This window comes from Acidobacteriota bacterium (assembly GCA_009838525.1).
Classification (GTDB): Bacteria; Acidobacteriota; Vicinamibacteria; order Vicinamibacterales; family UBA8438; genus VXRJ01.
The window spans coordinates 57043-108367 of the sequence record VXRJ01000028.1; the positions used below are offsets into that span (position 1 = coordinate 57043).

53 protein-coding genes (1 of these 53 cut by a window edge) are annotated in these 51325 nt (G+C 68.5%); 33 read left to right on the forward strand and 20 right to left on the reverse strand.

Translation table 11 applies throughout. The annotated features are described in order from the left end of the window. The 3 genes in view from F4Y45_12390 to F4Y45_12400 are tightly spaced (at most 25 nt apart) and all read left to right on the forward strand, a layout consistent with a single transcriptional unit that may run on beyond the window. Window positions 1-1655 carry the 3' portion of a carbohydrate binding family 9 domain-containing protein gene (locus tag F4Y45_12390; protein MXY25307.1) on the forward strand. It extends 715 nt beyond the left edge of the window, so 1655 of the gene's 2370 nt are visible here — the last part of the coding sequence; its start codon lies off the left edge, out of view; its stop codon occupies window positions 1653-1655. A gap of 25 nt (window positions 1656-1680) precedes the next feature. Continuing rightward, window positions 1681-2571, forward strand: a complete 891-nt coding sequence (locus F4Y45_12395) for a dihydrodipicolinate synthase family protein (protein ID MXY25308.1) — start codon at window positions 1681-1683, stop codon at window positions 2569-2571. 9 nt (window positions 2572-2580) lie between these two features. Further along, on the forward strand, window positions 2581-4101 hold the full coding sequence (locus tag F4Y45_12400; protein MXY25309.1) for a M48 family metalloprotease: 1521 nt from the start codon (window positions 2581-2583) through the stop codon (window positions 4099-4101). Between the two features lie 43 nt (window positions 4102-4144). Here F4Y45_12400 and F4Y45_12405 read toward each other — a convergent pair whose 3' ends face one another. Continuing rightward, complete coding sequence (locus F4Y45_12405) at window positions 4145-4666, reverse strand: NlpC/P60 family protein (protein MXY25310.1); 522 nt, start codon at window positions 4664-4666, stop codon at window positions 4145-4147. Window positions 4667-5054: 388 nt separating this feature from the next. Between F4Y45_12405 and F4Y45_12410 the strand changes: the two genes are divergently transcribed. The 5 genes from F4Y45_12410 to F4Y45_12430 all read left to right on the forward strand — a co-directional run bounded on the left by F4Y45_12410 (window position 5055) and on the right by F4Y45_12430 (window position 12046). After that, on the forward strand, window positions 5055-5516 hold the full coding sequence (locus tag F4Y45_12410) for an HNH endonuclease (GenBank protein MXY25311.1): 462 nt from the start codon (window positions 5055-5057) through the stop codon (window positions 5514-5516). 64 nt (window positions 5517-5580) lie between these two features. Beyond that, window positions 5581-6999 (forward strand): PQQ-dependent sugar dehydrogenase, encoded by a 1419-nt coding sequence (locus F4Y45_12415; protein MXY25312.1) that lies wholly within the window; start codon window positions 5581-5583, stop codon window positions 6997-6999. A gap of 16 nt (window positions 7000-7015) precedes the next feature. Then, the gene (locus F4Y45_12420) at window positions 7016-8008 is read left to right on the forward strand and encodes a hypothetical protein (GenBank protein MXY25313.1); all 993 of its coding nucleotides are present in this window, start codon (window positions 7016-7018) and stop codon (window positions 8006-8008) included. 24 nt (window positions 8009-8032) lie between these two features. Next, window positions 8033-10897, forward strand: a complete 2865-nt coding sequence (gene uvrA / locus F4Y45_12425) for an excinuclease ABC subunit UvrA (GenBank protein MXY25314.1) — start codon at window positions 8033-8035, stop codon at window positions 10895-10897. 24 nt (window positions 10898-10921) lie between these two features. Further along, window positions 10922-12046 (forward strand): UDP-3-O-acyl-N-acetylglucosamine deacetylase, encoded by a 1125-nt coding sequence (locus tag F4Y45_12430; protein ID MXY25315.1) that lies wholly within the window; start codon window positions 10922-10924, stop codon window positions 12044-12046. A gap of 31 nt (window positions 12047-12077) precedes the next feature. Here the strand turns inward: F4Y45_12430 and F4Y45_12435 are convergent, their stop codons facing one another. From F4Y45_12435 to F4Y45_12445, 3 genes are read right to left on the reverse strand one after another with little or no spacing between them, the layout of a single operon-like run. Further along, a complete protein-coding gene (locus tag F4Y45_12435; protein ID MXY25316.1) occupies window positions 12078-12356 on the reverse strand; it encodes a hypothetical protein in 279 nt (92 codons plus the stop codon). Window positions 12357-12358: 2 nt separating this feature from the next. Then, window positions 12359-12700: an STAS domain-containing protein gene (locus F4Y45_12440; protein MXY25317.1), complete on the reverse strand. Its 342-nt coding sequence runs from the start codon at window positions 12698-12700 to the stop codon at window positions 12359-12361. Then, on the reverse strand, window positions 12697-13314 hold the full coding sequence (locus F4Y45_12445) for a sigma-70 family RNA polymerase sigma factor (protein MXY25318.1): 618 nt from the start codon (window positions 13312-13314) through the stop codon (window positions 12697-12699). Before F4Y45_12445 ends, F4Y45_12440 begins: the two co-directional genes overlap by 4 nt. A 2-nt stretch (window positions 13315-13316) precedes the next feature. Between F4Y45_12445 and lysA the strand changes: the two genes are divergently transcribed. Beyond that, window positions 13317-14615 carry a diaminopimelate decarboxylase gene (lysA, locus tag F4Y45_12450; GenBank protein ID MXY25319.1) on the forward strand — a complete coding sequence of 433 codons (1299 nt, stop codon included), beginning with the start codon at window positions 13317-13319 and terminating at the stop codon, window positions 14613-14615. A 27-nt stretch (window positions 14616-14642) separates the two neighbouring features. After that, a complete protein-coding gene (gene tmk / locus F4Y45_12455; protein MXY25320.1) occupies window positions 14643-15230 on the forward strand; it encodes a dTMP kinase in 588 nt (195 codons plus the stop codon). A 63-nt stretch (window positions 15231-15293) separates the two neighbouring features. Here tmk and F4Y45_12460 read toward each other — a convergent pair whose 3' ends face one another. The 10 genes from F4Y45_12460 to F4Y45_12505 all read right to left on the reverse strand — a co-directional run bounded on the left by F4Y45_12460 (window position 15294) and on the right by F4Y45_12505 (window position 21324). Then, a complete protein-coding gene (locus tag F4Y45_12460) occupies window positions 15294-15629 on the reverse strand; it encodes a type II toxin-antitoxin system PemK/MazF family toxin (protein MXY25321.1) in 336 nt (111 codons plus the stop codon). After that, window positions 15614-15850: a CopG family transcriptional regulator gene (locus F4Y45_12465; protein MXY25322.1), complete on the reverse strand. Its 237-nt coding sequence runs from the start codon at window positions 15848-15850 to the stop codon at window positions 15614-15616. The genes F4Y45_12460 and F4Y45_12465 overlap by 16 nt, the downstream gene beginning before the upstream one ends. Before the next feature lie 23 nt (window positions 15851-15873). Continuing rightward, window positions 15874-16944, reverse strand: a complete 1071-nt coding sequence (locus tag F4Y45_12470; protein ID MXY25323.1) for a ComF family protein — start codon at window positions 16942-16944, stop codon at window positions 15874-15876. After that, the gene (gene rsfS / locus F4Y45_12475; GenBank protein MXY25324.1) at window positions 16754-17197 is read right to left on the reverse strand and encodes a ribosome silencing factor; all 444 of its coding nucleotides are present in this window, start codon (window positions 17195-17197) and stop codon (window positions 16754-16756) included. The genes F4Y45_12470 and rsfS overlap by 191 nt, the downstream gene beginning before the upstream one ends. Next, window positions 17197-17901, reverse strand: a complete 705-nt coding sequence (nadD, locus tag F4Y45_12480; protein MXY25325.1) for a nicotinate (nicotinamide) nucleotide adenylyltransferase — start codon at window positions 17899-17901, stop codon at window positions 17197-17199. The genes rsfS and nadD overlap by 1 nt, the downstream gene beginning before the upstream one ends. Further along, entirely contained in the window at window positions 17856-18965 is a 1110-nt protein-coding gene (obgE, locus tag F4Y45_12485) for a GTPase ObgE (GenBank protein ID MXY25326.1), read from the reverse strand. The genes nadD and obgE overlap by 46 nt, the downstream gene beginning before the upstream one ends. Window positions 18966-19025: 60 nt before the next feature. Continuing rightward, window positions 19026-19289 (reverse strand): 50S ribosomal protein L27, encoded by a 264-nt coding sequence (locus tag F4Y45_12490; protein ID MXY25327.1) that lies wholly within the window; start codon window positions 19287-19289, stop codon window positions 19026-19028. A 43-nt stretch (window positions 19290-19332) separates the two neighbouring features. After that, window positions 19333-19647 (reverse strand): 50S ribosomal protein L21, encoded by a 315-nt coding sequence (rplU, locus tag F4Y45_12495; protein MXY25328.1) that lies wholly within the window; start codon window positions 19645-19647, stop codon window positions 19333-19335. A 74-nt stretch (window positions 19648-19721) separates the two neighbouring features. Next, window positions 19722-20540 carry a hypothetical protein gene (locus F4Y45_12500; protein ID MXY25329.1) on the reverse strand — a complete coding sequence of 273 codons (819 nt, stop codon included), beginning with the start codon at window positions 20538-20540 and terminating at the stop codon, window positions 19722-19724. Beyond that, a complete protein-coding gene (locus F4Y45_12505; GenBank protein MXY25330.1) occupies window positions 20512-21324 on the reverse strand; it encodes a tetratricopeptide repeat protein in 813 nt (270 codons plus the stop codon). Before F4Y45_12505 ends, F4Y45_12500 begins: the two co-directional genes overlap by 29 nt. Between F4Y45_12505 and dprA the strand changes: the two genes are divergently transcribed. The 4 genes from dprA to F4Y45_12525 are packed head-to-tail and all read left to right on the forward strand — an operon-like array spanning window position 21025 to window position 27213. Further along, window positions 21025-22179: a DNA-protecting protein DprA gene (gene dprA, locus F4Y45_12510; protein MXY25331.1), complete on the forward strand. Its 1155-nt coding sequence runs from the start codon at window positions 21025-21027 to the stop codon at window positions 22177-22179. The two genes, F4Y45_12505 and dprA, sit on opposite strands and share 300 nt — an antisense overlap. 54 nt (window positions 22180-22233) lie before the next feature. Then, on the forward strand, window positions 22234-24873 hold the full coding sequence (topA, locus tag F4Y45_12515) for a type I DNA topoisomerase (GenBank protein ID MXY25332.1): 2640 nt from the start codon (window positions 22234-22236) through the stop codon (window positions 24871-24873). After that, entirely contained in the window at window positions 24870-26294 is a 1425-nt protein-coding gene (locus F4Y45_12520) for a methylenetetrahydrofolate--tRNA-(uracil(54)-C(5))-methyltransferase (FADH(2)-oxidizing) TrmFO (GenBank protein ID MXY25333.1), read from the forward strand. Before topA ends, F4Y45_12520 begins: the two co-directional genes overlap by 4 nt. Then, a complete protein-coding gene (locus F4Y45_12525) occupies window positions 26266-27213 on the forward strand; it encodes a tyrosine recombinase XerC (protein ID MXY25334.1) in 948 nt (315 codons plus the stop codon). Before F4Y45_12520 ends, F4Y45_12525 begins: the two co-directional genes overlap by 29 nt. On the opposite strand, the gene F4Y45_12530 is transcribed toward F4Y45_12525, so the two are convergent. Continuing rightward, window positions 27176-29254, reverse strand: coding sequence for an ABC-F family ATP-binding cassette domain-containing protein (locus F4Y45_12530; protein ID MXY25335.1), 2079 nt, complete (start codon window positions 29252-29254; stop codon window positions 27176-27178). The genes F4Y45_12525 and F4Y45_12530 overlap by 38 nt on opposite strands. Before the next feature lie 155 nt (window positions 29255-29409). On the opposite strand from F4Y45_12530, the gene F4Y45_12535 reads away from it, so the two are divergent. The 13 genes from F4Y45_12535 to F4Y45_12595 all read left to right on the forward strand — a co-directional run bounded on the left by F4Y45_12535 (window position 29410) and on the right by F4Y45_12595 (window position 41101). Next, window positions 29410-30099 carry a hypothetical protein gene (locus F4Y45_12535; GenBank protein ID MXY25336.1) on the forward strand — a complete coding sequence of 230 codons (690 nt, stop codon included), beginning with the start codon at window positions 29410-29412 and terminating at the stop codon, window positions 30097-30099. Window positions 30100-30152: 53 nt separating this feature from the next. Then, window positions 30153-30896, forward strand: a complete 744-nt coding sequence (locus F4Y45_12540; GenBank protein MXY25337.1) for a sigma-70 family RNA polymerase sigma factor — start codon at window positions 30153-30155, stop codon at window positions 30894-30896. Next, complete coding sequence (locus tag F4Y45_12545; protein ID MXY25338.1) at window positions 30889-31674, forward strand: hypothetical protein; 786 nt, start codon at window positions 30889-30891, stop codon at window positions 31672-31674. Before F4Y45_12540 ends, F4Y45_12545 begins: the two co-directional genes overlap by 8 nt. A 35-nt stretch (window positions 31675-31709) precedes the next feature. Further along, complete coding sequence (locus tag F4Y45_12550) at window positions 31710-32282, forward strand: hypothetical protein (GenBank protein ID MXY25339.1); 573 nt, start codon at window positions 31710-31712, stop codon at window positions 32280-32282. A 14-nt stretch (window positions 32283-32296) separates the two neighbouring features. Continuing rightward, a complete protein-coding gene (locus F4Y45_12555) occupies window positions 32297-33688 on the forward strand; it encodes an amino acid permease (GenBank protein ID MXY25340.1) in 1392 nt (463 codons plus the stop codon). Further along, window positions 33685-34239 (forward strand): ATP-dependent protease subunit HslV, encoded by a 555-nt coding sequence (gene hslV, locus F4Y45_12560; protein MXY25341.1) that lies wholly within the window; start codon window positions 33685-33687, stop codon window positions 34237-34239. The genes F4Y45_12555 and hslV overlap by 4 nt, the downstream gene beginning before the upstream one ends. A gap of 2 nt (window positions 34240-34241) precedes the next feature. Next, window positions 34242-35651, forward strand: a complete 1410-nt coding sequence (hslU, locus tag F4Y45_12565; GenBank protein MXY25342.1) for an ATP-dependent protease ATPase subunit HslU — start codon at window positions 34242-34244, stop codon at window positions 35649-35651. A 26-nt stretch (window positions 35652-35677) separates the two neighbouring features. Then, a complete protein-coding gene (locus tag F4Y45_12570) occupies window positions 35678-37015 on the forward strand; it encodes a fibronectin type III domain-containing protein (protein ID MXY25343.1) in 1338 nt (445 codons plus the stop codon). 41 nt (window positions 37016-37056) lie between these two features. After that, window positions 37057-37821 carry a fumarylacetoacetate hydrolase family protein gene (locus tag F4Y45_12575; GenBank protein ID MXY25344.1) on the forward strand — a complete coding sequence of 255 codons (765 nt, stop codon included), beginning with the start codon at window positions 37057-37059 and terminating at the stop codon, window positions 37819-37821. 18 nt (window positions 37822-37839) lie between these two features. Beyond that, entirely contained in the window at window positions 37840-38493 is a 654-nt protein-coding gene (fsa, locus tag F4Y45_12580; GenBank protein ID MXY25345.1) for a fructose-6-phosphate aldolase, read from the forward strand. Further along, complete coding sequence (locus F4Y45_12585) at window positions 38493-40034, forward strand: methylmalonyl-CoA carboxyltransferase (protein ID MXY25346.1); 1542 nt, start codon at window positions 38493-38495, stop codon at window positions 40032-40034. Before fsa ends, F4Y45_12585 begins: the two co-directional genes overlap by 1 nt. 168 nt (window positions 40035-40202) lie before the next feature. Further along, window positions 40203-40682 carry a hypothetical protein gene (locus tag F4Y45_12590; protein ID MXY25347.1) on the forward strand — a complete coding sequence of 160 codons (480 nt, stop codon included), beginning with the start codon at window positions 40203-40205 and terminating at the stop codon, window positions 40680-40682. Continuing rightward, on the forward strand, window positions 40673-41101 hold the full coding sequence (locus F4Y45_12595) for a type II toxin-antitoxin system VapC family toxin (GenBank protein MXY25348.1): 429 nt from the start codon (window positions 40673-40675) through the stop codon (window positions 41099-41101). The genes F4Y45_12590 and F4Y45_12595 overlap by 10 nt, the downstream gene beginning before the upstream one ends. Here F4Y45_12595 and F4Y45_12600 read toward each other — a convergent pair. Then, window positions 41070-41297, reverse strand: coding sequence for a hypothetical protein (locus tag F4Y45_12600; protein ID MXY25349.1), 228 nt, complete (start codon window positions 41295-41297; stop codon window positions 41070-41072). The genes F4Y45_12595 and F4Y45_12600 overlap by 32 nt on opposite strands. Here F4Y45_12600 and F4Y45_12605 point away from each other — a divergent pair. Both F4Y45_12605 and F4Y45_12610 read left to right on the forward strand, forming a co-directional pair. Then, the gene (locus tag F4Y45_12605; GenBank protein ID MXY25350.1) at window positions 41296-42423 is read left to right on the forward strand and encodes a mandelate racemase/muconate lactonizing enzyme family protein; all 1128 of its coding nucleotides are present in this window, start codon (window positions 41296-41298) and stop codon (window positions 42421-42423) included. The genes F4Y45_12600 and F4Y45_12605 overlap by 2 nt on opposite strands. Then, a complete protein-coding gene (locus tag F4Y45_12610) occupies window positions 42177-43157 on the forward strand; it encodes a DUF2490 domain-containing protein (protein MXY25351.1) in 981 nt (326 codons plus the stop codon). The genes F4Y45_12605 and F4Y45_12610 overlap by 247 nt, the downstream gene beginning before the upstream one ends. Here the strand turns inward: F4Y45_12610 and F4Y45_12615 are convergent. The 4 genes from F4Y45_12615 to F4Y45_12630 are packed head-to-tail and all read right to left on the reverse strand — an operon-like array spanning window position 43082 to window position 47733. Then, window positions 43082-44281 carry a molecular chaperone gene (locus tag F4Y45_12615; protein ID MXY25352.1) on the reverse strand — a complete coding sequence of 400 codons (1200 nt, stop codon included), beginning with the start codon at window positions 44279-44281 and terminating at the stop codon, window positions 43082-43084. The two genes, F4Y45_12610 and F4Y45_12615, sit on opposite strands and share 76 nt — an antisense overlap. Continuing rightward, complete coding sequence (locus F4Y45_12620) at window positions 43765-44703, reverse strand: hypothetical protein (GenBank protein MXY25353.1); 939 nt, start codon at window positions 44701-44703, stop codon at window positions 43765-43767. The genes F4Y45_12615 and F4Y45_12620 overlap by 517 nt, the downstream gene beginning before the upstream one ends. Before the next feature lie 10 nt (window positions 44704-44713). Then, window positions 44714-45277 (reverse strand): 4Fe-4S dicluster domain-containing protein, encoded by a 564-nt coding sequence (locus tag F4Y45_12625; GenBank protein ID MXY25354.1) that lies wholly within the window; start codon window positions 45275-45277, stop codon window positions 44714-44716. Next, window positions 45274-47733, reverse strand: a complete 2460-nt coding sequence (locus F4Y45_12630; GenBank protein MXY25355.1) for a molybdopterin-dependent oxidoreductase — start codon at window positions 47731-47733, stop codon at window positions 45274-45276. Before F4Y45_12630 ends, F4Y45_12625 begins: the two co-directional genes overlap by 4 nt. Before the next feature lie 185 nt (window positions 47734-47918). On the opposite strand from F4Y45_12630, the gene F4Y45_12635 reads away from it, so the two are divergent. The 4 genes from F4Y45_12635 (at window position 47919) to F4Y45_12650 (ending at window position 51263) form a co-directional block, all read left to right on the forward strand. Continuing rightward, a complete protein-coding gene (locus F4Y45_12635; protein MXY25356.1) occupies window positions 47919-49001 on the forward strand; it encodes a hypothetical protein in 1083 nt (360 codons plus the stop codon). A gap of 49 nt (window positions 49002-49050) precedes the next feature. After that, a complete protein-coding gene (locus F4Y45_12640) occupies window positions 49051-49833 on the forward strand; it encodes a hypothetical protein (GenBank protein MXY25357.1) in 783 nt (260 codons plus the stop codon). 334 nt (window positions 49834-50167) lie between these two features. Next, window positions 50168-50755, forward strand: a complete 588-nt coding sequence (locus F4Y45_12645; GenBank protein MXY25358.1) for a hypothetical protein — start codon at window positions 50168-50170, stop codon at window positions 50753-50755. 121 nt (window positions 50756-50876) lie between these two features. Next, complete coding sequence (locus tag F4Y45_12650) at window positions 50877-51263, forward strand: hypothetical protein (protein MXY25359.1); 387 nt, start codon at window positions 50877-50879, stop codon at window positions 51261-51263. Window positions 51264-51325: the final 62 nt, after the last annotated feature.

Genomic DNA, 51325 nt, shown 5'->3' on the forward strand with positions numbered 1-51325 from the left:
GGGGGATGAACTTCCAGCGCAACATCCGGGTCCGCAACGAGCAGTCCTTCTGGTCGCCGATGCCGCGCCAGTTCAACCTCAACCGCCTCTCCCTCGCCGGCGAGCTCCAGGGACTCCGCGTGCCGGCGCAGCGCAATCTGCAGATAACCCCGTACTTCCTGGGCGACACGACGCGCGCGGCGAGCGGCGCCACTTCGCGCGACGGCCAGTGGGGCGCCGACTTGAAGTACAGCATCACGCCGAGCGTGACGCTCGACGCGACCTACAACACCGACTTCGCACAGGTCGAGGTGGACGACGAGCAGATCAACCTGGACCGGTTCACCCTGTTCTATCCGGAGAAGCGCCCGTTCTTTCTGGAGAACGCCGGCCTCTTCTCGGTAGGGCAGTCGGGGGCCGTCGATGTCTTCTTCAGCCGTCGCATCGGCCTGAGCGCCGATCGCGGCCAGGTACCCATCATCGGCGGTGGACGCCTCTCGGGAAAGGTGGGCAACAACACCAACGTCGGCTTCCTCAACATGCAGACGGCGCAGGTCGCCAACCCGCTGGACGAGACGATCGGAACGCCGCAGCAGAACTTCACCGTCGCCCGCGTCCGGCAGGACATGGCGAACCGCTCGAATGTCGGCGTAATGGTCGTCAACCGGCAGGCGAGGGGCCGGTATGCGCAGGGGCAGGATTACAACCGGACCGCGGCATTCGACGGGCGTTGGGGCATCGGCGAGGGCGGAACCGTCACAGGGTTCTTCGCGCGGACCTACTCGCCGGCCGACACCGGGCTGCCGGCGGACAACACGCACGCCTACGGATTGAGCGCGCAGCACCAGTCCGAAGTGGCGCGTCTCAGTCTCGGCTACACGGAGGTCGCGCCGAACTTCAATCCGGAAGTCGGATTCCTGGCGCGCCGGAGCTACCGGCGGATGAACGGCAGCATTTTCACGACCCTCCGCCCGGACAACCTGTGGGGGCTCCACGAGTGGCGGCCGCACATCAACCACTTCACGGTGTTCGACTACCACACGGGTCGGCACCAGTCCCAGTTCACGCATATCGATCAACACCTCGAATGGCGGAACGGCTACCAGGTGAACACCGGCGTGAACATCACGCGGGAAGGAGTGTTCGAGCCGTTCCAGATTCACGACAGCCCGGACAATCCCGTTTGGGTTCCGCCCGGCGTGTACGACCACAGCGAGGCGCAGATCGCCGGCAACACGAACCTGGGCGCGCCCGTCAGCTTGAATGTGAACAGCATCATCGGCGGCCTGTTCGGCGGCAAGCGGATCACGGTGACGCCGTCCCTCGCCGCGCGCGCCGGCGAGACGTTCAACGCGATACTCGAGTGGAGCTACAACGACCTGCGGCTGCCGGGCGGGCATTTCACGACGAACCTGGCGCGGCTGCGCGTTTCCTATTCGTTCAGCACCCGGATGTTCCTGCAGGCGCTCGTGCAGTACAACGACAGTGCGGAGATTTGGTCGTCCAACCTTCGCTTCGGCCTGCTGCGGGACGCGAACAGCGGACTGTTCGTCGTCTACAACGACATCGACTACCTGGGCAGCATGCTCTACCGGGAGCGCTACGAGCAGGCGCTGCAGAGCACCGGCCGCACCTTGACCATCAAGTACAGCCACCTGTTCAACGTCTTGCGCTGATATTCCGGTTTCATTGCTGACCAGCATGCGCCTCGACGGAGTGCTCCCGCCCATTCCTACGCCGTTCGACGACGGCGGCCGCGTAGATGCCGCCGCGATGTCGGCGAACGTGGCGCGCTGGATGGCCACGCGCATCCGCGGCGTCGTCGTGCTCGGCTCGAATGGGGAGGCGCCTCTCCTCGACGAGGCGGAATCGGACGCCGCCATCGCGGCGGCGCGCGAGCAGGTGCCGCCCGACCGGCTCTGCATCGCCGGGACGGGGCGCGAGTCGACGCCCGCGGCGATCGGCGCGGCCCGGCGGGCGGCGGATCTGGGCGCTGACGCCGTGCTGGTCCGGACGCCGTCGTACTTCAAGCCGCTGCTCACCCCGGAGGCGTTCGTCGCGCACTACACGGCGGTGGCGGATGCGTCGCCGGCGCCGGTCGTCCTCTACAACTTCACCGCGCTGACCGGCGTGACGCTGGCCGTCGACGTCGTCGCGCGCCTGGCCGAGCATCCGAACGTCGTCGGCATGAAGGAATCGGGGAGCGACCTGACCTACCTGTCGGCGTTGATCGACGCCACGCCGGATGACTTCGCGGTCATGGCGGGTTCGGCGCCGGTCTTCTGTCCCGCCCTCGTCATGGGGGCGGCCGGCGGCGTGCTGGCCGTGGCGTCGGTGGCGACGGATCTTTGCACCGACCTGTACGACGCCGTCCGCGCCGGCCGTCTGGATGAGGCGCGCGTGCTGCAGCGCCGGCTGACGCCGATCGCGCGGCTCGTCACCTCGGCGCATGGCATTCCCGGGTTGAAGGCGGCGGTGACGATGCTCGGCTTCACGGCGGGCGACCCGCGGCCACCGCTCCGTCCCGCCGGTCCCGCGGCGATCGAACAGCTTCGCACCGCCCTCGAGTCGTTGCGGGCGCCGGTGGCATAGGGACCCGCCGTGAAACCCTCACCACGGGCGACCGCGCATGCCTCCGCCCGATCGCGCGCCACCTGGCCGCTCGTCTGCCTGCTCTTGCTTGTTGCCGCCGCGGCGATGGCGGCGTGCGCGACGAATCCGGTCAGCGGCAGCCGCGAGCTGGTTTTCATGAGCGAACGGCAGGAGATCGAAACGGGTCGCGAAGCGGACGCCATCATCCGGACCGAGATGGGCGTCTACGACGATCCGGCTCTGCAGCAGTACGTCGAGGAAGTGGCTCATTCCCTCGCCGGCGTGTCCCACCGGCCGGAGTTGCCCTGGACGTTCACGGTGGTCGACTCGCCGGTCGTCAACGCGTTCGCGCTCCCGGGCGGTTTCATCTACCTCACCCGCGGGCTGATGGCCTACCTGAACGACGAGGCGGAGCTTGCCGGCGTCCTCGGCCACGAGATCGGCCATGTGACCGCGCGCCACGCCGTGCAGGCCTACAGCCGCGCCGCCGGCGCGCAGGTGGGGCTGATTCTGGGCCAGATCTTCGTTCCGGGAATGCGTCCCCAGTACGGCCGGCCCGACATGACCGGCGCCGCGGCGCAGGGCCTCGGCGTGTTGTTCCTGAGGTTCGGCCGGGACGACGAGCGGCAGGCGGATCGGCTGGGGGCCGAGTACGCGGCGGCCTCGGGCTGGCATCCGCGCGGGGTCGCGGGGATGCTGACGACGCTGGGACGAATCGCGGATACGACCGACCGGCGCGGTACGCCGAACTGGCTCGCCACCCACCCCGACCCGCTGGACCGCGTGGCCGGCGTGACCGGTACGGTCGACAGCCTTCTCGCCGACACACCCGACCCGGCCGCGCTGCGCGTGGCGCGTGAGGATTACCTGCGGCGCATCGACGGACTGATGTTCGGCGACAACCCGGAGCAGGGGATCGTCCGGGGCAGCGAGTTCCTTCACCCGGAGATGCGTTTCGCGTTCTCCTTTCCCCCGGGCTGGGAGGTGCAGAACAGCCCCGAGGTGGTGGTGGCGCGGGAACCGGGCCAGGACCGCTACATGCTGCTGCAACTGGCGGATGACACCGGACGCGGACTGCCCGAAATCGCCGACGCGGAGATGACGTCGGCCGGATTTCGCCAGGTGCAGGGCGGGCGCACCGACATCAACGGACTCGATGCCTATCTGGGCACCTGGACGCAAAACATCCGGGGCATGGGGGAAACCGTGGCGCGGGTCGCCTGCGTCCGGTCAGGCGGGTTGATCTACCTGTTCGGCGCGTTCGTGCCCGTGAGCGATTTCGACCGGGTGGAGCGTGAGGTTCACGCCAGCATCCGGTCGTTCCGGGAACTGACGGTGGCCGAGGCAGACGCGATCCGCCCGAACCGAATCGCCATCCATACCGTGCGCGAAGGCGAGACCTGGCAGAGCATCGCGCAACGCGTCGGCGAGGAAATCGTCACGGCGCCCACCCTGGCCATCATGAACGGTTTCCCGGTGAACGAGCAGCCGCTGCCGGGCGACATCATCAAGATCGTGACGCCGGGCTAGAGGGCCGGGCCCCTGGCGCACCCCGACGGATCGCACGGCCTCCTCAGGAGCCGGCGGCGTAGCGGCGCACCCCGAGGAAGTGCTGGCTCCAGTAGCGCGTGTCGAGCGCGTCGATGCGGACGGCGCTTCGCTGGTTCGGGGCATGGACGAACTGCCCGTCGCCGATCGCCAGACCGACGTGAGACGCCCCCCCTCCGGTCGTCGCGAAGAAGACGAGGTCGCCCGGCTGCAGATCATCCCGAGCGATCGCCTGTCCCTCGCGGTACTGTTCGGCGGCGGTCCGTGGCAGGGTCACGCCATGCCGTCCGAAGACATAGCGGGTAAAGCCACTGCAGTCGAAGCCCCCCGGCGCCGCGCCTCCCGCGACATAGCGCGAGCCTTGCAGGGCAAGCGCCGTCGTGATGATCCGGCCCGCGTTGCCGGGATCCGTCACAACCGGCGCCGGCGCCCAGCTCGGCGGCATCCCAGGACGGGGGAACGGAGCGGGAGCAGGACCCCGGCCCGAGGCGCAGGCCGCGCCCAGCAGCATCAGGCAGACTGCTCCCGCGCTGGCGTATCCCCGCATCGTCCGGAGTATCGGACCGGTCGGCGACGGACTGCAGTCGCGCCCGGGCGGGCGCGCTGGAAGTTCCGCTGGCGCGAGACTTCTCCGCGCATGCTCCTGGGGGGACAGCTAACTCACGCGCGTGCAATGTGTTACACAGCCGAAATGTTGACACCGCGGCGCTGCGTCGTTCAGAATCGGCGGTTAAGTACCTGCCCGAGGAGCAACGCCGTTCAGGCGGGATGCGTCGCCGCTCGAATGCAGCGGGGTTTCACCACAGGCTGTTGGTTCTGCAGGTAGCGATCGGACGGGGCTGAACGGGCGAACGAGGCAGACGGTGGAACAGACGCTGCTGTTGAACGCGACGTACGAACCGCTGAAGGTGGTCGACTGGCGGAAGGCGATCACCATGCTCTGTCAGGGCAAGGTGGAGGTGGTCTCCGAGTACGACCGGGAGATCCGCTCGGTCTCGGTTACCTTCCGACTCCCGTCGGTCATCCGTCTGCTGCGCTACATCACGATGAAGCGGCGGCTCGATGAAGTGCCGTTCTCACGGGCGAACATCTACGCGCGCGACGATCACGCCTGCCAGTACTGCGGGAAGGAGTTCCCGGTCGGAGACCTGACCTTCGACCATGTGGTGCCGGTCTCCCAGGGAGGCCGCAAGAGCTGGGAGAACATCGTTACCTCCTGCATCCGATGCAACCGGAGGAAGGGCGGCCGGACGCCCGCCCAGGCCGGGATGCGCGTGATCCGCACACCCAAGCGGCCGACCCGGTCGCCGACTGTGCGGCTGACGTTCGGCCTCCGCGACGCACCCGAGAGCTGGCGCGACTATCTCTACTGGAACGTCGAGCTCGACGAGACCTGATTCAGCGTTCCCCTTGGCCGCCCCACGTCCATCGAGCAGAGGGGGCATCCGGTATAGTTGCGCCGTGTCCGTCATCAGCGTGCGTCTCGGCGCCGCGGCGGTGGCGTTGCTGACGGCGGCGGCGGCCACCGGCCAGACCACCAACGATCCGTTCCGGGACCCGATTCCTGCCACCGACGGCGTCATCACGATCGGCGTCGAGGAGTTCGCCTCGTTGCCGTTCGTCGACGGCGAGGCGGCGCGGATGATGCGGCTGGTGGACGAACCGGCGACGGGGCGCCTGTTCGTGAACGACATGCGCGGCCTCGTCTACACCGTCAGCTACGACGGCGGGACGGTGACGCGGTATCTCGATCTGACGGATCCGCGTTGGGGGCTCGCCGTCGAGGCGTCCCGCCGGGAGCGCGGGTTCCAGAGCTTCGCGCTCCATCCGCAGTTCGGCGTGTCCGGCGCGCCGGGGTACGGAAGGCTCTACACTTACACCGATACGAGCAACACGGCGCCGCCGGCGGATTTCGTGCCGAACGGGGGCTCCGACGCCCAGGACACGATCCTGCTGGAGTGGACCGCCACTGATCCCGCGGCGGCGGTCTACGATGGCGGCCCGCCCCGCGAGTTGCTGCGGATGGAGCAGCCGTTCCGCAATCACAACGGCGGGCAGCTCGGTTTCAATCCGCTCGCGGCGCCCGGCGACCCGGACTTCGGCCTTCTCTACGTCGGATCGGCGGACGGCGGCAGCGGCGGCGATCCTCTCGACGTCGCGCAGGACCTCGGCTCGATCCTCGGCAAGATCCTGCGCATCGACCCGTTGGGAACGAACAGCACGAACGGGCAGTACGGGATCCCCGCCGACAATCCGTTCGCGAGCGACGGCGACCCCGCCACCCTCGCCGAGATCTACGCCTACGGCGTGCGCAATCCGCAACGCTTCGCCTGGGACGAGCGGAACGGCAATCTGTTCATGGCCGACATCGGCCAGAACATCGTCGAGGAGGTCAGTCTCGTGCCGCGGGGCGGAAACCTGGGCTGGAACGACTGGGAGGGGAGCTTCCGGTTCATCAGCCGCCAGGAGGTCAGCCTCGTCGATCCACGGGGCGAGGCCGGCCTGTCGTACCCGGTAGTGGAGTACGGCCAGCTCGATCCGCTTTTTCAGCGCAGCTCGATGGCCACCGGCCTCGTCGTCTACCGGGACGACGCCCTGCCGCAGCTTGCAAACCTCGTACTCTTCGGAGACGGTCCGAGCGGCGAGGTCTTCTACTTTTCAGCGGACCATCTGCCCGAGGGTGGCCAGGACGCGATGCGCCGCGTCCTGCTCCGTCACGGGTCCGGGACGAAGACGCTGCTGCAGGTGATTCAGGAGAAGAACGTCAGTCAGGGCCGGGATCCGGCAGCCCGGGCCGACGTGCGCATCGACCCCGGACCGGACGGACAGGTTTTCCTGTTGAACAAGCACGACGGCGTCATCCGCCGGCTGGTGCCTTAGGAGCCTGGCCGCCAGCATGTCCGAGCCGCACATCGCCGCCCTCCGGCCGTCGCGCGCGGTCGCCGGGGGGCGGGTCGTGATCGAGGGAGAGGGCCTGCTGCCGGACGGTTCGGACGGCATGCTCCCCGGCATCCGGTTCGGCGACCGGCCGGCGCGCGCCGTCCAGATGTCCCGGCGGTCGGTCGAAGTGCTCGTTCCATCCGGCCTGGAGGGTGGACGGACCCCGGTTCACATAGGAAACGGACATCGGGCCGGTGCGGTGTTCATCGACATCGGCCGCGTGGCGGCAACCGGCCTCCACCAGGTCGACGGCCCGGTAGTCGGGCTCGACGGCGCCCTGTACGCCACCTACAGCGGCACCCGCGGCGAGCGGACACCGGTCTCCGTCTTCCGTATCCGGCAGGACGGCTTTCGCGAGCCATTCGTCAAGGGCATCGTCAATGCCACGTCGCTCGCGGTAGCTCCGGACGGGCGGCTGTTCGTCTCGAGCCGCCAGGACGGCACGGTGTACACCGTTGCCGACGACGGCGCGTTTCATCGATTCGCCGGCGATCTCGGCATCGCGTGCGGTCTGGCCTTCAGTCCCGACGGGACGCTCTATGTCGGCGACCGGTCCGGCACCGTCTACCGGATCGGCAGTTCCGGCCGGGCGACACCCTTTGCCACGCTCCCGCCGAGCGTTGCTGCGTTCCATCTGGCATGGGGTCCGGATGACGGGCTGTACGTCACCGGACCGACCCTTGCCACACAGGACTGCGTCTACCGGATCGATCGGACCGGCGCCGTCGACCGCATCGCGACCGGCTTCGGCCGGCCGCAGGGTCTCTCCTTCGACCCCCGGGGCAGGCTGCATGTCGTCGAGGCGTTGGCCGGAGCGAGCGCCGTCTACCGGCTGGCGGAAGACGGGACCCGCACGCGGGTCCTGGCCGCGCCGGACCTGGTGGGCGTGACGTTCGACCGCTCCGGCGCGATGGTGGCGGCATCCGGCGACACCCTGTACGCGTGGTAGCATGGACCGTTTGGGCATTCGCCGATGGGTCCTGGCAGTGGTACACCGCGGGAGCCGCACGACTGGATCGATGTCCGGGGTGCGCGCGTCCACAACCTGAAGAACATCGACGTCCGGCTGCCGCGCGATCAGCTCGTCGTGGTGACCGGGCTTTCGGGATCGGGTAAGTCCTCGCTCGCGTTCGACACGATCTACGCGGAGGGACAGCGGCGCTACGTCGAGTCGCTCTCCGCCTACGCCCGCCAGTTCCTCGAACAGGTGGAGAAACCCGATGTCGATCAGATCGACGGGCTCTCGCCCGCGATTTCCATCGAGCAGCGGACCACCGGATCGAATCCGCGCTCGACGGTTGGCACGGTCACCGAGATCTACGACTTCCTCCGCCTGCTCTTCGCCAACATCGGCGTCCCGCACTGCCCGTCGTGCGGCCGGGCGATCACGTCACAGTCGGTGGAGCGGATGGTGGAGACAATCGTCTCGAATCCGCCGGAAGAGCGGGTGAACGTCCTCGCGCCAATCGTCCGCGGGCGCAAGGGGGCGTTTCGGAAGGAACTCGCCGCGCTTCGCGCGCGCGGGTTGACACGCGTTCGCGTGGACGGCGAGGTCCGCCCCCTGGAGGGAGAGTTCTCGCTCGACCGGCGGCGGAACCACTCGATCGAGGTCGTGGTGGACCGCCTGGTGGTGCGCGAGGGAGCCAGGCGGCGGCTCACCGAGGCCATAGAGTTCTCACTGACGCTGGCGGACGACGTCGTCATCATCAATACCCTGGGCGGCGGCGACCGGCTGTTCTCGCGCCGCCTCGCCTGCCCGGCCTGCAGCATCAACATGCCGGAGCTGTCACCTCGCGCTTTCTCCTTCAACTCGCCGCACGGGGCTTGCCGGGAATGCCAGGGACTGGGGGTGATCGAGGACTTCGACCCGGACCGGATCGTGCCGGATCCATCGGTATCGCTCGACGACGGAGCGATTCAGCCCTGGGCCGGGGGCGACCGGGAATCGGTTCGCAAGGCGTTGTCGCGCCTTTCGCAGTACTACGGCATAGATCTCGCCCGCCCCTTTGGCAAGCTTCCGCGCCGGCAGCGCGACCTGCTGCTCTTCGGCCCGAAGGACGCCGTCCGCCAGTCCGGCGCCACGCCCCGCGCACGGCGCGCCCGCGGGTTTCGGACGGATCCGTTCGGCGCCGACTTCGAAGGGGTCGTGCCGAACCTGCGCCGCCGCTATGCCGCGGCTACCTGGGCGCAGCAGGAAGCGCTGCAGGCCTACCGTGCGCGGCGCGCCTGCCATGCCTGCGGCGGCGAACGCCTCCGGCCGGAGAGCCGCGCGGTCCGGGTCAAGGGCCGGACGATGGCCGACTGCGTCAACCTGTCGATCACCGACGCGCTGGCCGTGTTCGACGCTCTCGAGCTGACGGAGCGGGAGACCCAGGTCGCCGAGCGCGTGCTGCGCGAGATACGGGACCGCATGCGCTTCCTTTGCGACGTCGGTGTGGGCTACCTGTCGCTGGCGCGCGGCGCGGCGACCCTGTCGGGGGGCGAAGCGCAACGGATCCGGCTCGCCACCCAGATCGGCGCCAGCCTGACCGGCGTCCTCTACGTGCTCGACGAGCCGTCGATCGGCCTGCACCAGCATGACAATCAACGGCTTCTGGCCACCCTCGGCCGGCTGCGCGATCTGGGCAACACGGTTGTCGTGGTGGAGCATGACGAGGAGACGATTCGCGCCGCCGACTACGTTGTCGACCTCGGCGTCGGCGCCGGGGAGCATGGCGGTCACGTCATCTTCCAAGGAGCGCCGGCGGCGCTCGAGGCGGCCGGGACCGACTCACTCACGGGCATGTACCTGCGCGGGGCGCGCTCCATCGACGTGCCGTCGAGGCGCAGGACGGCGAATGGCGGCGCGATCACGATCCGCGGAGCACGGGCGAACAACCTCAAGGACATCGATGTCGAGCTGCCGCTCGGCGTGTTTATCGCGGTCACCGGCGTCAGCGGATCGGGAAAGTCGACGCTGGTGAACGACATTCTCTATCGCGCTCTCGCGCGAACGCTCTACCGGGCGGCGGCGGATCCCGGGGCTCACAGCGCCATCGAGGGAATCGACCGGATTGACAAGGTAATCCAGATCGATCAGTCGCCCATCGGACGGACCCCGCGATCGAATCCGGCCACCTATACAGGTCTGTTCACGTTCATCCGAGAGATCTATTCGATGTTGCCGGAAGCCCGCGCACGCGGATACCGGCCGGGCCGCTTTTCCTTCAATGTAAAGGGAGGACGATGCGAGGCCTGCCAGGGGGATGGTCTGATCGCCATCGAGATGCACTTCCTCCCGGACGTCTACGTCACCTGCGAGCAGTGCCGCGGGCGCCGTTACAACCGCGAGACGCTGGAGATCACCTATCGTGGCGCTTCGATCGCCGACGTGCTGGCGATGACGGTCGACCAGGCCGCGCAACTGCTCGAGAACGTTCCGTCTATCGCGACGAAGCTGCGGACGCTGCAGGACGTCGGCCTCGGCTACCTCACGCTGGGCCAGTCCGCGACGACGTTGAGCGGTGGGGAAGCGCAGCGGGTGAAGCTGGCGAAGGAGCTGTCGCGCCGGAGCACCGGGCGGACGCTCTACATTCTGGACGAGCCGACCACGGGGCTGCACCTCGAGGACACGAAGCGCCTCCTCGACGTGCTGAACCTGCTGGTGGAACAGGGAAACACCGTAGTTGTCATCGAGCACCACCTCGACGTCATCAAGGCGGCGGACCACATCGTCGACCTTGGACCGGGCGGCGGCGCCGACGGAGGCATGGTGGTCGCGGCGGGAACACCGGAAACGGTAGCGGCGCAGGCGGGCTCGCTCACGGGTGCCTGTCTCCGTCCGGCTTTGGTGCACTGATCAAGAGCTGTACGGTAGCGCCGCGTGCCAATGGGGGTAGTCATGAGCAGTCGTCAGAAAAAACGCGTAGCGCAAAGTGGCTGTGAGACCCCGGAGTATGGTATAAACACATCGAAATTGGGGAGGAACGGCAGTGGCGGTGTCGCTACTGCCCGCTTGGCTCAGGTCATTAGCAGGAGCAGCAACGCTTGCCAGACCGCTTGGGTTCGCGGTGGAAGACGGCCGGCAGGAATGACGCCCCAAAGAACACTTAGCCGGACGGTTTCGTGCTCCGGCATCGGGTTGCACTCGGGTCGGAAGGTCACGCTTCGGATCAAGCCTGCTCCCGCTGATCACGGCATTCGCTTCCGGCGGCTGGATCTCAACGGCCTTGAAGTGCCGGCAGAGGCGGATCGCATTTCCAGCCTCTCCTACGCCACCGCGCTTACGCAGGACGCGGCGTCGGTCGGCACCGTCGAGCATCTGCTCGCCGCCTTCGTCGGTCTGGGCGTCGACAACGCGACGGTCGAGTTGAACGCGGCCGAGGTGCCGATCATGGACGGCAGCGCGGCGTCGTTCGTCTACCTCGTCCACGAAGCGGGCGTCAAGACGCTCAGCGCGGCGCGGCGGTTCCTGAAGGTGGCGCGGCCGATAGTCCTCTCGAAGGGAGACAAGCGGATCGCCGTCTATCCGTCCGATCACTTCAAGGTGACCTACAGCATCAGCTTCGATCATCCGCTGTTGCGGCACCAGTCGCGGACGCAGCAGATCACCGAGGATTCGTTCGCCGAGGAGATCGCGCCGGCGCGCACCTTCGGCTTCCTGAAAGAGGTCGAGCAGATGCGCCAGAAGGGCCTCGCGCTTGGCGGCTCGCTCGACAACGCGATAGTGCTGGGCGAGACCGGCGTGCTGAACAACACGCTCCGGTTCGAGGACGAGTTCGTCCGCCACAAGATCCTCGACGTCATCGGCGATCTGGCGCTGGTCGGCCACCCGATCATCGGCCATGTCGTGGCTCATCGGGCGGGTCACGCGCTGCATGCCGGGTTCGCGCAGAAGATCCTCCAGGAATCGGATGCCTGGCATCTGGTCGACGCGCCGCTCGCACCGGCCCCCGAGGAAGCCGCAGTTCCGGAAACCGTCACCGGCACCCAGCCGGTCAAGACCTGACGCGGTCCGTCCGTTCTTGCCCGGATCCGTTTCAGCCGGATCCTTCTTCCGCCGGCAGCTTACGCATATAGGCGTCCAGCTTCTCGTTCTCGTACGTCACCGAGTTGAGAAACAGGCTCTCGAGGAGGTACGTGCGCCGCTCGTCCACGGTCATCTGGTCGATCAGTTGACTGATTTCCTGCATCACGTCCTCGAAGCTGTAGTCGAGGCCGTGGCGTGCGTGCATCTCGCGGTAGAGCGCTTCGAGCACCGCCAGCAGGTCGCCATCCAGCGCAATTTTCGTTCCGGAACTCGTGGTGATGGTGCGCATCGTCATTCCCCAAAGCTGTCGATGGCGCTCGACTCGTCCGGATGCAGGGCGAGGAATCGATGCGCGCCGGTCATGGTGAGCATCGTCTCGACCCGTTGCTGCACGCCGGCCAGTTTGATGGTTCCCTGCAGCTTGTCGGCCTGCCGGTAGAGATCCATCAGGCAGCCGATGGTCGCGCTGTCGACGTAGACGACCCGCGAGAGGTCGATCACCAGGCGCCGGTCGCCGCCCGCGAGCAGGGCGCTGACCGTGTCGGCGAAGCCGGACAGCGCCTGGTAGGTCATCTTCGGTTCGCCGACACGGACCACCACGGCCGCGCCGACTCTGTCCGTCGTCAGGTTCATGAGTCTCCTCCCCGCTTGCGCTCCAGCCGGACCACGTGCCGCGCGAGTTCACGGCGCCCCCGGTTGATGCGCGACTTGACCGTCCCGTCCGGCACCTGCAGGCGGGCGGCGATCTCCTGGTATGACAGTTCCTGGATGTCCCGTAGCATTACCGCCGTCCGCAGCGTCTCCGGCAGCGCGTTGAGCGCGTCGCGCAGCAGCGCCCGCCGGTCGAACCGTTCGAGCCGTCCGTGGGGGTCGAGACCGGTGGCAACGGGAGAGAGCTCGCTCGCGTCCACCCGCCGGTCTACCGTTTCGCGCTCGCGGCGGACTCGCCGGTAGTGGTCGATGCAGAGATTGCGGCTGACGCTGACGATCCAGGTGCTGAAATTGGCGCGCCGGTCGAACGTGTCCAGCGCCTTGAATACCTTCAGAAAGATGTCCTGGGTCAGGTCTTCCGCTTCATCGTGGCGCCCGACGAACTGGTAGGCGACGTGGAACACCCTGCGGCGGTAGCGCTGCACGATCAACTCCCAGGCGTGCTGGTCGCCGCTGAGACAGGCGTTGATGAGTGCGTCGGTCTCGTCGGCGACCGGGGGCGTCAGCGCGTCGGACACGTGCGGCAAGTGTACAATTCATGGCGGCCGCGGGGTTTCACCACGGGCTCCTGGCGACGCCATCCCCCACACCCATGGACGGATTCGACTGTTCCCCTGACCGTCCAGCCACCTGCGATGGCGTCGATCTGGCGGCCGTGGCTGCCGCCGAAGGCACACCGCTCTACGTCTACAGCGCGGCCGGCATCGTCGCGCGCTACCGGGCCCTCGACGCCGCGCTCGGCGAGTGGCCGCATCGGATCCACTTCGCGATGAAGGCGAACTCGACGCTCGGGGTCGTCCGGTTGCTGCATGCGGCGGGAAGCTCGTTCGATGCCAATTCGGGAGGCGAAATAGGCGTGGCGTTGCGCGCGGGGGCGCCGCCGGACGCGATCGTCTTCACGGGCGTCGGCAAGACGGAGGCGGAGCTGACCGATGCGGTGCGCCTCGGCATCGGCACGATCAACGCGGAGTCGGCCGGGGAGCTGGACCGGATCGGACGCATTGCCGCGTCGCGGGGCGTGCGGGCGCGCGTCGCCCTGCGCGTGAACCCGGACATCGAGGCCGATACCCACCCGGGCATCGCGACCGGCGGCCGGGCCCACAAGTTCGGGGTGCCGATGGGCGACGCCCGCGATATCGCGCGCGAGGCGTCGACGCACGAAGGGCTGGAACTGGTCGGCATCCACGCGCATGTCGGATCGCAGATCACCGACCTCGATTCGCTGGGCCGGACCGCGGCAGCGGTCGCGCGGCTCGCGCACCGGCTGCAGGAAGACGGCGTTCCGCTCGCGCATGTCGATCTGGGCGGCGGACTGGGGATCGCCTACGACGCGGCCGAGGCGCCGTCGGTCGACGCCTACGCGCGACTGCTGGTCGATGCGGTCCGGCCAACCGGGCTGACCCTGCTCGTCGAGCCGGGCCGCTGGATCGTCGGTCCGACCGGCGCACTCATCGCCACCGTGGTCGACGTCAAGCCGCAGGCGGACGGACGTCACTTCGTCGTGCTCGACGCGGGCATGAGCGAGCTGCTCCGCCCGGCGTTGTACGGCTCGGCGCACCGACTGCACCTGCTGCAGCCGCGCGACGGCTCACCCGTCACCTGCGATGTCGTCGGACCGATATGCGAGACGACGGATGTGGTCGGCCTCGGTCAGAGGATGCCGTTGCCGCGGGTGGGCGACCGGATCCTGGTGCGCGACGCCGGCGCCTACGGGGTGGCGATGGCCTCGAACTACAATCGCCATCCCCTGCCGGCCGAGGCGCTGATCGCGGACGGAGCGTGGACACTGATTCGCCGCCGGCAGTCCGTCGACGAAATGATGGCGTCGGAGCTGTGACGGCGCCGGGAACGGAGCGCGACAACGATGCTCGTAGCGATCGAGGGGCTTGATCAGAGCGGCAAGGAGACGCAGGCGCGCGAGTTGCGCGACCGGCTGCGGGCGGCCGGCTACCGGTCGCGCGTGGTGTCGTTTCCCGACTACGGAACGTCGATTGGCGAGGAGATTGCCCGCGCGCTGCAGGGCGAGCGGGAGTACGGCCCGGAAACGATGCAACTGCTGTATGTAGCGAATCGCTTCGAGCGGAAGGCCGACATCGACCGGTGGCAGGCGGGGGGGCTCATCGTCCTGTTCGATCGGTATGTCGCCTCCGCCGTCGCCTACGGCGAAGCGCATGGCCTCGACCCGGCGTGGCTCGAGAACCTGCAGATCTACCTGCCGCAGCCGGATCTGACGTTCTTCCTCGACATCGCGCCGGAGACCGCGATGGCCCGCAAGGCGGTGGGACGCGACCGCTACGAGCGCGATCTCGCGCTCCTCGCGCGCGTCCGGGTCAGCTATCAGCGCCTTGCCGCGCAATCCGGCTGGATCCGGATCGACGGCGAACAGTCGCCCGACGACGTTGCCACCGCCCTCGCCACGGCGCTCGAGCCGCGCCTGCCGGCGCTACCCTAGCGGTCCGAGGTGAGCCCCGCACTACATTCGGGCGGTGCATGCCGGCTGAACGGGGTGCCTCGTCTACCCGATGATCTCGATCAGGCCCTCGACAATGACGGCCAGCTCCTCCTCGGATGCCCGCCCGAGGCGTCGACCGAGGCGCTCGGTCGAGAGCGTTCGGATCTGGCTGATCTTGACCCACGAACGCTTGGGGAGCCTTGATGCACGGAGCCGCAGGGTCAGAGGGAAGCCTGCGCGCGGTTCCTGACTGGTCAGGGCCGCGGCGATTACCGTGCCCGATCGCTCGTTGAAGATATCGTGGCTGAGGACGACGACAGGACGCTGGCCGGCCTGTTCGTGGCCTCGAACCGGGTTCAGATTCGCCCAGCGGACGTCGCCCCTCAGTATTCGGGCCACGACTCACCTGCGATGCCTTCGTCCGCAAGAAGCTGTTCGTGGGTCGGATCCAGCTTGTCGCATTCCGTCGCCAGGCGAGTGCGGGCGAGTCGGCCGAGTTTCTCCGCCAGGGCTGATTCCACTGCCTGGCTGCGGTTTCTGAACATCCCTCCTGACACGAGCGTGTCCATCTGGTTGAGCAACCGGGCGTCCAGGGTGACGGCGACCTTGGCTTTTGGCATCGTCGCAAGAGTATGATGTTTCATCATACCATCAGGCGCTGCGTTTCGGACCGGCACGTTTCGGCGGGGCGCTGGCGGACGCCGCGCTGGGGCGCAAGGGCCACGCCGAGCACGCGCACGTCGGCGGCGCCTGCCTCTCGCAGCAGGGTGGCGCACGCCTCCACCGTTGCTCCGGTCGTAATCACATCGTCGACCAGCAGGAGCCTCTGTCCCCGGACCGCCGAGGGCGCGCGGCCGGCGTAGCGGCGCACGAGCCTGAACGCGCCACGAACCGCCCGGAGACGGACGCTGCGCGGGAGTTCCATCTGCGGACGGGTGTGATGCGCCCGGCGGATCGGCCGGATGACGGGGCGGCCGAGTCGGCGGGCGATGTCGTCCGCCTGGTTGAAGCCGCGCCGCCAGCGCCGGAGCGGGTGGAGAGGCACCGGAACAACGGCGTCGGCGGCGCGCAGCCAGTCGTCCGCCGCCTCGCGGAGCATCGCGGCAAGGGGTTGGGCGAGCGAGCGGCGCCCACCGTACTTGAGCGCGTGGATCATCGTCCGGAGCGGCCCGTCATGCAGGCCGGCGGCACGGCGCGGGGTGAACGGTCCACCGCCCCGCCGGCAGGTGCGACAGGTCGCGGCGCCGTCGCCCTCCCCACCGAGGTCGGCCGCGCTCACCGGCAGGCCGCAACGGCCGCAGACGGGCGGCGAGAGACGCGGGATCTGCCGCAGGCAGGCGGCGCAGACGACACCGCGCGTCGGTGAGTCGAGCGCCCGCTCGCAGGCAATGCAGCGCGACGCCCAGACAACCGCGAGGATGGCGTCGAGTGAGCTACGGACGTCGAGTCCGCAACGGACGTCGAGTCCGTAACGGACGTCGAGCCGGCGCCGCGGGTAGGGCCGCCGGCCGGGCGGCGACGGTTCAGCCGCCGCCTGCGACGCTGTCGTCGTCGTCGGTGGACGGTTCGCCGAGTGCGGAGCTTTCTTCGACGGCAGCGCTGTCGAGACCGGTTTCCGGAACGGCGATGCGGCCGGCGTTGCCCCAGAGCCGCTCGAGACCGTAGACGTTGCGGGTTTCGACCGTGAAGATGTGGACAAGGAGATCGAAACCATCGATCAGCACCCACTCGGCATGGTCGTAGCCTTCGACATGGTTCGGTCGCGCGCCTATTGCCCGCAGCCGCTCGTTGACGGCGTCGGCGATCGCCTGCACCTGACGCGTCGTCCGCCCCGATCCGACGACGAAGAAGTCGGTGAATGCGCCCGCCTCGCGGAGATCGAGCAGAACGATGTCGAGCGCCTTCTTGTCGACCATCGCCGCAACCGCTTCACGAACCGCGTCCGGCAGGCGGGACAACCGGGTCATCATGCAGGATCCGTGCCGTTGTCGTGCGCTGCGTACAGATCGTGCCGAACGATGTAGTCGGCGACCGCGCGCGGGAGCAGGTGATCGAGCGGCTCGCGCCGGACAAGGCGCCGGCGGATTTCGGACGACGAGACGTCACGCGTGCCGGCATCGACCAGCCAGATGGCGGGCGCGCCCTCGGCGGGTGGGCGCCCGGCCTGCATACGGCCGGCCAACTCCGGCATCCGTTCGCGGAGCGGCGCCCCGGTGGCGTCGGGGCGCGAGACGACGACGAAGTGACCCCGGTCGAGAAGCGCCGGATAGTCGTACCACTGCCCGATGTCGGCGAACGCGTCGCTGCCGAGAACGAAGAACAGCCGCGAGGGGTCGTGCCCCTGCTCGTCGGCAAGGCGTCGCAGCGTGACCGACGTGTACGACGGACCAGGCGCGCGCAACTCGAAGTCGCTCGCCTGCAACGCTTCGTAGCCGTCGACGGCCAGCGCGACCATCGCCAGCCGGTGGTCGCCGCCGGCCTGATCGAACGGCGTCTTGTGGGGTGGCTCCCGGGAGGGCATCAACCGCACTTCATCCAGCCCAAGCGCCTGCTGCGCCGCGACCGCCGCGTCGAGATGCCCGTAGTGCACCGGATCGAACGTTCCGCCCAGGATCCCGAGCCGCGTCACGCGAATCGCGCCTCCTCTCCGGATCCGTGAATGGTCGACCACATCGCTTCGAGCAGCGCCGGCACCCCGTCGCCGGTCACGGCGGAGATCGGATAGAGGGGAACCGACCGCGCCCGGAGATGACCCTTCAGCCGCGCGAGGCGCTCGTCATCATCGAGCGCGTCCATCTTCGTCGCGGCGGCCAGTTGCGGCTTTCGCGCGAGATCCGGCGCCGGCGCCGTTGCCGTGACGGCGTCGCCGGACGTTCCGCCGGACGTTCCGCCGGGCGTCGCCACCGGCGCGCCGGCGGGAAAGCGCTCCAGCTCGTTGCGGATCGTCTCGAAGTCGTCCACCGGATCGCGCCCGCTGCCGGAAGAGACGTCAATCAGGTGGACGAGCACGCGGGTCCGTTCGAGGTGACGGAGGAAGCGATGTCCCAGGCCATGTCCCTCGTGCGCGCCGGCAATCAGTCCCGGCACGTCGGCCAGGACGAAACTCCGCTCGTCGTCCAGGCTCACTACGCCGAGGTGGGGCGTCAGGGTCGTGAAGGGATAGTCGGCCACCTTGGGACGCGCCGCCGACACGCGGGATATCAGGGTCGACTTCCCCGCATTCGGAAAGCCGACCAGGCCGACATCGGCGAGGAGGGACAGGCGAAGCCGGAGCGCGCGTTGCTCGCCCGGCAGACCTTTCTCCACCTGACGCGGCGCCCGGTTGGTGGAGCTGACGAAGCGCCGGTTGCCCCGCCCGCCCCGTCCGCCCGCCGCGGCCCGCCACGACTCGCCGTCGTCCGTCAGGTCGGCAAGCGGCCCGACGGCGTCGCCATCCTCGTCGATGGCGTAGACGATCGTGCCCGGCGGGACATCCACGTACAGATCGGCGCCGGAGCGGCCGGTCCGGTCGGAGCCCTCGCCATGCGCGCCTCGCTTGGCGCGGCACAGCGGATGGAACTTGAGCGATACCAGCGTATTGAGATGGTTGCAGGCGCGAAGCCAGACCGAACCGCCCCGTCCGCCGTCGCCACCGTCCGGACCGCCGCGCGGGACGAATTTCTCGCGGCGGAAGCTGACACACCCGTTGCCGCCGTCGCCGGCTGCCACGCGGATGTCGACCTCGTCGACGAACATTCGGAACGGATCAGCAGGTGGGGAGACGATCCTCGGCCGGCGCGCGGCAGCGTCCTGTCGTCACGAGGCGTCCAGCGGGAGGACGCTGATGATACGTCCTCGGGAGCCGTGATCCTCGAAGCGAACCCGTCCGCCGACCATCGCGAAGAGCGTGTCGTCCTTGCCGAGGCCGACATTACGGCCCGGACGGAAGCGCCGGCCGCGCTGGCGGACGAGGATGGCGCCGCCCGGCACGACATTCCCGTCGAACCGCTTGACGCCGAGCCGTTGCGCCTGACTGTCGCGGCCGTTCCGTGAACTGCCCTGACCCTTCTTGTGCGCCATGATGATCTCGTCGCTGATGCGCGGTCCCGGTCCGTCGGGCCGGTTAGCGTGTCTCGATGCGCGTTATGCGGACGCGCGTCTGGGCCGTCCGGTGGCCGAGGGTCCGGCGCCACGCCTTGCGCCGGCGCTTGCGGAAAACCCGCAGCTTCGGACCACGCGTCTGGCTGTCGATTACACCGGTCACCGTTGCCTGGTCGATGTACGGCGTTCCCGCCGCGGTCGCGCCGTTTCCGTCGACGAAGAGAACGCGATCGAAGGTGACGGTATCACCCACTTCGCGCGAGAGGTGGTCGATGGTGACGACCGCTCCCTCTTCGACCCGCAACTGCCGTCCGCCGCTCTCGATGATCGCGAACATGTTCCCTGTTGCGCCGACTTCAGCGTCGGCAAACGGAAATCATACCCCTGCCCGAAGCGGCCTGTAAAGCGCGCCTACTTCAGCATGATCCGCATTCCGCGGATGCTCTGATCGGCCAGGGCGCCGAGGAAGGAAGGGAGCAGACGGTCCATCAGCTCGAAGTACGACGAGAGCGCCGGCGTGTTCTGCGTACTCTCGTACAACACCTCTTCGCGGTGCCGCTCGGTGTAGAGCGTGATGCCCGTGCTGCCGTCGATGAAGATGAAGGTCGGACTCAGCACGAAGCCGCTCCGGTCGCGGTAGGTCCGGACCGGGACGACGCGCCGCCGCCCGAACTCGTCGTAGATTTCCCGTTCGCGCGTCACCATCCCGGAGCGCTGGTGCGGGGTGAAGTGGACGGTGCCGGTGACGATGAGCGGGTTCTGGTGCTCTTCCCCCAACTGCCGCCAGTAGCTGACGTTGGCGAAGATGTGCTCGAACGACTCGAGGTCCTCTTCGCTCAACTCGGCTCGCTCGTCGTCGCTGAGCGGGAGATCGTCGGCGCCGCGCTGCACGTCGCCGTCACCGTTGCCGTTTCCGTTGCCATCTCCGTTGCCGTTGAACCCGCCGCCCTGCATCTCCGCGACGGCGAGCAGATCGAGCACCTCGGCGTCGATGACCTCGAGGCGCGATTCCGAGCGCAACTGGCTCCGGAGCAGCCGCGACGTTTCCAGGTTCGCGTCCACGTCCTCGCTGCCTCCCGCGAGGAAGCCGGCCACCAGGATCCGCTGGAAACGCCCGACATCCAGCTTCGGCTGGAGCGGGGTCTCAATCGGAACCTCGAAGTAGCTCGTGCAGGCCGTGGCGGAGAGCAGCAGGAACGCGCTACCGGTCGCCTTCCAGAATGCGGTCATGGATTTCCCTGAAGAGATCGTAGTTCTGCTGGATGTTGATGTTGTCCGGCTCGAGATCGAGCGCTCTCTCGTACGCGTCGAGCGCCTCATCGAACTCTCCCTTCTGCTCATAGGCAATCCCGAGATTGTTCCACGCGGCGGCATAGCTCGGGTCGATGTCGGTCGCCCGCTTCCAGCGATACTCGGCCTCCTCCCAGAGGCCGGCCCGAGCGACCGCGATGCCGAACTCAACCTGCGCCGTGGCGTCGTCCCGTTCGTCCGCGATGGCGGCGGGAGTGAGCGCCAGCAATAGCGCGAGGGTGAGGAAGGCTTTCATCGTTCCCAGCGCGTCGATTCTCACCAAGACACAGCCCCCGAACGAAGCGCCTGATCGAATATAGCGGCCTATCGCAGCCGGTTGCAAGTAAAGTCGGCGTCCGGATCGCGGCGGGGGGCACGCCGCCGCGCTGACGTTCCGTCCTGGCAAGGATCTTGCACCGACGGAATGGACATGACAAGGGGCGCCAACCTCGTCGCAACGGTCGTTCTGTCGCTCTTTCTGACGCGCACCCGTTTGCGCAAGGCCTTGCTGACGCACGCCACGGAGGACGGAAGCGCCGCGCTGTCGGGCGATCAGCGCCGTGGCGTCGATCTCGCCGGCCTCACCGAGCAACTGCCCAGGCTGCCAGGGCCACTGGCCAGGGAGCGGGAAGCCTGCCGAAAACAGGCGGTCCGGTTTCTCGAGACCGCGGCAGCGGGCGGCTTCGTGCCGGTCACGTGGGACGATCCGGCCTTTCCGGCGCATCTGACGGCACTCGAGGATCGGCCGGCGGTGCTCTGGTTGCGGGGCGACCGCTCCGCCCTGGATCGCCCCGCGGTCGCCATCGTCGGGTCGCGCAGGGCCTCCCCCTACGCGGTGCAGGTGGCGGAGCAACTGGCGGCTGAGGTCAGCCGCCATGGCGTGACGGTCGTCAGTGGTCTCGCCCGCGGCGTCGACGCGGCGGCCCACCGGGGAGCGCTCGCCGGCCCGGGCTCGACCGTGGCGGTGGTCGGCTCGGGCGTCGACGTCGTCTACCCGTCGGAGCACGCCGCCCTGGCCGACCGGATCGCCGGCACGGCGGGAAGCGCCGTAGTCAGCGAACTGCCGCCGGGCACGCCGCCGCTACGGCATCACTTTCCGCGGCGGAACCGGTTGATAAGCGGAATGTCACGCGGAGTCGTCATTGTCGAGGCGACATTCCGGAGCGGATCGCTCATCACGGCGCGTTGCGCGGCCGAACAGGGGCGCGACGTGATGGCGGTGCCGGGCAACGTGCTGAGCGGCCGGAGCCGCGGCGCCCACGCCCTGATCCGGGACGGCGCGAAGATCGTCGAGACGGCGGACGATATTCTTGAAGAATTGGGCATGCCGGCGGTGGCCGCCGATGAGGCGCAGGCAGCGACACGGTCGGCGGAGGGACAACCGTTCGCTCGGGGACTGGACCCCGTCTTGGGCCGGATGGACCCGGGCGAGGCGTACTCCGTGGACGAGTTGGCGGAACAGAGCGGGATGGACGGCGTGGCGCTGCTTCGGAAGCTCACGGACCTCGAGATCGAGGGTCGCGTTCTTCGGGTCGCCAACGGCCGGTTCGTGCGGACACCCGACAGGATGCTAACGTAACGCCGGTTCGCGGCCGCCAGGTGGCTGGCCGGCCGCCGCCGTCACAGGAGGAGCATGGCGAGATCGCTGGTAATCGTGGAATCCCCGGCCAAGGCCCGGACGATCAACAGATACCTGGGACGCGACTACCTCGTGAAGTCGAGCGTCGGGCACGTCCGCGACCTGCCGGTCAGCGGCCGGGGGCGTGCGGGCGGGGCGGAGTCGGCCAACGGCGGCAAACCGGCGGCCAGTGGCAAGAAGCGTAGAACTGCCGCCCAGCGGGCGAAGCAGCAGCGCCGGCAGCTCGTTCGGCGTATGGGAGTCGATCCGGACCACGGCTGGAGCGCCACCTACGAGGTGGTTCCCGGCAAGGAGAAGGTGGTCCGCGACCTCAAGAAACTCGCGGAGACGTCGGACGACGTGTACCTCGCGACCGACCTCGATCGCGAGGGCGAGGCGATCGCCTGGCACCTCCGCGAGGTGATTGGCGGCGATCCCAGGCGCTTCCGCCGCGTCGTCTTCAACGAAATCACGCGCCGGGCCATTCAGGACGCTTTCGCCAGCCCCGGCGACATCGACCAGAATCGCGTCAACGCCCAGCAGGCGCGCCGGTTCCTCGACCGTGTCGTCGGCTTCGAGGTCTCGCCGCTCCTTTGGGCGAAGGTGGCGCGCGGGCTATCGGCCGGGCGCGTGCAATCGGTCGCGGTCCGCCTGGTGGTGGAGCGCGAGCGGGAGATCCGGGCGTTCGAGCCGGAGGAATACTGGGAGGTCTTCGCCGACCTGATGCGGGCGGGCGAGAAGGAAGTCTGCCGCTTCCAGGTGGCGAAGCAGGCCGGCGCGACCTTCCGCGCCCGCAACCAGGCGGAAGCCGATGCGGCGGTCGCCGCCCTTGTCGGCGAAACCTTCCGGGTCACTCGGGTGGAGAACAAGCCGGCGACGACCAGGCCGCCGGCGCCGTTCATTACCTCCACCCTGCAGCAGGCGGCGTCCTCGCGCCTCGGTTTCGGCGTCCGCAAGACGATGACCCTCGCGCAGCGCCTCTACGAAGGGGGCCACATCACCTACATGCGGACCGACGCGACGACGCTGTCGGCCGACGCGGTGGCCGCCGCCCGCGCCCACATCGGCGCGTCGTTCGGCCCGGGGTACCTGCCGCCCAAGCCGAACGTCTACCGGAGCAAGGCGGGCGCGCAGGAGGCGCACGAGGCGATCCGTCCAACCGACGCGGCGGCCGATGCGGCGGCGCTTCCGATTGCCGACGCCGACGCACGCCGGTTGTACGACCTGATCCGCCGCCAGTTCCTCGCGTGCCAGATGACGCCGGCCCGGTATCTCGGCACGACGGTGACCGTCGTGGCGGGCGACTACGAGTTGCGCGTTCGCGGCCGCGTGCTGGAATTCGACGGGTACACGCGCGTGTTGCCGCCGATCTCCCGCAAGGGCGACGACCTGGCGGTGCCCGCCTACGACGAGGGCGAAATGCTCACCTGCGCGAAGCTCGCGCCGGCCCAGCACTTCACCAAGCCGCCGGCCCGCTACAGCGAGGCGACGCTGGTGAAGGAACTGGAGCGTCGCGGCATCGGCCGGCCCTCGACCTATGCGTCGATCATCTCGACCATTCAGGACCGCGGCTACGTCACGCTGAAGAAGCGCCGCTTTCATGCGGAGAAGATCGGCGAACTGGTGACCGACCGGCTGGTCGAGAATTTCTCCGACCTGCTCGATTACTCGTTTACCGCCGGCATGGAGGAGACGCTGGACCAGATCGCCTCCGGCAACCGCGACTGGCTGAAGGTGCTCGATACGTTCTACGCCGACTTCCGCAAGAAGCTGGAGGACGCGGCGCGCCCCGACGGCATGCAGCCGAACACGCCCACCATGACCGGCATCGACTGTCCGACGTGCGCCCGGAAGATGCAGATCCGCTCCGCCAGCAGCGGCGTGTTCCTGGGCTGTTCCGGCTACGCGCAGCCCCCGAAGGAGCGCTGCACGCAGACCCTGGATCTTCGGCCGGCGGACGAGGCGGCCGACGCCGACCGGGACGACGAGGCGGAGAGTCGGCTGCTCCGGGCCAAGCGTCACTGCCCGACGTGCGGCGCGTACATGGATTCGTATGTCATCGACGCGGCGCGGAAGCTCCACGTCTGCGGCAAGAACCCGTACTGCGCCGGGCACGAGATCGAAGCGGGTTCGTTCGAGGCGCTCCTTCCCAAGGCGCGCACGATCCCGTGCGACAAGTGCGAGGCCGACATGGCGCTCAAGTCGGGGCGGTTCGGCAAGTTCTTCGGTTGCACCAACGCAAAGTGCAGGCACACGCGCAAGCTGCTCAGGAACGGCGAGCCGGCGCCGCCGCGGGTCGATCCCATTCCGATGCCCGAGCTTCGCTGCCGGTCGGTGGACGATCACTACGTCCTTCGCGACGGCGCCGCCGGGATCTTCCTTGCCGCCAGCCAGTTTCCCCGGCACCGCGAGACGCGCGCCCCGGCGGTGTCGGAATTGAAGGCGCACGCGGGGGAACTCCATCCGAAGTACCGCTACCTGATCGAGGGGCCGGACACCGACCCGGAGGGACGGCCCGCGGTGGTCCGCTACTCGCGCAAGACGCGCCAGCAATACTTGATGTCGGAGCAGGACGGAAAGGCGACCGGCTGGCGCGTGGTCTACGAGGGCGACCGGTGGGTCGAGACCCCCGCGGCGACAAAGAAGGCGGGATGATCCACGTCATCGGCGGCGGCCTGGCCGGCAGCGAGGCGGCATGGCAGGCCGCCGCGCGCGGCGTTCCGGTCACGTTGCACGAGATGCGCCCCGTCCGGACGACGGCCGTCCACCGGACCGACCGCCTGGCGGAGTTGGTCTGCAGCAATTCCTTCCGGGGCGCTGCCCTCCACAACGCGGTCGGCCTTCTGAAGGAAGAGATGCGCCGGCTGGACTCGCTGGTGATGCGGGTGGCGGACGCATCGCGCGTCCCGGCCGGCGGCGCGCTCGCGGTTGACCGCGATCGGTTCGCGGAGGGGATCACCGGCGCCATCGAACGCGAGCCGCGCATCACGGTCCGCCGGGGCGAGGTGCCGCGCCTGCCGGCCGCGCCGGATTCCGACGCTCCGGTTTCCGGCTCTCCGGTCATCGTCGCCACCGGGCCGCTCACCTCCGAGTCGCTCGCCGCCGACCTGACCGCGTTCGTCGGACGCGAGCAACTGTATTTCTTCGATGCGATCAGTCCCATCGTCGAGGCGTCGACCATCGACCAGTCGAAGGTCTTCAGGGCGTCCCGACGCGGGCGCGGCTCGCGCGTGGCGGCGTCGGGCGGACCGGCGTGCGGCGCCGATCCGAACGAAGGAGACTACCTGAACTGCCCGATGACGGAAGCGGAGTACGTGCGCTTCCACGAGGCGCTCGTCACCGCCGAGCGGGCCGAGCTGCACGACTTCGATCGGACGCCCTTCTTCGAGGGCTGCCTCCCCGTCGAGGTGATGGCCCACCGCGGCCTCGACACGCTCCGCTACGGTCCGATGAAGCCGGTCGGCCTGACGGATCCGCGGACCGGGGGCCGTCCCTGGGCGGTGGTGCAACTCCGCCAGGATGACCTGGCGGCCGACCACTTCAGCCTGGTCGGGTTTCAGACCCAGTTGAAGTGGGGCGAGCAGAAGCGCGTGCTGCGCCTGGTCCCGGGACTCGAGCAGGCGGAGTTCGTCCGCTTCGGCATGCTGCACCGCAACACCTACATCAACGCCCCGACCGTCCTGCTGCCCACGTGGCAAACCCGGACCCGGCCGGATCTCTTCATCGCGGGACAGGTGTCGGGCGTCGAGGGGTACGTCGAGTCAGCCGCCTCCGGCCTCGTCGCGGGACGGAACGCCGCGGCGGTGGCGCTGGGGGAAACACCGCGCGCGCTGCCTCGCACGACCGCCCTCGGCGCGCTGGCGTACTACGTTTCGCATGCCGCCCCCAGCACGTACCAGCCGGCGAACATCGCGTTCGGGTTGATCCCGTCCCTCGACGCGCCGCCCCGTGGCCGGCAGGCGCGGCGGCAGGCGATGGCCCGCCGCGCCCTGGCCGATCTGGAAACCTGGATGGCCGGGGACCGACCGGCCGATAGATCGAGTGAAGATGCCGCAGCCGCTGCAGTCGCACCGTGACGAGTTCCTCGAGTTCCTCGAGCTGAACCGGAACGTCTCGCGCCACACGCTCCGGGCCTACCAGAGCGACCTGGCGCAGTTTGCGACGTTCGCGGCCGAGCGCCTGGGGCGCAGTCCGAAGCCGGCCGACATCGACCACCGGCTGATCCGCGCGTTCCTGGCCTCGCTGTACGAAAAGGGGCTTTCGCGTGCGACCTCGGCGCGCCGCCTTGCCGCGATCCGGTCGTTCACGCGCTATCTGCGGCGCGAGGGTGCGGTCGACCGGAACGCGGGGGCGCTGGTCGACGCGCCCGCCGTCGAGCGGCGGATGCCGGCGCACCTCGCCCGCGACGAGATTGAGACGCTGCTTGCCGCGCCCGACGCGGCGACTCCGCTCGGCCGGCGCGACCGCGCCATCCTGGAGCTGTTCTACGCGTCGGGACTGCGCCTCAGCGAGCTGGCCACCCTCGATCTGGAGGACGTCAACCTGAGCGGCCGCATGGTGCGCGTGCTCGGCAAGGGGGGCAAGGAGCGGATCGTGCCCTGCACCCGGCCGGCCGCCGCGGCGATCCGGGCATGGTTGCCGGACCGCGCCCGCCTGATGGAGTCGGCGCCGCCCCGCACCGTGCGGTTGCGGCGGGGGCGCACGCGCCACGCGCCCGACGACCCGCTGTTCGTCAACAAGCATGGCGGGCGCCTGTCGGTGCGGAGCATCGATCGGCTGGTGCGGAAGTACGCGCAGCAGGCGGCGACCCGCCTCGGCATCTCACCGCACGCGCTGCGGCATTCGTTCGCGACCCATCTGCTCGACGCCGGGGCCGATCTGCGGTCGATCCAGGAGCTCCTCGGCCACAGCCGGATCAGCACGACGCAGCGCTACACGCACGTCAGCACCGCGCAGATCACCGACGTGTACCGGAAGCACCACCCGCGGGCATGACCGCGGCCCGGTCGCGATCCGCCGCTTCCTCCTCGAGCGCCTCCCACTGATTCATCAGGTCGCCCACCTCCCACATCAGGGCCTGGTGGCGCTTGACCATCCCGGTGGCCGCCGTCTCGTCCGCGTACAGATCGGGCGCCGCCATCTTCGTCTCGAGACCGCGGATTTCCTCTTCGCGCTCGGCGATGCGCCGCTCCAGCTCCGCGATCCGTCTACGGAGCGCCTGCGTGCGGCGTTCCTGCCGCCGGGCTTCCACCTGCCGCCGCTTGTGTTCGGCCGCGCTGGGCGGCCGCTTTGAGCCCGTCGCCGGCACGGCCGCGGGCACGGCCGAGGCCGATGTTCGCGGTGACGCCTTCGGCGCGGGCTTCGGGCCGCCGCGCCGCGTCCCCGTCGCCGGCGGGATCACCGTTGCGGACGGCGGCGCCGCCGGCGCCCCGGCATGCGTCCGGCTCCAGCGGAACTCCTCGTAGGTTCCCGGGTAGAGCACCGCATCGCCGCCGCCGATGTCGAGCACCTTCGTCGCCAGCTTGTCCACGAAGTAACGGTCATGGGACACGAAGATCAGCGTGCCGCCGAACGCCTCGAGCGCCTCGAGCAGGACATCCGTCGAGTCGATGTCCAGATGATTCGTCGGCTCGTCCAGAATCAGCGTGTTCGACGGCCGCAGCAGCATGCGCGCCACCGCGAGGCGCGTCCGCTCGCCCCCGGAGAGGACGCGTACCCGCTTGTAGATGTCGTCCTCCGTAAAGAGAAAGCCGCCGAGGATGTTCCGGATCGCGGGCACCATGTCCACCGGCGATCCCGTGGCCAGCGTCTCGTAGACGGTGAGCGCCGGGTCGAGCCGGGTCGCCTCGTCCTGCGCGAAGTACTGCGTGTGGACGCGGTAGCCGACGGTCCGCTCGCCGCCGTCGGGCGCCTCCGCCCCCGAGAGCATCCGCATGAGGGTGGACTTGCCGGCGCCGTTCGGACCGACCAGGGCCAGGCGGTCGCCCCGCTCGATATGGAGGTTCACGCCGCCGAACACGCGAACGTCGCCGTAGGCCTTCGCGGCGTCCCGCAACTCGACTACCGTGCGGCCGCTCCGCGCGCTGGCGGGAAAGGTGAAGTGCACCTTCTTCCGTTCGGGCGGCACTTCGATTGGCGTGATCTTCTCCAGCATCTTGACCCGGCTCTGGACCTGCTTCGCCTTGGACGCCTTGTAGCGAAAGCGGTCGATGAAGAGCTGTATCCGGGCGATGTCCTCGTCCTGCTGCTGCTTCGCGGCCCGGAGCCGGGCGACCCGCGCGTCGCGATCGGTCAGGTAGGCGCTGTAGGTGCCCGGGTACGTGTCAAGGGTGCGGAGATTGATGTCGGCGATGGCGGTGACGACGGCATCGAGGAAGTAGCGGTCGTGCGACACCAGGACCACCGGGTGCGGATACTCGATCAGGAACTCCTCCAGCCAGTTCCGCGCCTCGAGGTCGAGGTGGTTTGTCGGCTCGTCGAGGAGCAACAGCCGCGGTCGGGCGAGCAGGAGCTTGGCGAGCGCGATGCGCATCTGCCAGCCGCCCGAGAAGTGCTCGGCGGGGCGGTCGAAGTCCTCCGGCGCAAAGCCGAGGCCGCGCAGCACGGCGTCCACCTTCGCCTCGATGCCGTAACCGTCGCCATGCGTGAACGCCTCCTGCGCTTCCGCGTAGCGATGGAGCAGTTCGTCGTGGGCGTCGCCGGTTGTCGCGGGGTCCGCAAGCTGCCCTTCCAGGCGCTGCATTTCGTCCTGGAGCGCCAGCAGCGGCGCGAAGGCGAGCGTCGCCTCGTCCCGGAGCGTCCGTCCCGCGTGGGTCAATCCGTCCTGCGGCAGGTAGCCGACCGTCAAGCCGGACGGGCGGACGATCTGTCCGGCGTCCGGCTCCACCTCACCGGCCAGCATCCGGAGCAGCGTCGTCTTTCCGGAGCCGTTCGGGCCGCAGAGGCCGATGCGCTGACCCGGCTGCACCTGCCAGGTGACGCGGTCGAACAGCACGCGGTCCGCGAACGTCTTGTGAAGGCTCGATACCTGTATCACGCCGGAAGCACCCGACCCGTACGATAGCGGGCGGATCCGCTGCCTGTCGAGCGGACCGGCCGGCACACCGGGCCTGCTAAGATGGCGCATCGGGAACACGCGCTTCGCGCGGCGGTCACGCTGCCAGTTCGTTCCGGGATGCCCCAGACCAAGCCATGGCCAAGAAGGAACCACTGTACGACTACGAGATCACGCTCGATGAATTCCAGTTTCCGGCCCGTCTGCCGGGACGCCAGGCGAACTTCCGGCTGATCGCCGAGCTTCGCTACCAGAACAAGCGCGGCGACTTCGACACCGAGACGGCCGTGCTGCCGGGCCTGGACACCTTCTGGGAGTGCCAGCCCGGCGCGCACGCGAAGCAGAACTTCGTCCGGAAGGAGCAGCCCGCTGCCGCGCGGCACGGCCGGCGGAAGGGGTCGACGGCGTACTACCTGCCCGAAGTCGACGTCGAGCGCGTCGACGACTGGGACCGCCTGGTGCTCCGGATCCGGGCCCTGCAGCTCAACCGGCTGAAGGTGACGGTTCTCGACGTGAACCGGAAGAACTGGTGGGACGCGTTGGCCGAGGCGGCGGCGCGCTTCGCGGGCGGCGTCATCGACCGGGCGGCAAAGCGGGCGAAAGCGGAGACGCGCGACGTGCCCCTCGCCGGCGGCCCGGCGGGCGATGCGTTCGGCGGCCTCGCCGACGACGTGCAGGCGGCCATCACCCGGCGCCTCGCGGGCGGATCGGACACGAAAGTGCTCTTTGCGGCCTCCGCGCCGGCGAGCGGTTACGAGCCCGTGGTGATCGGCGCCGGGGGAGACGACGGTTACCGCCTCGCCTTCCGCATCGCCGATCCCGGCTGACGGCTTGCGCGCCCAAACCCTTTTGCCAGCCCGACCGTCTAACATGACAGGAAATGCAGGGAGTCGCAGCCTTGCCCCGCGAGGCTCGTCCGGGAGGCGAGCCGTTGGACCCATCGCCGTTGGAGGCCTCCGCCGGCGTGGCGACCACCGACGAAGCCCTTGTCGCCCGGGCGCAGACCGGGGACCACGATGCCTTCGGACAACTGGTGCAGCGCTGGCAGCACCGGATGTTCGCCCTCGCGCTTCGCGAGGTGCAGGACGAGACGGAGGCGCACGAGATCGTCCAGGAAGCGTTCGTCAGCGCGTGGCGGTCGATCGGGAAGTTCCGGCGGGATTCGAGATTCTCGACCTGGATGTACCGCATTACGCTCAACCGCTGCCGCGACTGGCGCCGGTCCCGGAAGCGCGCGCGGATGGTCAGCCTTGATGGAGGCGACGCGGAGACCAGCGACGCGGTACGGCTGGCCGACCAGCGGGCGAGCCTCGCCACCGAGCCGGCCGAGGAAACGATGGCCCGCCGGTTCCAGCTCGAGACCGTGAAGCGCGCGATGCGCAGCCTGCCCGAGGCGCAGCGGCAGGCCATCATCCTGAAGGAGTTCGAGGGTCTCACGCTCCAGGAGATTGCCGATGCGACGGGGAAGCCCCTGAGCACGATCAAGACCCGGGTGTATCAGGGCCTCACCACCCTGCGGCGGCTCCTGGCCGACCCGGTGGGCTTGGCGGCCATGCAGGGTGGCGGCGCCGGACGGGCTTATCCCCGCCTGGTGCTGCAACGCGGAGGGGAGTCCGATGGCTGATTGTCCGGAGAAGAGCGTACTCATCACGTACCTCTACGGCGAGGGCTCGACCGGCGAACACGCGCGCGTGGAGGCGCACGTCACCGCGTGCCGCGCCTGTTCGGAGGAGCTGGCGTCGTTGCGCTCGGTGCAGGGCGCGTTGTCGGCGTGGACGGTGCCGGAGACCGATCTCGCGTTCGACCGATGGCAGGTGGCGCCGGCCCAGACCTCCGGAGCGGCGCACGAGGCGCGGGCGCGCGAGTCGTTCTGGTCCGGCTGGTCGATGTCGCCGGCCTGGGGCCTCGGCGTCGCGGCGACGCTGTGCGTCGCGGTGGGGGCTACCGCGGCGGCCATCACCGGTTTCGAGGTGCGCTACGGAGACTTCGAGTTCAGCATGGGACGGCCGGCGGCGGCGGAAGGGACGGCGCCGCTTTTCGTGGAGGCGGGCCCGCCGCCCCGGGTCACCGATATCGTGTTGGCTCCGCCCCGGGATGTCTTCGGACCGGGCCTGGAATTCGCGCTTGTCGGCGGCGATTCCCCGGGTCCCGGCGATCCGGCCGCGATGCTGGAGCGGCTGACCGTCTTTAGTCCCGCATCATCCGCGGCGCTGCTCGAGGAGATCCAGCGCCAGATGGCCGAGCGGGAGCTGGCGCCGGAGCCGGCGTGGCCGGACATCGTCCAGCGGCTTCGCCGCGCCCAGGAACGTAATCCGGCGCGGGTGCGGCAGGACTTCGCCGACTTTGTCGTGCGTGTCGCCGGGCCGCCCGGCGAGGCGCCCACCGCCGCCCCCGGCCGATAGGAGCTTCCCGAATGCGCGCGATCTACAATCGGCCGATGCGAAACGGTTCGATCCGGCTCCCTGCCCTGGTGCTCGCGCCGCTCGTCGCGGTCGCCGGATGCGGAGCATCTCCCGATCTGACCACGGCTGTGGCGGTAACGCAGGTTACCACCGGGTGGCTTGATGTCGGACTGGATGACCTGGGGCGCAACAAGCTGGTGCCCGCTATCGAGTTCAGCATAGAGAACGTCTCGGAAGCGGATCTCGGCATGCTGCAGCTCAACGGTGTTTTCCGGCGATGCCTGGTGCTCTACCAGGGTCAGGCCCCGCCTGAGGCTCCTGTGTCGCCCGCGGACGATGAGGAAGGCACCTGCCTGGCCGAGGATCAGGAGTGGGGCGGCGCGCCGCTGATTCGGGCGGTGGGAACCGAGGGGCTGGCGTCCGGAGGCGGGCTCGGTCCGTTCACGATGGAGTCGCGCCTCGGTTATACCGGCGAGCAGCAGCTGCCCGAGATGCTGGGGCACCGGGATTTCGTCGACGTGAAGGTGGAGCTGTACGTCAAGCATCGCGCCGCGCAGTGGGTGAAGGTGCGTGAGTTTCCGATCGACCGGCAGTTGCTGACGCAGTAGCAACCGGTACCTGCGTGACCGTTTCAGCGCCGTCGCTCGTCCGCCGTCTCGGGCCGATCGACGGGGCGTCGATCATCGTCTCCAACGTGATCGGCAGCGGCATCTTCCTGGTGCCCGCCCTGGTCGCGGTCTGGGTGCCCAACGTCTGGGCGATGCTGGGCGCCTGGGTTGTCGGCGGCCTGCTGGCGTTCGCCGGCGCGATGGCCTATGCGGAGCTGGCGGCCCGGCTGCCGCGCGCGGGCGGCGAGTATGTCTATCTCCGGGAGGCGTTCGGGCCGGTCGCGGGATTCCTTACCGGCTGGACCTCGTTCGTCGCGGGATTCTCCGGCGCCATCGCGGCGGGCGCGGTCGGGCTCGCGACCTACCTCGGGCGCCTGGTTCCGGCCGCGGCGGACGCGACGCCGTTCGCGACGCTGCCGCTCGGGGTCGTCACCCTCAGCGTATCGCCCCGCGCCCTCGTCGCCCTCGCCGCGATAGCGGCGCTCACCGTGGTCCACATCGCCGGACTCGGCCCGGGGCGGATCGTGCAGAACTTCCTGGCCGCCGCCAAGGTGGGCTTCCTCGTGGCGCTCGTTGCGCTGGGCTTCGCGGTCGGCAGCGGATCCGTGGGCAACTTCACCGCGCCGAGCGGGGACGCGGTGTCCCCGGCGCTCTGGCTGCTTGCGCTCATTCCGATCATGTTCAGCTACTCCGGGTGGAACGCCGCGGCGTACGTCGCCGAGGAAATCCGCGAGCCGGAACGCAACGCGCCGATCGCGATGGCGGTGGGGACGGTGGCCGTTGTCGGCATCTACCTGTTGCTGAACCTGCTGTACGTCTACGCGATGCCGGTGGCGGAAATGGGTGAACTCGCCTCGGCCGACGCGCGCGTGATCGATGCCGCGGGCGCGCGGCTGTTCGGCGACGGGTTCGCCGCGCTGCTTGCGGCCGCCTCCGTCGTGATGATCGCGGCCAGCCTCAGCGCGATGGTGCTGGCCGGGCCGCGCGTCTACTTCGCGATGGCGCGCGACGGCCAGTTCTTCGAGGCGGCGGCGCGCGTGCATCCGCGGTTGCGCACTCCGGTTGCCGCGATCGTGGCCCAGAGCGCCTGGAGCGGGCTGCTCGTGCTGGCCGGCACGTTCGATCAGTTGCTCCTGTACACCGGCTTCGCGGTAGTGATGTTCGCCGGGGCGGGAGTGGCGGCGCTCTTCGTCGTGCGGCGGCGCGATGGAGCAGCCGCGCGACCGGTGAGCCTGCTCCGCCGGGTGGCGCCTGCCGTCTTCGTTGCGGCGAGCGCGGCGATGCTGGTGAACGCCGTCTGGCGGGAACCGGTCGCGTCGGGCGCCGGCGTGCTCCTGATTACCGCCGGTCTGCCGTTCTACTTCGTTTTCCGCCGCCGCGCAGCACAGGGAGACAGCCCCGGATGACCACGACCAGCCGCGACCCGGAGACTTTCTACGGCACCACGGTACTCGCGGTCCGCCACGGCGACCGGACCGTGATGGCGAGCGATGGACAGGTAACGCTGGGCGCGACGGTGGTGAAGCAGTCGGCGAAGAAGATCCGTCGTCTTTACAACGATCGCGTCCTCGCCGGGTTCGCCGGTTCCGCCGCCGATTCTTTCGCGCTGTTCTCCCGCTTCGATGCAAAGCTCGAGGAATACCGCGGCAACCTGGAGCGGGCGGTCGTGGAGCTGGCGAAGGAGTGGCGGACCGACCGCGCCCTCCGCCGCCTCGACGCGATGCTCGTGGTCGCCGACGCGCGGACGACGCTGCTCCTTTCGGGCAATGGCGACCTGATCGAACCCGACGACGGCATCGTGGCGATTGGATCGGGCGGCGCGTTCGCCATGGCGGCGGCCAAGGCGCTGGCCCGGCAGACCGAGCTCGACGCGCGTGCGATCGCGGAGACTGCGATGCAGATCGCGGCGGAGATTTGCATTTACACGAATGCCAGTGTCACCATCGAAACGCTGTAGCCGTGCCGATCTACCTGCCTGAGACCACCGCGTCCAGCACCGATGCCCTGACGCCGCGCGAGATCGTCGCCGAGCTCGACCGGTATGTCGTGGGCCAGCACCAGGCGAAGCGCGCGGTGGCGGTCGCGCTGCGCAACCGCATGCGCCGGCAGAAGCTGCCGCCGGATCTGGCGAGCGAGGTGGCGCCGAAGAACATCCTGATGATCGGGCCGACCGGTGTCGGCAAGACCGAAGTGGCGCGGCGCCTGGCGCGGCTCGCGCAGTCCCCCTTCATCAAGGTGGAGGCGTCGAAGTTCACGGAGGTGGGTTACGTCGGGCGCGACGTCGAGTCGATGGTCCGCGACCTGGTCGAGCTGGCGGTCGGCATGGTGCGCGAGGAACGGCTCGTCGAGGTTCGGGAAAAGGCCCGCGCCAACGCCGAAGAACGGCTGCTCGATCTGCTGGTCCCGCCGGCGCGGCCCGGCCCGGCCCCCATCGTGCCGCCGGTGCAGGGGGTGGACGATGCGGCGAGCGAAACGGCGCCGCCCGATTCCGCCCGCCGGACGCGCGAGAAGCTCCGCGCGCAGCTTCTCGCCGGCCTGCTCGACGACCGGATGGTCGAGCTGGAGGCGCGCGAGTCGTCGTTTCCCTCGCTCCAGGTAATCGGCGGGACGTCGTTCGAGGAGATCGACGTCACGATGAAGGAGATGATGCCAGGTCTCTTCGGACGCAGCCGGCCGCGCAAGATGCGGGTGCCGGAGGCGCTCGATCACCTTGCCCGCGAGGAGGAGCAGAAGCTGATCGACATGGACAGCGTCGGCCGCACCGCCATCGAGCGGGTGGAGCAGGCGGGCATCATCTTCGTGGACGAGATCGACAAGATCGCGGGGCGCGAGCGGGCCCACGGGCCGGACGTGAGCCGGGAGGGGGTGCAGCGCGACATTCTCCCGATCGTCGAGGGAACGTCGGTCAAGACCAAGCATGGCATGTGCCGGACGGATCACATCCTCTTCATCGCCGCCGGGGCGTTCCACCTGTCGAAGCCGTCCGACCTGATCCCGGAACTGCAGGGCCGTTTCCCGATTCGCGTGGAGCTCGATTCGCTCGGGATCGAGGACTTCGTCCGAATCCTGACGGAGCCACAGGGAGCTCTCGTCACGCAGTACCGCGCCCTCCTCGCCACCGACGGGATCGACCTGGTGTTCGACGACGGGGCGATCCGGCGGATTGCCGAGCTGGCCAGCCGCGTGAACGACCGGAGCGAGAACATCGGCGCGCGCCGTCTCCACACGGTGATGGAGAAGCTGCTCGACGACATTTCGTTCAACGCGCCCGACATGGCGGAAGAACGGGTCGTCATCGACGCCGCCTATGTCGACCGGATGCTGGCCGACATCGTCGACGACGAAGACCTGTCGCGCTACATCCTTTGAGCCACCATGCACCCGGCCCGCATGCCGTGACCCGCGGTTGCCCCGCCGTCGTAGGGGCGTGGCTGCTCGTCGCGGCGTTGCTGGCTGCCGGATGCGGGTCGCGCGGGTCGCCGTTGCCGCCGCTCCGGATTGTCCCCGCCACGATCACGCCGGTCGAGGTGACGCGCCTCGGAGACCGCGTATACGTCGAGTTCGTCGCGCCGGAGGAGGACTCGGACGGCACGACGCCTGGAGACATCATCCGGGTCGAGGTGTACGCGGTGACGACCCAGCCCGAGTTGCGGCAGCCGCGCCCGCCGGTCGACGAAGACTGGTTCGACGCGGCGACGCTGGTGGCGACGTTCGACGTGGAGCCGCCGGATGCGGCGCTGTCGCCGGACGACGCGACCGGGGTCTCGACGCTGCCGGAGGATGCGGCGGAGGGCGCGCTGGCGCCGGCCCCGGTCGTGGCGCAGGGCGATGACGTGACGGTGGTCGAGCGCCTGACGCCAGAGACGCTGGTTCCGGTGATCATCGGCGAGCCGGACGACGAGGACGAAGAGGAGGATGACGACGAGGACGAGCCGGTGCGCCAGGTGCCGCGCCCGGTCGTCGCGCCGCCGTTCGAACCGCTTCCGATCCGCTCGTACGTCGCCGTCGCGATCTCGTCGCGTGAACGGATGGGCGATCCGTCGGCGATTGCGGATCTGCCGCTGACGGACCCGCCGGCGCCGCCGTCGGGCCTCCCCGTCGTCACGTACACCGAAGAGTCGGTCGACGTGACGTGGACGCAGCCGCCGACGTTCCGCCGGCCGGTGCACGTGGAAAGCCCGGAACCGCCGCTGCTGGCGTCGCGGGCGGTCCTCGAGTGGCCGCGCGGATCCGAATATGCCGTCTATGACCAGGCGGCGTGGGATCCGGACGCGGAACGTCCCGAGCCGCTCGCATCGCCCGGCGACGAGCCGACGCTCACCGAAGATTCGGTCGTGTTCGGGGAGACCCGTTGCTACGCGGTTCGTGTCGTCGACTATGTCGGGACGACGCCGGTTGCGGGTCCCGCGTCGCTCGCCAACTGCGTGGTGCCGGTCGATACGTTTCCGCCCGCCGCCCCGACCGGGCTGATCGCCGTGGCGGACGGAAACGGCATCAGCCTGGTCTGGGATCCCAACGGCGAAGAGGACCTGGCCGGCTACGTCGTCTTGCGCGGAACCGCGCCAGATGCGACACTCCAACGGCTCTCGGCCGGGCCGGTCGTGGCGACGGCGTTCCAGGACACCCGGGTTGCTCCGGGAGAGCGCTACGTTTACCGGGTACAGGCGCTCGACGGCTCGATTCCCCCGAACGTCAGCCCGCCGTCGGAGGCGGTGGCGGAGACGGCGCGGTAGGCCGTCACGAGCCGGATGGAGTCGGCGGAGGAGTAGCGCGAATGGATCGGATCTACCGGGTGGCGCAGGGCGGCGGGAGTCTCTGGGCCCTGGAGCGGGACGGCGCCTGGACGGCGCTCGATGGCGATCCGTTCGGGACGTATGGCCCCGGCGCGTTCCTCGACCCGAACGGCGTGCGCCCGCTGCCGCCCGTCACCCCGTCCAAGGTGGTCGCCGTCGGACTGAACTACCGCGACCATGCGAAGGAGATGGGGAAGGCGCTGCCGGACGAGCCGCTCATCTTCCTGAAGCCGCCGTCGGCGATTGTCGGCCCGGAGGAGGCGATTGTCCTGCCGCCGGGCCATGGCCGCGTGGACTACGAAGCGGAAGTGGGCATCGTCATCCGGCGGCGGGCGCGGAACGTCCGGGCGGCGGACGCGGCCGACTACGTCTTGGGCCTGACGTGCGTCAACGATGTGACCGACCGAGACATTCAGAAGAAGGACGTGCAGTATACGCGGGCAAAGGGGTTCGACACGTTCGCGCCGGTGGGTCCCGCGATCGCGGTCGGCCTCGACGGGTCGGCGCTTGCGATCGGGTCGACCGTCAACGGTGAGACCCGGCAGGCGTCCAACACCCGCGAGATGATCTTCCCCCTCGACCATCTGGTCGAGTTCGTCACGCGCGTCATGACGCTGCACCCGGGCGACGTCATCGCGACCGGTACGCCGCCCGGCGTCGGTCCACTGGCCGCGGGCGACCGGGTGGTCGTGAGCATCGAGGGGATCGGTGAACTGGCGAACGACGTGGTAGCGGCGGGCCACTGACCCGCGAGGAGAAAGGCGATGAAGATCTTCGTCGATAGCGCGAATACCGGGACCGTCGACGGACTCGTGCCGCTCGGCATCATCGACGGCGTCACCACCAATCCGTCGCTGCTGGCGAAGGAGCCGGGCGATCCGCACGACACGCTCCGTCACATCTGCCGGTCCGTCGGCGGGCCGGTCAGCGCCGAAGTGGTGGCGACCGACGCCGCCGGGATGATCCGCGAGGGCCGCGAACTGGCCGCGCTGGACGAGCACATCGTCGTCAAGGTGCCGTTCGGCCGCGAGGGCGTTCGCGCCTGCGACGCGCTCACCGGAGAGGGCATCCGCGTGAACGTCACGCTCTGCTTCTCGGCCGCGCAGGCGCTGCTGGCCGCCAAGGTGGGCGCGGCGTTCGTCAGCCCGTTCGTGGGCCGGCTCGACGACATTTCCACCGACGGCATGGGGCTGATCGAGCAGATCGTCGAGATCTTCGAGAACTACGAGTTCGGCACCGAGCTGCTGGTGGCGAGCATCCGCGGTCCGATCCATGTCGTCGAGGCGGCGCGGATGGGGGCCGACATCTGCACCTGCCCGCCCAAGGTAATCGACAGCCTCTTCAATCATCCGCTGACCGATATCGGGCTGGCGAAGTTCCTGGCGGACTGGGAGAAGGCGCAGGCGCTCAAGGCGTGATGGACCGACGCGCCACCCTCGCCGACTACGAACGCCGCGCCGAGGAGGGTGGCGGCGCGGGCCGTCGCCAGCGGCAGCACGACGCGGGCAAGCTGACCGCGCGCGAGCGCATCGATCTCTTCTTCGACCCCGGCACCTTCGTCGAGATTGACAAGCTGGTGACCCACCGCTGCCGCGATTTCGGGATGGACCAACAGTTGATCCCGGGTGACGGCGTGGTGGCGGGCCATGGCCTGGTGGACGGCCGGCCGGTCTACGCGTTCGCGCAGGACTTCACGGTCTTCGGCGGCTCGCTGTCCGAAACGAACGCCGCCAAGATCGTCAAGATCATGGACCTGGCGATGCGCAACGGCGCGCCCATGGTCGGGTTGAACGACTCGGGCGGCGCCCGGATCCAGGAAGGCGTCGCCTCGCTCGGCGGCTACGCCGACATCTTTCTCCGCAACACGCTCGCGTCGGGCGTCATCCCGCAGCTTTCGGCAATCATGGGCCCGTGCGCCGGCGGCGCCGTCTACTCGCCCGCGATCACCGATTTCACGGTGATGGTGGATCGCACCAGCTACATGTTCGTCACCGGCCCGGAAGTCATCCGGACCGTCACCCACGAGGAGGTGACCAAGGACGAGCTGGGTGGCGCGATGACCCACAATGCGCGGAGCGGCGCGGCGCACTTCGCGGTGCCGACGGATCGGGACTGCCTGGCGCTCCTGCGGCAGCTCCTCGGCTACCTGCCGGGCAACAACCTGGACGATCCGCCGCGCGCCGCGACCGACGACCCGGCCGACCGGGAATCGCCGGCCCTCGATACGCTGGTGCCGGAGTCGCCCAACCAGCCCTACGACATCCTGGAGCTGATCCGTGCGGTGGCCGACGACGGCGGGTTCCTCGAGGTCCACGAGCACTTCGCCCGCAACATCGTCGTCGGCTTCGCGCGCTTCGGCGGGCGGCCGGTGGGCGTGGTGGCCAACCAGCCGGCGCACCTCGCGGGCGCCCTCGATATCGACGCCTCGATCAAGGGGGCGCGCTTCGTCCGTTTCTGCGACGCGTTCAACCTGCCCCTGGTCACGTTCGAGGATGTTCCCGGCTTTCTCCCCGGCACCGTGCAGGAGTACGGCGGGATCATCAAGCACGGCGCGAAGCTGCTCTATGCCTTCGCCGAGGCGACCGTGCCCAAGGTGACCGTCGTCACGCGCAAGGCGTACGGCGGCGCCTACTGCGTCATGGCCAGCAAGCACATCCGGACCGACGCCAACTTCGCCTGGCCGACGGCGGAGATCGCGGTGATGGGCCCGGAAGGGGCGGTCAACATCCTCTACAAGCGGGAGCTGGATGCCGCCGAGGATCCGGACGCGCTTCGCGCCGAGCGGGTGGCGGAGTTCCGCGAGAAACTCGCCAATCCCTTCGTGGCGGCGGGCCGCGGTTTCATCGACGAGGTGATAGCTCCGCGCGTGACGCGGGGGAAGATCATCTCCGCGCTGGAGAGCCTCGACGGCAAGCGCGACCGGAACCCGCCCAAGAAGCACGGCAATATTCCCCTCTGAGGCGCGTGCGGGGCGCTGCCGTCGGTTGCCGATCCGCACCCTCGGCGCATATTCCCACCGGCTGCAGCATCGCCAGAATAGGAAAAATCATTCCTTGATGTGATATAGGTATCATCAGTGGCGCCTGCGGACGAGGTCGAGGTACCCGCAGGTGAGGACGACGGAACCATGAACGAGAACCTGAGTGTCGCCGATGAGGCCTGGGTCGCCACGGCGTTGTTGCACAGGGAGCATCCCGCCCGGGAGGATTTCGCGATGAAGGAAATCGTCCGGCGGGCCGAGCAGATTGCCGGTCCGGAACCTCTGCGCCCCGGTGTCAAGCATCACATCTCCTACCATGCGGTCGCCCAAACGAAACCGAACCCCGGACAGCACTGCCTGTTGTTCGCAACCGCTCGGGGGCGGAGGCGTCTCTTCAGGCCCGGCGATCCGCGCCACCCGAATCGCCGCGGCAAGGAGGTTCCGCGGCGGGACCAGCTCCCGCCAGCGTATCGCTCGCTAATCGACTGGTATCGCACGGTGTACTCCGCCAGAGTCGACGTGACGCCACTCGATCCCATTCTGGCGCTCCGGGGACTCGGCAAGACACTCTGGGCAGAGGAAGAAGCCGACGCCTACGTCTCGCGGCTCCGTGAGGGCTGGTCGTGAGCCGGGTGTTCTGGGACACCAATCTGTTCGTGTACCTGATCGAGGGGACGAGTGACCGGGCGGAGTCGGTGGTAGCGCTACGGAAGCGGATGATCGAGCGTGGCGACGAACTGCTGACGTCGACGCTGACACTCGGCGAGTTGCTCGTCAAGCCGGTCGAAATGGGCGATGAGGAATTGCGGGATCGGTACCTGCAAGCGATAGACGCTGGCGTGACGGTGCTGCCGTTCGATGCCCGAGCCGCCCTCCAATTCGCGGCGATCCGTGGCGACAGGTCGATCCGGGCGCCCGACGCCATTCAATTGGCGTGTGCGGCGGCCGGTGGCACAGACCTCTTCATCACGAACGACGATCGACTGAGCAGGAAGAACGTGCCCGGCATTGCGTTCATACAGTCCTTGCAGCGGACGTTCCTTTGACGTGAAGCTGCCGGAGGGCTACGCTGCGGAGTCGTCGAAAGGGAGTCAACAGCATGAGCATCAATCGACGCCGGTTTCTTGAACAGTCGGGGACAGTGGCGGCCGGTCTCGGCGCGGGGCTGGCTGGCGCGGCGGCCGGGGCGGGGCTCGCAGCAGCGCCGGCGGCCGCGGCGGCGCAGGACGCCGCGCGGAACATCCGGATCACGGGGTACCGGACGATGGTGCTCGACAATATCGATCCGCCCATCGGCCACCGCAAGTGGCTGTTCCTGCAGCTCGAGACCGACGCCGGCATCGTCGGGCTGGGCGAGCGGGTCTCGGGCGGCGTCCTGGAACTGGGCTCGCAGGTGAGCCTGCTGCACGAGCTGTGCGATTCGGGCGTGGTCGGCAAGAGCCCGTTCGACATCGAACGGATCTGGCAGGACATTTACGCGAACCCGCACGACTACCGTCATCCCGGCCTGTCGAAGACGCCGGCGATGTCGGCGATAGAGATGGCGTGCTGGGACATCGTCGGCAAGGCGGTGGACCAGCCCATCTACAACCTGCTGGGCGGCCAGTTCCACGAGCGGCTGCGCGCGTACGCCTACCTCGACACCGCCGGCGTCTGGGAGAACCCGGAACTGGCCGGCGAGCGCGCGGCCGAGCTGATCGAGCGGGGCATAACCGTCTGCAAGCTCGATCCGTTCCAGCCGATCACCGGCGGGCCGCGCGATTACCCGCTGGAGACGATCAACCGCGTCGCCCGGATCTTCCGCGCCATGCGCGACGCGGTGGGCGACAAGCTGGAAATCGGCATCGGCACGCATGGCCAGTTCTCCACCTCGGGCGCCATCCGCGTGGCGAGCATTCTGGAGGAGTTCCATCCCTTCTTCTTTGAGGAGCCGGTATCGCCGGAGAACGTCGACGAGATGGCGCGCGTCGCGGCGCAGACCAGCATTCCGATCGCAACCGGCGAGCGCCTGGTCACGAAGTTCGAGTTCGCGGAGGTTCTCGGCAAGCAGGCCGCCAACATCATTCAGCTCGACGTTGGGCAGTGCGGCGGGATACTGGAGTCGAAGAAGATCGCCAGCATGTGCGAGGCCCACTACGCGATGATCGCCCCGCACATGTACTGCGGTCCCGTCGCCGCCGCGGCGGCGGTGCAGCTCGACACCTGTTCGCCCAACTTCCTGGTGCAGGAGTTCAATACCAACGACCTGCACCGCGACATCTTCGTCGATCCGATCACGATCGAGGAGGGATACATCACGCCCCCGACCGGACCGGGCCTGGGCGTCGAACTGGATCAGTCGGTAGTCAACCGGCAGCTCTCCAACTGAGTTCGCCGGCGTACGGATTGCGGACACTCGACTCGGCGGATTCCCTGCGCGGCGCCGCGGCGGCGGCCGTCGCGGTGCTGGTCCTGACCCTGGCCGGGGTGCGTCCCGCCGAGGCCGAGGACGTGCAGTCCTGGACCGACGTCGAGTTCGGCGTCTACGAATCGGACCGGGTTGCCTGGACGGTCGAGGGCGTCGCCCGGATTCGGGACTCGCTGAAGAGCGCGTACGACCGCCGGCTCAAGACCGACGTGGGCCTCACGCTGAACGATGCGGTCAGCGTGTCGTTCGGCTACATCCTGCGGAACCGGACGCGCGGCGACTTCGGCTATCGCTGGGACCATCGTCTCCTGGCCGAGATAACGTATCCGCTGCATACGGGCGACGTCCGCGTGGAGGGCACGACGCTCTACGAGCGCCATGTCGGCCGGCCGGACATTCCCGACTTCAACCGCTACCGGCAGCAGATAGAGCTGGAGCGGCCGCGCGCCCGTCTGTCGCCCTGGCTCCACCAGTCCCTCGGTTTCGAGCGCCGCGGCTTCATGCGCTCCCGTTCGCGCGTCGGAGTCCGCTGGCGCTTCCGGTCCGGATCGACGGTCATCGGCGCCTATCAGTTCGAGCGGATCAAGTACGGCGCGACCTGGCGGCCGCGCCATGCCATCTATTCGGAATGGAGCTTGCAGATGCGGGCCGATTCCGAGAGCGACCCCAGGGCGAGACGGGCGGCGCCGCGATAGTAGTCGGTCTCGGCGTGCTTCTCGACGAGCGCGAGGCAGGCCGGCGCCCACGCAAGCAGGTGGTCCCGCAGGAACCCCGTCTGCGCCTCGAAGCATCGTGCGAGCTGGGCCGCGTCGCCCTGGGCGGCCAGCTCCGACAGCGTCGCCACGAATGCCAACTCGAGGCCCAGGTGGTCGTCCGGCTCCCGGTGGACGGCGGGCGCCTCCACGCCGAACCGCTCATAGAGCGCCCGCACCTGGAGGGTGGATTCCTGAAAGGTGAGCTTCTTCTTGCTGCGGTAGATCGACTCCCACGGCGCGGCCAGCATCTCGCCCGGCCCGACGAACAGCCGGTTGAAGTCCCACACCAGCGCGGCGAGCTGCGCCGGGTCCCAGCGTTCGCAGAACGCGGCCAGCAGCACCAGCCCGCCGGCCGTGTTCGCATCGTCGGACGGAAAAGGCCAGGCCTCGAACAGCCGGTCCCGGGCGAAGGCGGCCAGCCAGTCGGCGCGCGGCTCCTCGTAGAAGCAGCGGCCGAGAAAGTGGTAGGCGACGGCCTGTTCGTCCTGACGCCGCCGCCACTCGGAGGGAATGGTCCGCGGTTCGTCAGGCTCCGCCGCGGGCGTGGTCAAATGCCGACCCTCACCCGCATGGCGTAGAAGAGGAAGCGTCCGCACACCTCCGACGCCAGGACGAAACCGAACGCGCCGCACGTGAGCACGCAAGCCAGCCGAAACGGCGGGCGCGCGGATGGCCTTGAGGGTCTCGCCGGTCGGCGTACAACGAGAAGCACGCCGACCAGCGCCGCCGCGGCCGCGCCCAGCAGTCCGAGCCGGACGAAGAGGATGCCGCCGTAGTCGCCGGTCAGCCGCTGCAGGCTCGCCGCGGCGGCGGGCAGGGGATCGGCGGCCAGCGAGGCGACGTGCAGCGGCACGACGAGAAACTCGACGGCGAGCGCCGCGATGCCGGCCAGCACGAGTCGCCGGAAGGTCGCGGACGTCCGGGCGCGACTGGCGGGCGCGTCCCCGCCCGAATCGTCGTCTCCCCCGAACAGGGTCCGGACCACCAGCCCGGCTGCCACGCCGAGAATGCCCAACCTCAGCGCCGTGCCGCCGAACGCGGCGGGCGTGGCGAAGCTGTTCCAGGCCGGTTGGGCCGGCAGCAGGTAGATCGCGATCTGACTGTAGAGAAACGCCAGGCCGGCTGCCGCGGTAAGCGCCGGCAGCCATGCGGTCGGGAGTGCGGCCCGCTCCCTCCGTTCCCGCCACACGAGGGCGCCGAGCAGCGCCGCGAACAGGCTCCCGAAGACGATCTCGCGGCTCAGCCAGGACGTGGGGAAGTTCACGACGGCGCGGGCCGCCTGGAGCGGGGTGGCGAGGTGAAAGAGGGCGACGAACAATCCGGCCGACAGCACCGCCAGCACGCTCAGGAGCGGCAGGCCTTCGTCGGCCGCACGCGCCCGGGGTCGCGGTCCGACGTACCGCAGCACCTGCAGGGTGAGGAATGCGCCGACCGCTGCTTGCGACAGGACCGTGAAGAAGACGAGCGACCAGTCGCGTGTCTCCATCCGGCCGCGGTCACGAGCGCACGAGCTTGAGCGGGATGAAGCGGACGGCCGGCTTCGTGATGTCGGCGTCGGGGAGCGGTCCGAACTGGTCGGTGGCGTCCCGCCTGGCGGCCACCTCCTCCAGCGTTCCCCACTGCAACGCCTTGGTCGGGCAGGCCTCGGCGCAGGCGGGTCCCCCGGTGCCGGCGTCGATGCGGTGCGAGCAGAAGTTGCACTTTTCCATCTTGCCGGTCTCTTCGCTGAACTGCGGCGCGTCGTAGGGACACGCCCAGGCGCAGAGACGGGCGCCGATGCACTTGCTCTCGTCGACGATGACGATGCCGTCCGGCCGCTTCGTGATGGCGCCCGATGGGCAGGCCTCGGCGCAGACGGGCACCTCGCAGTGATTGCACGACATCGAGACGTGGTACAGGTAGGGTCCGCCGTCCTCGTCGCCCTCCACCGTCCGCACCTTGCGCCAGCGCGGCCCCATCTCGACCCCGTTCTCCACCTTGCACGCGATCTCGCAGGTGCGGCAGCCCGTGCAGCGGTTGGCGTCGAAGAAGAAGGCGAGCTGTTTCTTCGGGTCGCTCATGCCGTGTCTCCCGGCGATGCCGCGCCCCCGCCGGCGACCTCGACCATCGACGAGTTCAGGGTGTGGCCGAGCGAGATCGGCTCGTACTTGTCGGGGCTCAGGATGCTCGCCGTCTGTTTCTCGTTCACGGCGCCCCAGCCGGTCGTCACGCTCACCACCCCGGCCATGATGCCGCGGGTCACCTGCGCCATCGCCTCGATCTCGCCACGGTCGTTGAAGACGCGGATGCGGCCGCCGTCCTCGATGCCGCGCGGCTTCGCGTCATCGGGATGGATCTGCAGCACCTGGCTGGCCCAGATCTCGGTCAGGAAATCGTGGTGGTGGAAGCTGGAGTTGACGTGGTTGTGGTTCTTGCGGTTGATGAGCTGCAGCGGGTAGCGCGCGGCCCGCCGCTCGTCCACCCAGGGCGCCTCGACAGGATGCAGGTACTCGAGCAGCGGGTCGAAGCCCCGCTCCTGCAGGTACAACGAGAAGAACTCGATACGTCCCGACGGCGTGTTGAACTTCTTGTCGGCGAACGGGATCCACGGGTCCGGCATCGGGTTGACGGGACCCTCCTCGAGCTGGTCGAGGGTGACCCCGGTCGGCTCGAGCACGTAACGGAGCAGGTCGTCGTCCGGCTTGTCGAAGTCGTTGCCGAAGCCGAGCCGCTTCGCCAGCTCGGTCATGATCCAGCGGTCGGAGCGCGACTCGAACAGCGGTTCGATGGCCTGCTCCATGAGCTGGATGTACCGGCTGCGGATGCCGGCGAGCAGATTGCGGGTCTCGAAGAGCGTGGTCACCGGCAGGACGAAGTCGGCGTAGCGCGCCGTCGTCGTCATGAAGATGTCCTGCACCACCATCAAGTCGAGGTTGTCCAGCCCCTCGATGATCTTGCGCGTGTTCGGGTACTGCGTGAGCACGCCCGTGCCCGCCACGTGGAGGGCGCGGATGGGATGCGGCTTGCGCTCGACCAGGTACTCGCCGAGCTTGGTGGCGGGAATCCCCTCGATGCGCGGGTTGCGCTGCAGCGGCACCGGCGGGTTGACGGTGCCGCCCTCGCTCAGATAGCCGCCGTTGTCGTTGACCCCGCCCCCGAGCAGGCCGACGTTGCCGGTGAGGGAGGCGAGGTAGAGATGGCCGATGACGGTAAGGGTGCCGTGATCGGTGCGCTGGGCGCCGGCCATGTTCTGGATGATGGCGGCGGGCCTCACGGACGCGTACTCCCGCGTCACGGCGGCGACCGAGTCGGCCGGGGCGCCGGTGATTCGGTGGACGACCTCGGGCGTGTAGCGCGCCGCGATGGCCCGCATCCACTCGAAGACGGGCTGGTAGCGGACGCCGTCGATCGTGTAGCTGCCGCGCAGGGCGGCCTGCGCGCCCGGCGTGTCGGCGGCGACCGGCCGGCCGCTCCGCTCGTCCCAGACGACGAAGCTCCCCGGGCCGCTGCCGCCGTTGGTCAGCAGCCGCAGGTCGCGCAGATCGACCGGCAGCGACTCGCCGCCCGCCGGCCAGCTCCGCGATGCCTCCTGCAGGTCGTAGCCGCGCTCGCCGAGCCGCACGAGGAACGGCGCGTTGGTGTGCAGGCGGACGTACTCGGCGTCGAAGAGTTCTTCGTCAAGCAGCACCTTGACCATGCCGAGGGCCAACGCGGCGTCGGTGCCCGGCCGGATCTGGATCCACCGGTCGGAGAGGGCCGCCGTTTCGCTCAGCCGCGGGTCGATGGTCACTACCCGCGCGCCGTGCTCCTCCCGCGCGTCGAAGAGGTTCTTCATGTAGCCCTGGTTGGAGACCGCCGGGTTGTTGCCCCAGGCCAGGAAGAAGCGGCTGTGGACCCACTCGTCGCGGAATTCCGAGCGCCCGCCCCCGAAGATGGCGTTGAACCCAGAGCTGACCGAGGCGCAGCAGAGCTGGGAGATGATCGGCGTCGCTCCCCCGAAGCGGTTCCAGAAGGCGGAGTAGAGTCCCCGCACGCCGGTCGACAGCGTGGACCAGTTGCCCGTTCCCCCCATCGCGAGAAACGCCTGGTTGCCGTCCTCCTCGAGAATCCGGCGGTAGCGCTCGGCGATGGTGTCCAGCGCCTCCTCCCACGTGATCCGCTCCCAGCGGTCTTCGCCGCGGCGGCCCGCCCGGCGCATCGGGTACTTGAGGCGATGCGGGCTGTAGAGCTGCCGGATCCGGGAGATGCCGCGCGCGCACGCGAGCACGTTGAAGTCGGGATCCCCGGTGACCTTGACCAGCCGGCCGTCCTTGACATGGGCCAGCATCGCGCAGTGGAGGCATTCCGGGGTGTTGGCGGTGCGGAAGATCCGGCTCCCCGCCGCCGCGGCGCCAGATCCCGCACCAGCGGCGCCGGCGAGACCTCCGCCCACCGGGGCGCCGCCCGGATACCGGGACAGGAGCAGGCCGCCGCCCCCTAGTGCCGTCGCGCCGGCGACCAGCGCGCTCCACTTCAGGAAGCTCCGCCGCGACGTCATGCCGGCATCTTATAGCACTCCCGCTCGCCCGTCACATCGGGTCAGAAAACGGCTGGCAGGACCCGAAACGGCTGGCACGAGAGAACCCGTCTGCTGTTGCCAGACGAAACGTAGTTTCATAAATACCCTTGTTTCCCATATATAGAAACACTACAATATATGAAACAACAAAGCACGGAAGTCACATGCCTGAAACGGACACGCAGCCGCCGACCGGAATGCAGATCGAGCGCCAAGTCGAACAACTTCTGGCTGAGCGAATTCCGTCCGGCTGGTCGCTCCAAACACGGCGGACCGACGCCTTGGCCGGTCGCTACCGTGTGGATCTACTGGCGGAGATCGTGTCACCCGCGGGCGAGAGGGTGGTTCTAGCCGTCGAGATCAAACGTTGCCTGGAGCCGCGCGATGTCTTCCAGGCAGTCGAGCAGGTCTCGGCGATCATAGCCGACGCGTCGCCTCGTCCCGTGCCTGTTGTAGCGGCCGCCTACCTCTCCCCTCGCGCCCGTGTCCTACTGCGTGATCGCGGCGTCAGTTACGCCGATACCACGGGAAACGTCCGAATCGAGGTCTCCGCGCCGGGATTGTTCATTGCCACCGACGGGGCAGATCACGATCCCTGGCCGCGGGATCACAAGCTCCGGTCCCTGCGGGGTCGGGGCGCCGCTCGAGCCATGCGGGCCATCATCGACACATCTCCTCCATGCGGTGTCCGTGAACTGGCCCAAGCGACTGGCGCGTCGGCACCGACCCTGTCCCGCGTGCTGGACCTGCTTGAACGCGAGGCAATCGTCAGCCGCGCACGGGGGGGCGTCTCGACGGTCGACTGGCAGGCTGCCACTCGCCGGTGGGCCGAGGACTACGACCAGACCGATTCCAACACACCAACGACGGTTCTCGAGCCACGGGGTCTGGCGGCCCTCGAAAAAAAGCTCGGCGCGACGACGATACCGTACGCTGTCACCGGCGCTCTTGCAGCTCAGCGATTTGACCCCATCGCGCCTGCAAGGCTGGCAGCCATCTACGTCACGGACGCTATCCGGGCCATCGACAGCCTGGATCTCCGCGAAACCGAAGCCGGCGCCAACGTCGTCCTTCTCGAGCCTTTCGATCCGGTGGTCTTCGATCGGACAGTTGAGCGCGACGGCCTTCGCTGCGTTGCTCCCAGCCAACTCGCAGTGGATCTTCTGACCGGACCGGGTCGAGAGCCGTCCCAAGGTGAACAGTTGCTGCAGTGGATGGAGAAGAACGAGAATGCCTGGCGGTCCTGACCCACTGTACGTTCGCGCCCGCGCTACGCTGCTCAACGCCGCCGACGCATTGGCCGAACAACTCGACGCTGTAGTGCTTGTCGGCGCTCAGGCAGTCTATCTCCACACCGGCAGTGCCGATTTCGCCGTCGCGGAGTACACGACCGACGCCGACTTCTGCGTAGCGCCGGCAGACCTCAGCGACAAGCCCCTCCTGGCCGAGTCGTTGGAAGCCCGCGGCTTCTCCCTGAGAGAACATCCTGGCGCGTGGATCAGCCCAGATGGGATTCCAGTCGACATCATGGTTCCCGAAGCGCTGGCCGGTGCCGGTTCGAGGGGTGCTCGCCTTGGCGCTCACGGCACCAAAGCCGCCAGGCGAGCCAAGGGCCTCGAGGGCGCCCTCGTTGACCGCGCGCGCATGACGATCGCGTCGCTCGATCCCGCCGACGACCGGGCGATTGCCATGTTCGTTGCTGGGCCAGCGGCGTTGCTGGTGGCCAAGGTCCACAAGATAGCGGAGCGCACCGGAACGGGCGACAGAGTCAGCGACAAGGACGCGCTCGACGTCCTGCGTCTCCTGCGAGCCACCGACACCGCAACGCTCGCCGACGGCTTGGTCCAACTCTCGGCCCATGACCTCAGCGCCGCGGTCACGACCGAAGCGGTGACCCAGCTCGCGCTCTTGTTCGGTACCTCCGAAGCCAAAGGTATCGCCATGGCCGTCCGCGCGGCCCGCCCGAACGCCGAAGCGGAAGTCATTTCCGCCTCGATCGTAGCGCTCGTATCGGATCTCCTCACCGCGACCGGTGGTCGAAAAGGGACGCAATCCCCGTTCCCCCCAACCGCCACCTGACCATGTGCGGTTTGTCGCGCCACGTGTCGAGGAACAGAGCATTCTGAGTAGAACGCAGGCTCGGTTTGCTGACGGTCCGAGACCCAAGTGGAGACCTGCTCAAGTGACAATTCCCAACTACGACCGACAAAAGTCAATCCACGACTCAATCGTATCGCTGTACCCGCGGATCGCCGCAGCACGATGCTATTTTCGCGCACCTGCGACGGATACCACCCAAGCTCCTGGCTATAGCTCCAAGAGAGCGGTAATCGATCGAGATCGTGCAAAATGTGCAATCGCCAACAAGCTTGTTACCACGAAGCATGCGATCTTCGTTCTGTGCGAGGCGGGTATGGGTGACGATGCTTATGCACTGTCACGAGTCGCGATGGAGAACGCAGTAACTGTGGCATGGCTATTGAACGAGAGGGAGTGGTGTAGGCGAATCGATTTGTACGTCAACTCGTACTCCCAAGCTCAATTCCGATTGAATGAGATCGACCGCAAGTACCACGAAGGCACGGTCCCGACAGCTGGCCACGGCGAGCTCCTAACTGAGGAAGATGAGGCGATAGTCAGAGATCTGTTCAATGGGAAATGGCGCAAGTGGGCCGTAGTTAACGGCCACGAGTTGACATTCAAAGAGATGGCAGAAGAGGTATTGGAATCGAATTTCTTCTACGAGCGCGTCTTCCTAGAAACAAGCTGGTTCGTGCACAGCGGCTTTCGTAGCTGTCTCGACACAATCGCGGAGCTGTTGAACGATGACTGTCACGTCTTGAGGGTGCGGTACAACAAGAGAACCGCAGCATGCGCCCTCTTTCTGAGCAACATGGCTGCTCTGCTTGCACTTGATGCCTTGAATGGACGAACGCCTATTGGCCTATCGACGGAGATCGACCACTTGTTCAACCGGCTTCGGGAAGCAGGCGAAGATTAGCGAACAGACGCTTCGAGTCCGACTCTACCCGCGCATTCGGGCAGACTGGGCGGTTTATCAGCGCGCACACAGCGCGACTGTTGCCGCGACGATCAGAGAGACAGCGGGCGTTGAGACCGAATTGCGGCAGGCGCGGGCTCGCGTCTCGTACACGCAGGGCGGTGAAGACACGCAGGAGCCGGAACTAGAAGGGCACCTGCTGCACGGAGAGGAATCAACCGTTATTGTCCCGGTCGAGATCGATTTCTACCCGGTCGGCACGCGTGGTTTTGGCCCGTTCGCCTCGGTCGAATTGACTCTGACGGTGTGCGCCGTCGTCGTAGACGATCCGCGCGTCTGGACGATGGTGGCCGACCTCAGAGAAGACGGCAACGGCAGGATCGTGGTTGATTCTATGCCGCCCACTTCCCAGGCGCTCAATCCGAAGCTGGGCCCTAGAGCGAGGCTGACGAAGGTGGGAGTCGCGTGGGACGCCTTCGTCGAGCGGTGTCGCCCGCTGGAATACTGACCCGGTCGTGGGCTTGATCCACTTTCGTGGACGGGTTGACTATGCTGCCGGCGTCAGCCTCC

What these genes read in the sequence shown, in the direction of transcription:
- F4Y45_12585 (MXY25346.1), top strand. Translation starts at nt 38,493, where the DNA reads ATGGACCGACGCGCCACCCTCGCCGACTACGAACGCCGCGCCGAGGAG.
- F4Y45_12645 (MXY25358.1), top strand. Translation starts at nt 50,168, where the DNA reads ATGGGTGACGATGCTTATGCACTGTCACGAGTCGCGATGGAGAACGCA.
- F4Y45_12550 (MXY25339.1), top strand. Translation starts at nt 31,710, where the DNA reads ATGCGAAACGGTTCGATCCGGCTCCCTGCCCTGGTGCTCGCGCCGCTC.
- F4Y45_12620 (MXY25353.1), bottom strand. Translation starts at nt 44,703, where the DNA reads ATGGAGACACGCGACTGGTCGCTCGTCTTCTTCACGGTCCTGTCGCAA.
- fsa (MXY25345.1), top strand. Translation starts at nt 37,840, where the DNA reads ATGAAGATCTTCGTCGATAGCGCGAATACCGGGACCGTCGACGGACTC.
- F4Y45_12635 (MXY25356.1), top strand. Translation starts at nt 47,919, where the DNA reads ATGCCTGAAACGGACACGCAGCCGCCGACCGGAATGCAGATCGAGCGC.
- F4Y45_12490 (MXY25327.1), bottom strand. Translation starts at nt 19,289, where the DNA reads ATGGCGCACAAGAAGGGTCAGGGCAGTTCACGGAACGGCCGCGACAGT.
- hslV (MXY25341.1), top strand. Translation starts at nt 33,685, where the DNA reads ATGACCACGACCAGCCGCGACCCGGAGACTTTCTACGGCACCACGGTA.
- dprA (MXY25331.1), top strand. Translation starts at nt 21,025, where the DNA reads ATGGACATGACAAGGGGCGCCAACCTCGTCGCAACGGTCGTTCTGTCG.
- F4Y45_12420 (MXY25313.1), top strand. Translation starts at nt 7,016, where the DNA reads ATGTCCGAGCCGCACATCGCCGCCCTCCGGCCGTCGCGCGCGGTCGCC.
- F4Y45_12470 (MXY25323.1), bottom strand. Translation starts at nt 16,944, where the DNA reads ATGGTTTCGATCTCCTTGTCCACATCTTCACGGTCGAAACCCGCAACG.
- F4Y45_12625 (MXY25354.1), bottom strand. Translation starts at nt 45,277, where the DNA reads ATGAGCGACCCGAAGAAACAGCTCGCCTTCTTCTTCGACGCCAACCGC.
- tmk (MXY25320.1), top strand. Translation starts at nt 14,643, where the DNA reads ATGCTCGTAGCGATCGAGGGGCTTGATCAGAGCGGCAAGGAGACGCAG.
- topA (MXY25332.1), top strand. Translation starts at nt 22,234, where the DNA reads ATGGCGAGATCGCTGGTAATCGTGGAATCCCCGGCCAAGGCCCGGACG.
- F4Y45_12525 (MXY25334.1), top strand. Translation starts at nt 26,266, where the DNA reads ATGCCGCAGCCGCTGCAGTCGCACCGTGACGAGTTCCTCGAGTTCCTC.
- lysA (MXY25319.1), top strand. Translation starts at nt 13,317, where the DNA reads ATGGCGGCCGCGGGGTTTCACCACGGGCTCCTGGCGACGCCATCCCCC.
- F4Y45_12500 (MXY25329.1), bottom strand. Translation starts at nt 20,540, where the DNA reads ATGACCGCATTCTGGAAGGCGACCGGTAGCGCGTTCCTGCTGCTCTCC.
- F4Y45_12575 (MXY25344.1), top strand. Translation starts at nt 37,057, where the DNA reads ATGGATCGGATCTACCGGGTGGCGCAGGGCGGCGGGAGTCTCTGGGCC.
- F4Y45_12405 (MXY25310.1), bottom strand. Translation starts at nt 4,666, where the DNA reads ATGCGGGGATACGCCAGCGCGGGAGCAGTCTGCCTGATGCTGCTGGGC.
- F4Y45_12545 (MXY25338.1), top strand. Translation starts at nt 30,889, where the DNA reads ATGGCTGATTGTCCGGAGAAGAGCGTACTCATCACGTACCTCTACGGC.
- F4Y45_12440 (MXY25317.1), bottom strand. Translation starts at nt 12,700, where the DNA reads ATGAACCTGACGACGGACAGAGTCGGCGCGGCCGTGGTGGTCCGTGTC.
- F4Y45_12600 (MXY25349.1), bottom strand. Translation starts at nt 41,297, where the DNA reads ATGTTCCGCGCGGCGTCCTGCGCCGCCGCGGCCGCCGGCGCTGCTGCG.
- F4Y45_12410 (MXY25311.1), top strand. Translation starts at nt 5,055, where the DNA reads ATGCTCTGTCAGGGCAAGGTGGAGGTGGTCTCCGAGTACGACCGGGAG.
- F4Y45_12520 (MXY25333.1), top strand. Translation starts at nt 24,870, where the DNA reads ATGATCCACGTCATCGGCGGCGGCCTGGCCGGCAGCGAGGCGGCATGG.
- F4Y45_12435 (MXY25316.1), bottom strand. Translation starts at nt 12,356, where the DNA reads ATGCGCACCATCACCACGAGTTCCGGAACGAAAATTGCGCTGGATGGC.
- F4Y45_12540 (MXY25337.1), top strand. Translation starts at nt 30,153, where the DNA reads ATGCAGGGAGTCGCAGCCTTGCCCCGCGAGGCTCGTCCGGGAGGCGAG.
- F4Y45_12395 (MXY25308.1), top strand. Translation starts at nt 1,681, where the DNA reads ATGCGCCTCGACGGAGTGCTCCCGCCCATTCCTACGCCGTTCGACGAC.
- F4Y45_12535 (MXY25336.1), top strand. Translation starts at nt 29,410, where the DNA reads ATGGCCAAGAAGGAACCACTGTACGACTACGAGATCACGCTCGATGAA.
- F4Y45_12590 (MXY25347.1), top strand. Translation starts at nt 40,203, where the DNA reads ATGAACGAGAACCTGAGTGTCGCCGATGAGGCCTGGGTCGCCACGGCG.
- rplU (MXY25328.1), bottom strand. Translation starts at nt 19,647, where the DNA reads ATGTTCGCGATCATCGAGAGCGGCGGACGGCAGTTGCGGGTCGAAGAG.
- uvrA (MXY25314.1), top strand. Translation starts at nt 8,033, where the DNA reads ATGGGTCCTGGCAGTGGTACACCGCGGGAGCCGCACGACTGGATCGAT.
- F4Y45_12630 (MXY25355.1), bottom strand. Translation starts at nt 47,733, where the DNA reads ATGACGTCGCGGCGGAGCTTCCTGAAGTGGAGCGCGCTGGTCGCCGGC.
- rsfS (MXY25324.1), bottom strand. Translation starts at nt 17,197, where the DNA reads ATGACCCGGTTGTCCCGCCTGCCGGACGCGGTTCGTGAAGCGGTTGCG.
- F4Y45_12505 (MXY25330.1), bottom strand. Translation starts at nt 21,324, where the DNA reads ATGCGCCGGAAAGGCCGGATCGTCCCACGTGACCGGCACGAAGCCGCC.
- F4Y45_12465 (MXY25322.1), bottom strand. Translation starts at nt 15,850, where the DNA reads ATGCCAAAAGCCAAGGTCGCCGTCACCCTGGACGCCCGGTTGCTCAAC.
- obgE (MXY25326.1), bottom strand. Translation starts at nt 18,965, where the DNA reads ATGTTCGTCGACGAGGTCGACATCCGCGTGGCAGCCGGCGACGGCGGC.